Origin of the sequence: Brevibacillus sp. (assembly GCF_003521185.1) — a bacterium.
GTDB classification, from domain to species: Bacteria; Bacillota; Bacilli; order Brevibacillales; family Brevibacillaceae; genus Brevibacillus; species Brevibacillus parabrevis.
Window position 1 is genome coordinate 1 of sequence record NZ_DOTK01000014.1, and the last position, 57229, is coordinate 57229.

Annotated in this window: 62 protein-coding genes, 1 tRNA gene and 1 pseudogene; 10 read left to right on the top strand and 54 right to left on the bottom strand. The window is 52.5% G+C overall.

Annotated elements, in window-relative coordinates; genetic code table 11:
• Positions 1-57 precede the first annotated feature (57 nt).
• The 8 genes from DEP07_RS03645 to DEP07_RS03680 all read right to left on the bottom strand — a co-directional run bounded on the left by DEP07_RS03645 (position 58) and on the right by DEP07_RS03680 (position 4895).
• A tRNA-Pro gene (locus tag DEP07_RS03645) sits at positions 58-134 on the bottom strand.
• Between the two features lie 92 nt (positions 135-226).
• A complete protein-coding gene (gene folE / locus DEP07_RS03650) occupies positions 227-793 on the bottom strand; it encodes a GTP cyclohydrolase I FolE (protein WP_173595995.1) in 567 nt (188 codons plus the stop codon).
• 325 nt (positions 794-1118) lie between these two features.
• Entirely contained in the window at positions 1119-1391 is a 273-nt protein-coding gene (locus tag DEP07_RS03655; RefSeq protein ID WP_005831316.1) for an HU family DNA-binding protein, read from the bottom strand.
• Positions 1392-1628: 237 nt separating this feature from the next.
• Complete coding sequence (gene spoIVA, locus DEP07_RS03660; RefSeq protein WP_063227114.1) at positions 1629-3107, bottom strand: stage IV sporulation protein A; 1479 nt, start codon at positions 3105-3107, stop codon at positions 1629-1631.
• A 180-nt stretch (positions 3108-3287) separates the two neighbouring features.
• Entirely contained in the window at positions 3288-4016 is a 729-nt protein-coding gene (locus DEP07_RS03665) for a hypothetical protein (protein ID WP_173598794.1), read from the bottom strand.
• Positions 4017-4038: 22 nt separating this feature from the next.
• On the bottom strand, positions 4039-4380 hold the full coding sequence (locus DEP07_RS03670; RefSeq protein WP_287102147.1) for a 2Fe-2S iron-sulfur cluster-binding protein: 342 nt from the start codon (positions 4378-4380) through the stop codon (positions 4039-4041).
• Between the two features lie 15 nt (positions 4381-4395).
• Entirely contained in the window at positions 4396-4692 is a 297-nt protein-coding gene (locus DEP07_RS03675; protein ID WP_122963589.1) for a 2Fe-2S iron-sulfur cluster-binding protein, read from the bottom strand.
• Between the two features lie 14 nt (positions 4693-4706).
• Positions 4707-4895 (bottom strand): DUF2768 family protein, encoded by a 189-nt coding sequence (locus DEP07_RS03680; protein WP_063226937.1) that lies wholly within the window; start codon positions 4893-4895, stop codon positions 4707-4709.
• Positions 4896-5024: 129 nt separating this feature from the next.
• Between DEP07_RS03680 and DEP07_RS03685 the strand changes: the two genes are divergently transcribed.
• A complete protein-coding gene (locus DEP07_RS03685; RefSeq protein WP_173598793.1) occupies positions 5025-5555 on the top strand; it encodes a hypothetical protein in 531 nt (176 codons plus the stop codon).
• 120 nt (positions 5556-5675) lie between these two features.
• Here DEP07_RS03685 and DEP07_RS03690 read toward each other — a convergent pair whose 3' ends face one another.
• From DEP07_RS03690 to prsW, 17 genes and pseudogenes are all read right to left on the bottom strand, one after another.
• Positions 5676-5945 carry a stage VI sporulation protein F gene (locus DEP07_RS03690; RefSeq protein ID WP_122963591.1) on the bottom strand — a complete coding sequence of 90 codons (270 nt, stop codon included), beginning with the start codon at positions 5943-5945 and terminating at the stop codon, positions 5676-5678.
• A gap of 67 nt (positions 5946-6012) precedes the next feature.
• Positions 6013-7062 (bottom strand): NAD(P)H-dependent glycerol-3-phosphate dehydrogenase, encoded by a 1050-nt coding sequence (locus DEP07_RS03695; RefSeq protein WP_173595805.1) that lies wholly within the window; start codon positions 7060-7062, stop codon positions 6013-6015.
• A gap of 37 nt (positions 7063-7099) precedes the next feature.
• On the bottom strand, positions 7100-7702 hold the full coding sequence (plsY, locus tag DEP07_RS03700; protein WP_063226933.1) for a glycerol-3-phosphate 1-O-acyltransferase PlsY: 603 nt from the start codon (positions 7700-7702) through the stop codon (positions 7100-7102).
• 15 nt (positions 7703-7717) lie between these two features.
• Positions 7718-9031 carry a ribosome biogenesis GTPase Der gene (gene der, locus DEP07_RS03705; RefSeq protein ID WP_122963593.1) on the bottom strand — a complete coding sequence of 438 codons (1314 nt, stop codon included), beginning with the start codon at positions 9029-9031 and terminating at the stop codon, positions 7718-7720.
• A gap of 53 nt (positions 9032-9084) precedes the next feature.
• Positions 9085-9267, bottom strand: coding sequence for a capping complex subunit for YIEGIA (locus tag DEP07_RS03710; protein ID WP_122963594.1), 183 nt, complete (start codon positions 9265-9267; stop codon positions 9085-9087).
• 3 nt (positions 9268-9270) lie between these two features.
• Positions 9271-10176 (bottom strand): YIEGIA family protein, encoded by a 906-nt coding sequence (locus DEP07_RS03715; protein WP_173595804.1) that lies wholly within the window; start codon positions 10174-10176, stop codon positions 9271-9273.
• Positions 10177-10182: 6 nt separating this feature from the next.
• A complete protein-coding gene (locus tag DEP07_RS03720; protein WP_063226930.1) occupies positions 10183-10818 on the bottom strand; it encodes a YphA family membrane protein in 636 nt (211 codons plus the stop codon).
• A gap of 82 nt (positions 10819-10900) precedes the next feature.
• The gene (gene fni / locus DEP07_RS03725) at positions 10901-11950 is read right to left on the bottom strand and encodes a type 2 isopentenyl-diphosphate Delta-isomerase (protein WP_287102148.1); all 1050 of its coding nucleotides are present in this window, start codon (positions 11948-11950) and stop codon (positions 10901-10903) included.
• A gap of 99 nt (positions 11951-12049) precedes the next feature.
• A complete protein-coding gene (gene rpsA / locus DEP07_RS03730) occupies positions 12050-13222 on the bottom strand; it encodes a 30S ribosomal protein S1 (RefSeq protein ID WP_122963597.1) in 1173 nt (390 codons plus the stop codon).
• 186 nt (positions 13223-13408) lie between these two features.
• Positions 13409-14002, bottom strand: coding sequence for a lysophospholipid acyltransferase family protein (locus DEP07_RS03735; protein WP_063226927.1), 594 nt, complete (start codon positions 14000-14002; stop codon positions 13409-13411).
• Complete coding sequence (gene cmk / locus DEP07_RS03740) at positions 13999-14670, bottom strand: (d)CMP kinase (RefSeq protein ID WP_063226926.1); 672 nt, start codon at positions 14668-14670, stop codon at positions 13999-14001. Before cmk ends, DEP07_RS03735 begins: the two co-directional genes overlap by 4 nt.
• Before the next feature lie 187 nt (positions 14671-14857).
• Entirely contained in the window at positions 14858-15040 is a 183-nt protein-coding gene (locus tag DEP07_RS03745; RefSeq protein WP_122963598.1) for a hypothetical protein, read from the bottom strand.
• A 26-nt stretch (positions 15041-15066) separates the two neighbouring features.
• Positions 15067-15753 carry a flagellar brake protein gene (locus DEP07_RS03750; protein WP_122963599.1) on the bottom strand — a complete coding sequence of 229 codons (687 nt, stop codon included), beginning with the start codon at positions 15751-15753 and terminating at the stop codon, positions 15067-15069.
• Between the two features lie 113 nt (positions 15754-15866).
• Positions 15867-17234, bottom strand: coding sequence for a germination protein YpeB (gene ypeB, locus DEP07_RS03755; protein ID WP_122963600.1), 1368 nt, complete (start codon positions 17232-17234; stop codon positions 15867-15869).
• 35 nt (positions 17235-17269) lie between these two features.
• Positions 17270-17867: pseudogene (locus DEP07_RS03760) on the bottom strand (cell wall hydrolase).
• A gap of 95 nt (positions 17868-17962) precedes the next feature.
• Positions 17963-18121, bottom strand: a complete 159-nt coding sequence (locus DEP07_RS03765; protein ID WP_005831362.1) for a hypothetical protein — start codon at positions 18119-18121, stop codon at positions 17963-17965.
• A 21-nt stretch (positions 18122-18142) separates the two neighbouring features.
• The gene (prsW, locus tag DEP07_RS03770; protein ID WP_063226921.1) at positions 18143-18817 is read right to left on the bottom strand and encodes a glutamic-type intramembrane protease PrsW; all 675 of its coding nucleotides are present in this window, start codon (positions 18815-18817) and stop codon (positions 18143-18145) included.
• Between the two features lie 82 nt (positions 18818-18899).
• On the opposite strand from prsW, the gene DEP07_RS03775 reads away from it, so the two are divergent.
• Complete coding sequence (locus DEP07_RS03775; protein ID WP_122963602.1) at positions 18900-19871, top strand: asparaginase; 972 nt, start codon at positions 18900-18902, stop codon at positions 19869-19871.
• Positions 19872-20016: 145 nt separating this feature from the next.
• Here the strand turns inward: DEP07_RS03775 and DEP07_RS03780 are convergent, their stop codons facing one another.
• Positions 20017-21306 carry a Glu/Leu/Phe/Val family dehydrogenase gene (locus DEP07_RS03780; protein WP_063226919.1) on the bottom strand — a complete coding sequence of 430 codons (1290 nt, stop codon included), beginning with the start codon at positions 21304-21306 and terminating at the stop codon, positions 20017-20019.
• A gap of 313 nt (positions 21307-21619) precedes the next feature.
• On the opposite strand from DEP07_RS03780, the gene DEP07_RS03785 reads away from it, so the two are divergent.
• On the top strand, positions 21620-22372 hold the full coding sequence (locus DEP07_RS03785) for a PIG-L deacetylase family protein (protein ID WP_173595801.1): 753 nt from the start codon (positions 21620-21622) through the stop codon (positions 22370-22372).
• An 80-nt stretch (positions 22373-22452) separates the two neighbouring features.
• Here DEP07_RS03785 and DEP07_RS03790 read toward each other — a convergent pair whose 3' ends face one another.
• From DEP07_RS03790 to DEP07_RS03820, 7 genes are all read right to left on the bottom strand, one after another.
• Positions 22453-23052 (bottom strand): genetic competence negative regulator, encoded by a 600-nt coding sequence (locus tag DEP07_RS03790; protein WP_122963604.1) that lies wholly within the window; start codon positions 23050-23052, stop codon positions 22453-22455.
• A gap of 288 nt (positions 23053-23340) precedes the next feature.
• The gene (locus tag DEP07_RS03795; RefSeq protein ID WP_173595800.1) at positions 23341-23706 is read right to left on the bottom strand and encodes a hypothetical protein; all 366 of its coding nucleotides are present in this window, start codon (positions 23704-23706) and stop codon (positions 23341-23343) included.
• Between the two features lie 184 nt (positions 23707-23890).
• Positions 23891-24802 (bottom strand): NAD(P)/FAD-dependent oxidoreductase, encoded by a 912-nt coding sequence (locus DEP07_RS03800; RefSeq protein WP_280648303.1) that lies wholly within the window; start codon positions 24800-24802, stop codon positions 23891-23893.
• Positions 24803-24862: 60 nt separating this feature from the next.
• On the bottom strand, positions 24863-25570 hold the full coding sequence (locus DEP07_RS03805) for a LysM peptidoglycan-binding domain-containing protein (protein WP_122963607.1): 708 nt from the start codon (positions 25568-25570) through the stop codon (positions 24863-24865).
• Positions 25567-26148: a CPBP family intramembrane glutamic endopeptidase gene (locus DEP07_RS03810; protein WP_173598787.1), complete on the bottom strand. Its 582-nt coding sequence runs from the start codon at positions 26146-26148 to the stop codon at positions 25567-25569. Before DEP07_RS03810 ends, DEP07_RS03805 begins: the two co-directional genes overlap by 4 nt.
• Before the next feature lie 18 nt (positions 26149-26166).
• The gene (locus DEP07_RS03815) at positions 26167-27675 is read right to left on the bottom strand and encodes a RecQ family ATP-dependent DNA helicase (RefSeq protein WP_281868422.1); all 1509 of its coding nucleotides are present in this window, start codon (positions 27673-27675) and stop codon (positions 26167-26169) included.
• The gene (locus tag DEP07_RS03820) at positions 27668-28786 is read right to left on the bottom strand and encodes a helix-turn-helix domain-containing protein (protein ID WP_173595796.1); all 1119 of its coding nucleotides are present in this window, start codon (positions 28784-28786) and stop codon (positions 27668-27670) included. The genes DEP07_RS03815 and DEP07_RS03820 overlap by 8 nt, the downstream gene beginning before the upstream one ends.
• Positions 28787-28873: 87 nt before the next feature.
• Between DEP07_RS03820 and DEP07_RS03825 the strand changes: the two genes are divergently transcribed.
• The 6 genes from DEP07_RS03825 (at position 28874) to DEP07_RS03850 (ending at position 35218) form a co-directional block, all read left to right on the top strand.
• On the top strand, positions 28874-29791 hold the full coding sequence (locus DEP07_RS03825; RefSeq protein ID WP_122963611.1) for a hypothetical protein: 918 nt from the start codon (positions 28874-28876) through the stop codon (positions 29789-29791).
• Between the two features lie 103 nt (positions 29792-29894).
• Positions 29895-30101: a ferredoxin gene (locus DEP07_RS03830; RefSeq protein ID WP_031305339.1), complete on the top strand. Its 207-nt coding sequence runs from the start codon at positions 29895-29897 to the stop codon at positions 30099-30101.
• Between the two features lie 680 nt (positions 30102-30781).
• Complete coding sequence (locus DEP07_RS03835; RefSeq protein ID WP_274875232.1) at positions 30782-31936, top strand: pyridoxal-phosphate-dependent aminotransferase family protein; 1155 nt, start codon at positions 30782-30784, stop codon at positions 31934-31936.
• A complete protein-coding gene (serA, locus tag DEP07_RS03840) occupies positions 31929-33512 on the top strand; it encodes a phosphoglycerate dehydrogenase (RefSeq protein ID WP_122963613.1) in 1584 nt (527 codons plus the stop codon). The genes DEP07_RS03835 and serA overlap by 8 nt, the downstream gene beginning before the upstream one ends.
• A gap of 134 nt (positions 33513-33646) precedes the next feature.
• Positions 33647-34930, top strand: coding sequence for an SLC13 family permease (locus DEP07_RS03845; protein WP_122963614.1), 1284 nt, complete (start codon positions 33647-33649; stop codon positions 34928-34930).
• A 12-nt stretch (positions 34931-34942) separates the two neighbouring features.
• The gene (locus DEP07_RS03850) at positions 34943-35218 is read left to right on the top strand and encodes a hypothetical protein (protein WP_122963615.1); all 276 of its coding nucleotides are present in this window, start codon (positions 34943-34945) and stop codon (positions 35216-35218) included.
• 134 nt (positions 35219-35352) lie between these two features.
• Here the strand turns inward: DEP07_RS03850 and DEP07_RS03855 are convergent, their stop codons facing one another.
• The 14 genes from DEP07_RS03855 to DEP07_RS03920 all read right to left on the bottom strand — a co-directional run bounded on the left by DEP07_RS03855 (position 35353) and on the right by DEP07_RS03920 (position 48620).
• On the bottom strand, positions 35353-36492 hold the full coding sequence (locus tag DEP07_RS03855) for an HAD family hydrolase (protein ID WP_281868419.1): 1140 nt from the start codon (positions 36490-36492) through the stop codon (positions 35353-35355).
• Between the two features lie 15 nt (positions 36493-36507).
• Positions 36508-38298, bottom strand: coding sequence for an ATP-binding protein (locus DEP07_RS03860; RefSeq protein WP_173595793.1), 1791 nt, complete (start codon positions 38296-38298; stop codon positions 36508-36510).
• Entirely contained in the window at positions 38299-39015 is a 717-nt protein-coding gene (locus DEP07_RS03865; RefSeq protein ID WP_012686105.1) for a response regulator transcription factor, read from the bottom strand. It lies immediately after the preceding gene.
• Positions 39016-39104: 89 nt separating this feature from the next.
• The gene (gene ccsA, locus DEP07_RS03870) at positions 39105-40334 is read right to left on the bottom strand and encodes a cytochrome c biogenesis protein CcsA (RefSeq protein ID WP_122963618.1); all 1230 of its coding nucleotides are present in this window, start codon (positions 40332-40334) and stop codon (positions 39105-39107) included.
• 23 nt (positions 40335-40357) lie between these two features.
• Positions 40358-41986 (bottom strand): cytochrome c biogenesis protein ResB, encoded by a 1629-nt coding sequence (gene resB / locus DEP07_RS03875; RefSeq protein ID WP_281868414.1) that lies wholly within the window; start codon positions 41984-41986, stop codon positions 40358-40360.
• An 8-nt stretch (positions 41987-41994) separates the two neighbouring features.
• On the bottom strand, positions 41995-42522 hold the full coding sequence (gene resA / locus DEP07_RS03880; protein WP_122963620.1) for a thiol-disulfide oxidoreductase ResA: 528 nt from the start codon (positions 42520-42522) through the stop codon (positions 41995-41997).
• 109 nt (positions 42523-42631) lie between these two features.
• A complete protein-coding gene (locus tag DEP07_RS03885) occupies positions 42632-43381 on the bottom strand; it encodes a pseudouridine synthase (protein WP_173595792.1) in 750 nt (249 codons plus the stop codon).
• Between the two features lie 114 nt (positions 43382-43495).
• A complete protein-coding gene (locus DEP07_RS03890; RefSeq protein WP_280648298.1) occupies positions 43496-44029 on the bottom strand; it encodes a spore maturation protein in 534 nt (177 codons plus the stop codon).
• 11 nt (positions 44030-44040) lie between these two features.
• Positions 44041-44631 carry a nucleoside recognition domain-containing protein gene (locus tag DEP07_RS03895; protein WP_173595790.1) on the bottom strand — a complete coding sequence of 197 codons (591 nt, stop codon included), beginning with the start codon at positions 44629-44631 and terminating at the stop codon, positions 44041-44043.
• Positions 44624-45796 carry a D-alanyl-D-alanine carboxypeptidase family protein gene (locus DEP07_RS03900; RefSeq protein ID WP_280648297.1) on the bottom strand — a complete coding sequence of 391 codons (1173 nt, stop codon included), beginning with the start codon at positions 45794-45796 and terminating at the stop codon, positions 44624-44626. Before DEP07_RS03900 ends, DEP07_RS03895 begins: the two co-directional genes overlap by 8 nt.
• 97 nt (positions 45797-45893) lie before the next feature.
• Complete coding sequence (gene scpB / locus DEP07_RS03905; RefSeq protein ID WP_063226896.1) at positions 45894-46478, bottom strand: SMC-Scp complex subunit ScpB; 585 nt, start codon at positions 46476-46478, stop codon at positions 45894-45896.
• Positions 46468-47229 carry a segregation/condensation protein A gene (locus DEP07_RS03910; RefSeq protein ID WP_274875229.1) on the bottom strand — a complete coding sequence of 254 codons (762 nt, stop codon included), beginning with the start codon at positions 47227-47229 and terminating at the stop codon, positions 46468-46470. Before DEP07_RS03910 ends, scpB begins: the two co-directional genes overlap by 11 nt.
• Before the next feature lie 20 nt (positions 47230-47249).
• Positions 47250-47918 (bottom strand): site-2 protease family protein, encoded by a 669-nt coding sequence (locus tag DEP07_RS03915; protein WP_173595788.1) that lies wholly within the window; start codon positions 47916-47918, stop codon positions 47250-47252.
• Positions 47919-48197: 279 nt separating this feature from the next.
• Complete coding sequence (locus DEP07_RS03920) at positions 48198-48620, bottom strand: hypothetical protein (protein WP_122963627.1); 423 nt, start codon at positions 48618-48620, stop codon at positions 48198-48200.
• A 188-nt stretch (positions 48621-48808) separates the two neighbouring features.
• On the opposite strand from DEP07_RS03920, the gene DEP07_RS03925 reads away from it, so the two are divergent.
• Complete coding sequence (locus DEP07_RS03925) at positions 48809-49243, top strand: peptidylprolyl isomerase (RefSeq protein WP_122963628.1); 435 nt, start codon at positions 48809-48811, stop codon at positions 49241-49243.
• Between the two features lie 62 nt (positions 49244-49305).
• On the opposite strand, the gene DEP07_RS03930 is transcribed toward DEP07_RS03925, so the two are convergent.
• The 7 genes from DEP07_RS03930 to spoVAC form a co-directional block, all read right to left on the bottom strand.
• Positions 49306-51585: a GGDEF domain-containing protein gene (locus DEP07_RS03930; RefSeq protein WP_122963629.1), complete on the bottom strand. Its 2280-nt coding sequence runs from the start codon at positions 51583-51585 to the stop codon at positions 49306-49308.
• 131 nt (positions 51586-51716) lie between these two features.
• Positions 51717-53039, bottom strand: a complete 1323-nt coding sequence (gene lysA / locus DEP07_RS03935; RefSeq protein WP_173598782.1) for a diaminopimelate decarboxylase — start codon at positions 53037-53039, stop codon at positions 51717-51719.
• A gap of 174 nt (positions 53040-53213) precedes the next feature.
• Positions 53214-54683, bottom strand: a complete 1470-nt coding sequence (locus DEP07_RS03940) for a spore germination protein (protein WP_122963631.1) — start codon at positions 54681-54683, stop codon at positions 53214-53216.
• A complete protein-coding gene (locus DEP07_RS03945) occupies positions 54637-55251 on the bottom strand; it encodes a stage V sporulation protein AE (protein ID WP_122963632.1) in 615 nt (204 codons plus the stop codon). Before DEP07_RS03945 ends, DEP07_RS03940 begins: the two co-directional genes overlap by 47 nt.
• Positions 55252-55282: 31 nt before the next feature.
• Positions 55283-55633, bottom strand: coding sequence for a stage V sporulation protein AE (gene spoVAE, locus DEP07_RS03950; protein ID WP_063226888.1), 351 nt, complete (start codon positions 55631-55633; stop codon positions 55283-55285).
• Positions 55633-56658 carry a stage V sporulation protein AD gene (spoVAD, locus tag DEP07_RS03955; RefSeq protein ID WP_122963633.1) on the bottom strand — a complete coding sequence of 342 codons (1026 nt, stop codon included), beginning with the start codon at positions 56656-56658 and terminating at the stop codon, positions 55633-55635. Before spoVAD ends, spoVAE begins: the two co-directional genes overlap by 1 nt.
• Before the next feature lie 16 nt (positions 56659-56674).
• Complete coding sequence (spoVAC, locus tag DEP07_RS03960; protein ID WP_122963634.1) at positions 56675-57160, bottom strand: stage V sporulation protein AC; 486 nt, start codon at positions 57158-57160, stop codon at positions 56675-56677.
• Positions 57161-57229: the final 69 nt, after the last annotated feature.

Below are 57229 nucleotides of genomic sequence, written 5' to 3' on the forward strand. Positions count from 1 at the left end.
TGCTGGGCGCACCAAAAAAAGAAGCCTCGCAAAAGGCTTCCTGGTTTTTTATTCAGATGGTCGGAATGCAGGGATTCGAACCCTGGACCTCACCCACCCCAAGGGTGCGCGCTACCGGGCTGCGCCACATCCCGACTGTACATCTGTACTTTACAATATTTTACCTGTAGAGTCAATAGAAAATTGCTGGATTTGGCAGTTCATCCCAGGCCTAGCGCCTGTCCGATCAGGAGCGGATGAGACTGAATACTTCTGCACGCGCCGCCGCATCTTTTTCAAACATGCCGCGCACCGCAGAGGTGATCGTTTTCGAGCCGGGCTTTTTCACGCCGCGCATGGTCATGCACATATGCTCTGCTTCAACCACGACGATCACGCCATGAGGGTCGAGCTTGCGGACGATCGACTCGGCAATCGTCGTCGTAATTCGCTCTTGCAGCTGCGGGCGCTTGGCTACTGCTTCAACCGCTCTCGCCAGCTTGCTCAAACCGACAACCCGTCCACCGCGCGGAACATAGGCCACATGCGCCTTGCCGAAAAACGGAACCAGGTGATGCTCGCACATGGAGTAAAAAGGAATGTCTTTGACCAAAACCATTTCTTCGTGATCTTCGCTAAAAACGGTCTCAAAGTACTGTTCCTCGTTGATATGCATGCCCTCGAATACTTCTGCATACATTTTTGCGACGCGTTTAGGGGTATCCAGCAATCCTTCGCGATCGGGATTTTCTCCGACCGCCTCCAGAATCATGCGGACAGCCTGTTGAATTTTATCCAAATCAACGTTCATTATTTGTACCTCCTACCTAGCGGCCCATCCCGTTTGCGAAGCTTGCGGCTTCTCCGGCTGGCCCTGACCAGATCCGTTTGTCATGCTCCGTTGTACGCAGCCGAACCCACGCCAATCTTACCATACTCATTTCAAAAAAACAAAAACATCTGACAAGACAACTGTATGTACACCAAGCCAAAGTTGTCCGCCCTTTGTTGCCTGTCTTCAACCAAAAAGGGCAGCCGTCCTCACGTGCACAAACGTTCGCATCCCGGACGTTAAAAAAAATCCACATTTCATCAATGTGGATTTTTTTATGTAAGTGCTTCGTTCTCAAAAGAAACAACTACTTGATGGAGTCTTTGAGTTGTTTACCTGGTTTAAACGCAGGTACTTTGCTGGAAGCGATTTCGATCTCTTCACCTGTTTGTGGGTTACGACCTTTACGAGCCGCGCGCTCACGAACTTCGAAGTTACCAAAGCCGATCAGTTGGACTTTATCACCAGTTTTCAAAGCATCAGCAATTGCATCGAGAACAGCGTCAACTGCTTTAGTTGCATCTTTCTTGGTGAGTTCGGTGGTTTCAGCCACTTTTGCAATCAATTCTGTTTTGTTCATTTTCTTCACCTCCCCTCAAAGAACACCAAGTCCTAGCTATTATTTTTCTTAACCGAAACGAAGCGTTTTATACACGATTGGTGGTATTTACCGATCTGACAAGCTTATAGTAATACACCGATTTCTTAAATTCAAGCCCCTCCTGTCGAAATTGAACGAAATACAAGAAAAAAAGGCATCCCGTCACGCCGGGTGCCCCCTTTTGGAATCAATTGTCTAGGTCTATTTACCTAGTCCTTAAAGTATGATGGCAATCAGACCGCCGGAGCCTTCGTTGATGATCCGCCCCAATGTTTCTTGCAATTTATACCGCGCATTGTCCGGCATCATCGTAATTTTTGCCTGGATGCCTTCCCGCACAATCGAGTGCAGCGATCTGCCGAAAATGTCCGAATTCCAGATCGACAGCGGATCTTTGTCGAAGTCCTGCATCAAGTAACGGACAAGCTCTTCGCTCTGCTTCTCGGTCCCGATGATCGGAGCAAATTCCGATTCGACATCGACGCGGATCATGTGAATGGATGGCGCAGTCGCTTTCAGTCTGACGCCAAAACGCGGTCCCTGGCGGATCAGCTCAGGTTCGTCCAAGGTCATTTCATGCAGCGACGGAGCAGCGATTCCGTAGCCCGTACTGCGCACCATATGCAAGGCTTCCGCTACCTGGTCGTACTCTCGCTTGGCGTGGGCAAATTCCTGCATAATCTTCAGCAAATGGTCCTTGCCGTTGATCTCGACGCCCACGATTTCCATCAGGATGCGATCATACAGTTCATCCGGCGCGAACAGGTCGATCTCCGCAATCCCTTGGCCCATGTGCATTCCCGCAAGAGACGCCCGCTCCACGAAGTCATAGTCATTGAAGAAGCCGACGACGCGGTCCACGTCGCGCAACCGGCGGATATCCTGCACGGTTTCACGTACGGCTTCTTCATAGTTCTGACGGAGCCAGTGGCCGTTCTCCAGCACCATGACCCAGCTAGGCAGGTTCACGTTTACTTCATGCACAGGGAACTCGAACAGCACTTCACGCATCAAGAGGAGGATTTCCTGTTCTGTCATGTGATCGACAGACAAGGCCACTACTGGCACGTCGTACTTTTCCTGAAGCTGCAAACGCAGGTTTTGCGCCTCGTCAGAGCGTGGACGCGTCGAGTTCACCACGATGACGAACGGTTTGCCCACTTCCTTCAGTTCATTGACGACCCGCTCCTCCGCGTCAATGTATCCTACACGCGGAATTTCCGCGATGCTGCCATCTGTCGTAACAACGATTCCGATAGTCGAATGCTCCTGGATGACTTTACGTGTTCCGACTTCAGCTGCTTCCTCGAATGGCACTGGCTCCTCATACCACGGAGTGTTCACCATTCGTGGACCGTTGTCATCCTCGAAGCCTTTTGCCCCCTGAACCGTATAACCTACGCAGTCAACGAGGCGGACATTGATGCTGAGTCCTTCTGTCACATGTACGTTTACGGCTTGATTCGGAACAAACTTCGGCTCTGTCGTCATGATTGTTCGGCCAGAAGCACTCTGCGGCAGTTCATCTGTCGCTCTGATCCGCTCTGCTTCCGATTGGATATTCGGGATGACGACCTGCTCCATAAACCGTTTGATAAAGGTCGACTTTCCCGTACGAACCGGGCCTACTACCCCGAGGTAGATGTCTCCGCCCGTCCGTTCGGCAATGTCTTTAAAGATGTCGACTCGTTCCACCATCGATGACCTCCTTCTATTTGTCTATTTTTACACTATGACCGATTTTCCGAATTATCCCTGACCGTCAGTATTTTCGTAGGGAATCTCGTACTAGTTTCGTGGACAGTACAAGTATATGTGCGACTGGACCAACTAGAACAAAAAAACAACTCCGATCAGAGTTGTTTTTTGTGTTCGCTATTTGATTTGCAGCAGCCTCGGCTCACCGTCTACCAACTCGTACGGGAACGATTTGGCGGGAACAAACATCGATACGCGCGACAGGACGTATCTCGGGTCTGTGTTTGGCGTGACAGTCGCTTTGTTCTCGCGCAGCATCGTCGCAATATCTGCCGCGTAGTCAATTCCTACTTGCCCATCCGCATTCATGACCAGCGGCAGCAAATAATTGCCCATGGTCGATGGCACTTGCCACGCCTTCACACCGATCTCCGTATGGTCGATCGAGTAGTAGCCGTTGCCGAGGTCGGCTTGCACCGGCAGCTTGTTAAAATAGCCGCGATAGCGGTCTACAGCCGTCTGTACATCGGCAACCGTGCTGACAGCCCCCAGATGGATGAGCTTGACCGTTGGCTTCGTCTCCACGTCAATCAGGACGTATTTGTACAGTCCGCCCTTTTCAAAGGCGTTTCCAGGCACATCCGGGATGTACTTGGGAATCATTTTGCGAAAATCAATCTCGTATTTCTCAAAAATGGGAGTGTCCAGCGGTTTCGTCACAATCGGGAGCACAGCGGTATCTTTTTTGAACTCGTCGATACCTTTTTGCGCCGCCTCCAGGAAAAATGAGCTGGGCACCTGATTTTCCGCCTTCCGCTCGTTCGGATACAAACATCCGGACAACAAAACAGAAAGCATGCACAAGCTGATCGTCAGCTTGAAAGTTTTACGCCATGATTGCCACATCTTATGTATACACCTCAAACCCTCATTCTTCGTTTTCCAAGCGCTGTCGCTCAAGTGCCGCAGCCACCACCGATTTTAACCGGCTCTCCGGGATTCGGACCGTGCAGTCGTTCTCTGTCGCCTTGGCCTGACAAGCCAGGCGCAGCCCCTGCCGCAAGTCCTGCTCCGGCATTTTGCGCAGCTCCAGCACGGTCGGAGGAGCAAGTTCCCCGCTCTCCACAATGACACGGCACATCAGACAGGAGGCGTGGCCTCCACACCTTTGCGGGATCACGATCCGGGCATTGCCAGCAACACTGACAAGCGATTGGCCCGCCCTCGCTTTCACGCTTTTACTGCCGGGAAGAAAAGTCACCTTCCCCATGTCGTCACTCCTTTTTCAATACGGGCGATGGGCCAGCTTCACCGTTCCTTGCCCGACGATCTTGATTTGGCAGCCAAGTCTGAACCCTTCGGCCCGCTCTGCTTTGCGCAGGCGCAGCTTTTCCTCGCTCGTGATCTCGCTCAGGTACTCCGCGCCTTCTACCACTTGCGTGCGGCACTGAGCGCACACGCCTCTCTGGCAAGCATGCCCCCACGGAACTTTATGTTTTTTGGCAATCGCAACGATCGTCTCATTCAACTCCACAGGCACTTCATACGTTCCTGAGCGAGTGATCAGTGTTACCTGAGACATCCCCTATCCTCCCCTTACACAAAAATCACGATCAAAATCATGACAAATACCGCGATTAACATCAGGAAAGCGCAAGTCTTCACGAGAAATCTGACAAGCGCATTCGTCATTTTTCTGGCAAAGATCATCAACAAATTGCAGACGAACATCAGGCCGATGGCCAGTAGTGAAATGTTCATCTTCGTCATAGGATCGATATACATCTGGCTTGCAGCATCCTTTGCATTTTTTGCTTCATTATACCATACTTCCCAGCTCTCGTCTGACCTTGTGAACCTCTATCTGGACGTTCGCATAGACTATTCTGATGAATCCGCCCATGGGAGGGATGAATGTTGAGCAACAAAGTAAATGGTCGAAAATGGCGAAACCCGTACGCTCCCATACCGAGCAAAAAATTGAGCGACCAAGTGGCCGACGTCTCATTAGCCATTACCCCGAAAAAAATCTTGCCAGCCGTGGACCTTAGATCCTCCGTCTCCAAAATGCGCAACAACATCAAAGGGATCAGCACCACGATTCGCCAGGTGGAAGAAACGATGGATACGCTGTACGGTGCCATGGAAATCATCGAGAACTTGGGCAAACGTACGGCTGAACCGGAAGTTGCTGCCGAAAAACCAGTCTCGACCAAGCGCAAAGGAAACGCGGAATCAGCGAGGGACAGTGCAAAGGGCAGAGAAACAGCCAAAGCAGTGGAAACACCCCAGGAATCGAGCGCAGCTTCAGGCTCTGGCTCAGGAAACCCGCTCGGCAACATTGACATCGGGCAAATTCTCGGCCTGCTGCAATCTCCATTGGTGCAAAACCTGTTGACCCAGACGGTGAGCGGCTCAAGCAAGCAACGAAAAAAAGAGGGATGAGATCCCTCTTTTTTTCTTGGTATCTGTAGGTCAGCCATGTCCCTGTAGAGCCATGATTGTTCCTAATTTTACTGTATGATGCTTTTGACAGCAGGTAACGGGCATAATCGCCCATTTCTCTCACTTTAGCAGCTTGGACAAGGATGACATGTCATTCAAATTGATTTCCTTGTTGCGGAACATCTCGATGATCTTGTCTTCCTTTTCCGGATTGAGCTGTTTGCCGCTCATGGTCGCGAGCGTCTGCAAAATTTGCCGAAGCTTTGCTTCATCCTCAAAGTCGCTGCGCTTCATCTGACTCGCAAGCGACCGCAATTTGCCCTCGTCGACCTTCTCGCTGCCTTTTCCCTGCAAACGCTCCAAAAAACGCTTGGAAAGATTGTTATTCATCTGCGCTCTCCTCCTGCACCTGGGCTTTCACCCTATCGTATGTGCAGGAGCCTAAATGTGTGAAACGCTACGCTTGCGTCTCATCCGGATTCAGATAGCCCATTTCAAACGTCTTTCCTCTGCCCATCAGTTCCTCTACCCCTTGGCGCGGTTCTTTGCCTTCGAACAAGATGCCGTACAGAACGGACGTGATCGGCATTTCAACCTGCTCCCGTTGTGCGAGCGCGTGTGCCGCATGTGTCGTACGCACCCCTTCGACTACCATGCCCATCTGCGCCAGGACGTCATCGAGCTTTTTGCCTTGTCCGAGCATGTAGCCTGCGCGCCAGTTGCGGCTATGGCGGCTCGTGCACGTCACGATCAAATCACCGACCCCAGCCAGCCCGGAGAAAGTAAGCGGCATAGCGCCAAGCTTGATGCCGAGGCGACTGATTTCCGCCAGGCCGCGCGTCAAAAGCGCCGCTTTTGCGTTGTCGCCGAACCCCAGCCCATCTGACATGCCCGCTCCGAGTGCGATGATGTTTTTCAACGCCCCGGCGATTTCCGCTCCGATCAAGTCCGGGTTGGTGTACACCCGGAAATTGGCGTTCATCAAAAGATCTTGCGCACGCAGCATGCTGTCCTCCGACTCGGACGCAACCACGACCGTAGTAGGCTGCCTGCGGACTACCTCTTCTGCATGGCTCGGCCCGGACAAGACGGCAAGCCGTCCAGATATTTCGCGAGGCACCTCTTCCATGATGACCTCAGACATCCGTTTCAGACTTTCCAGCTCAAAGCCTTTTGTGGCATGGATCAAAAGTGTATCGCTATGTAAAAACGGTGCCAGCTGCCTGCAAATTTGCCGCATGGCGTGCGAAGGCACTGCCAAGAGAACAATCGGCTGGCCGGAAACAGCCGCTTCCAGATCCGTTGTCGCCACGATGCTTTCGGCGAGCTTCACTTCAGGCAAATACTTGGCATTGGTGTGCTTTGTGTTCACTTCGTCAGCCAGTTTGGAATCGCGCACCCACAGCCGAACCTGGTGGCCGTTTTCAGCCAACACAGAAGCGAGAGCTGTCCCCCAACTACCTGCACCGACTACTGTAACCTCTTTTCTCAATAGATCCCCCTCCATCCTTCGTTCTGCGAGAACGATTCAGACCCATTCAGATCTATCCCAGCTTGCGATTGGACTTGTCTCCCAGCTTCCGTTCCGTACCTGCTATAAGATTTTGGATATTGTTATAATGGCGAACATACGCAAACACCGCGATTACCAAACTTGTCCAAACAAAGGAAATCGGTTTATCCAGCAGGTACAAAGAAATAGGAATCACCGTAACCAGGACAAGCGATCCAAGGGAGACGTAACGGGTAATGGCAATAACCAGCACAGCCAGTACCGCTGCAATCAAAAAGGCGAGGGGAGAGAAGCCGAGCACCACGCCGAGCGTAGTTGCAACGCCCTTTCCCCCGCGAAATCCAAAATAGATAGGCCAATTGTGCCCCGCGATGACAAACAAGCCCGCTACTGCATAGGCAGCGGCATCACCTGTCATGAGGTGTGTTATTCCCATCGCCGCCAACCCTTTTAGTGCGTCAAGGATCAGTACGGCAATACCCGGACCTTTCCCCAGCACGCGAAGCGTATTCGTCGCCCCTGCGTTCCCGCTGCCATGTGAGCGAATATCAATTCCTGCAACTTTTTTGGCAATAAGATAGCTGAAGCTAATTGAGCCGATCAAATAGCTGAGCACCCAGGCTAATAACACCATGGCGGTTTCCTCTCCCTACGTTTTTTTCCGCGTCCATATCCGAACAGGAGTACCTTCAAAGACAAATGCTTCGCGGATTTTGTTCTCTATGTAGCGCTCATAGGAAAAATGCATAAGCTCCGGATCATTCACAAACAGGATGAATGTTGGAGGTTTGACTGTCGCTTGCGTCGCGTAGTTGATTTTCAGACGCTTGCCTCGGTCAGATGGCGGCGGCGTGCGGATCGTTGCATCCGTAACGATATCGTTGAGGACGGAGGTCGGAATGCGCATCGAGTGTGCTTGCGCTACCTCGTTTACTTTTGGAAGGATCGTGTGAACACGCTGCTTGGATTTGGCTGATACATACATGATTGGCGCGTAATCGAGGTATTTGAACTCTTCGCGGATCAGCTCGGTAAAGCGCTGCATCGTTTTGTCGTCTTTTTCAATGGCATCCCACTTGTTGACGATGATGATCACGCCGCGACCAGCTTCATGGGCATAACCGGCGATTTTTTTGTCTTGCTCGATGATGCCTTCTTCCCCGTTGATGACAACGAGAACGACATCACTGTCCTCGATGGAACGCATGGCGCGCATGACGCTGTATTTTTCCGTCGTCTCGTACACTTTCCCGCGCTTGCGCATACCCGCCGTGTCAACGAGAACGTAGCTTTGACCTTCCCGCTCAAACGGAGTATCGATCGCATCGCGCGTAGTACCTGCGACATCACTGACAATGACGCGCTCTTCGCCCAAAATGGCGTTGGTCAAGGAAGACTTCCCGACATTCGGACGTCCGATGATCGACACGCGAATGACGTCTTCTTTTCGCTCCTCGTCGTCTTCCGCCGGGAAAAAGCGAACCACTTCCTCCAGCATGTCGCCCAAGCCGAGGCCATGGCTGCCGGAAACCGGGAACGGCTCACCCAAGCCAAGCGAGTAAAAGTCGTAAATATCGGCACGCATGTCCGGGTTGTCCGCTTTGTTTACAGCCAGAACAACTGGCTTACCCGTACGGTTCAGCATGCGAGCCAGCTCAAGGTCAGCGTCCGTTACGCCTGTTCGGCTGTCGGTAATCATGATGATGACGTTGGCCTCATCAATCGCCAGCTCAGCCTGATAGCGCATTTGCGTGAGAATTTCATCGGTCTCGCCAAACTCAATCCCGCCCGTATCAATGACGTGGAAAGTATGGGTTAACCATTCTCCTTTGCCGTACAGGCGGTCACGGGTTACTCCCGGCATATCCTCCACGATCGCGATGCGCTCGCCGACCAGTCTGTTAAATATCGTGGACTTCCCCACGTTGGGTCTCCCCACAATGGCTACCACAGGTAATCCCATAATCAACAACACTCTCTCTCATTTACGTTTTGACTAGCTAATCATACCATACACTACTTGTGACGAACAATGATAAGGGTATCCTTGCTCACCTCATGCACCATGGCGTCCAGAATCTTTTCCAGCGTAAAGGCTGTTTGCTGCATGCTCTCGTGCGTAGACTCGATGAAAATGGGCGCTCCGCCCGCGATTCTCTCCTTGTTCACGGTAATCACGGCCAAAATGGTCCCGGTCATGGTCTACAGCTCCTTCTTCGCTAATTTGGTCTTTTGCGGCATTCGGAAGACGCTTTCCAAAATCGGCACGGCATCGATGACTTGTTTGCCATGCTCCGCGTCTTTTTCTTGCGGCAGCAAAAATACGCCGAGCCGCCCTGATTGCAGGTCGCGCTTCACGAGCGGGGTCAAGGAAGGCTCTCCCGTATCGGTGTACACGCCAAGCTGCGTGGCGACATCATGCAAAATCGCCTGTCGCTGGCCGGGATGGGCGATCGTCACCTTGGCATTGGCGTCTTTTGGACTCACAATAAACCCAACGCCATGCTCCCGGATGATGTTCTGCGCATCTTCCAGTCCCACGTTCATGATGTAAATATCCCCGACGTACAAATCCTTTCCTTCCACCCGCACCTCTGCCGGACTCGTCTCGGCGATCAGGGAGAGCGTCTTTCCCGAACGCAGCTTGCGCGAGATGAGAAGGGCGATGACTCCGGCAATGATTCCGCCCCACCAGTTGAACAAAATCGTAGTAGTCGTCGCCACCAGCGACGTAAAAATCACCATGTAGTTGCGGCCTTCAAACACCATGGCGATCCCTTCGATATACGGCCCGCCGCGCGGCACCAGTTCTTGCTTGTCGATTTCCGTCAGCGTCGTGCGCTCCATGTTGCGCACATCCCTGAACTGTTGAGCGGCCACGGTTAAAAAGGTAACGGCCGTATAGTTTTCCTTGAGCAAGGCTGGCACAGCCAGTGCCCCCAATGCCGAAGCGATTACGCCGAGCGAAACATGAATAATTTTTCCGTGCGGATAGGTCGGATATTGCCGATAATCCGTTCGCAGCAAATTGATTCTGCACATGATTCCGAAGACGAATCCAATCGTCAAAGGAACGACAAATTCATTGGCTAACAGCTCTTTAAACACTCGCGATCACCTGCCTGTGTCGGAATGGGAAGGCTCTGTCTCTCTCCGTCCAAACAGCCGACGAATGGCAGACCAGAGCAAACTGACCAGCCCCAGCAAGGAGATGCCGCTCCACAAAAGATCTTGCGCATAATCCGTCCCCAGGCTGCACGTGCCAGAAGCTTGCCAAAAATAGAGCGTGTGGAGAGCATCCGCCATCGGTAGCGCAAGCATAAGCGCGAACAGCCGGGCCGCGTTCAGCTTGCTGATGGAAAAGGCAACCGCAACACTAATTCCTGGCACAATGACCCGCTCGTCCCAAAACAGCAGGATCGGATCGGTAAAAAACAGCCAGCGCAGCCAAAAGACCATGACAGAGATGCCTAACGCACCTACCACATACAGTCTTCTCGTCGCTTTGGGGAGGCGCGTGTAGAGGACCACACTTGCAAAAAGGGGCAACAACGTTCCGCTGAGACTTACCTGGATGGGAGCGAAGAACAATTTCCAGCTGACAAAGGAGCAGATCAGAAACGCACAAAGCACGGCAAGCACGCGTCTTCTTTCCATGTTCATTTCCCGCAGCTGCGCGTCAAAGCTTCCCATCCAGACAAGACAAAGCAGAGACCACTGGATGAGAAGCGCAATGGTTCCCTCGTTCATGTTCATCTCCTCAAAATTGTGGTTGTCTCCCCAAAGTATGCCTCAAGCGCTCCCCTTTCATGAATCACACGCTTGTCCGTGTTTAGCGCTGGGCCAACTGTTCAAGCAAAATTCCCCGCAAACGGGCGCGCTCTGCTGTTTTTCCTGTAACCAAAAGCGGCACGTTGATTGCGTCTGCCAGCTGCACAATCCCCAGCGCCGTCATCGCCACCCGAATCTGATGATGCCACGCGTCCACTTCCTCCAGGCATTCTGCAAGCGATTTTGTATGAATCAACCGCAGCAAAGCTCCGGCCACACCGACCGCTTTCGCTCCCAAGCTGATTGCCTTGAATGCATCCAGCCCGTGGCGTATGCCTCCTGTCGCCATAACGGACGACTGGGCGTGGATGTGGTTGTCTGCTTCCAGCAAGCTTTCTACAGTCGTAAAGCCCCAGTCTTCAAACATGGTCAGCGGGTGACTGCTCCGCATGTTTTCCACTTTGGCAAAATTCGTTCCGCCCCTTCCGCCGACATCGATGCTGCGGATTCCGGCTTCCAGCAGTTTGCGCATCGTTTCCTTTGTCATGCCAAACCCGACTTCTTTGACGATGACCGGGACGTTTACTGCTTCGCTGATGTTTTGAATGCGCTCCAAATAGCCGCGGAAGTCGCGATCTCCCTCCGGCATCAACAGCTCCTGCATCACATTCAGATGAATTTGCAGGCCGTCCGCCTCCAGCATGTCAATCGCTGCTTTCGCCTGCTCAACCGTTGCCTCTGCCCCGACATTGGCCCAGATGATCCCGTGTGGATTTTCTTTGCGGACAATCTGATAGCTGGAAGCTAGGGACGGGTCCCGGAGCGCCGCCATTTGCGAACCGACAGCCATCGCCAATTGCCGTTCTCTGGCAATAATCGCAAGCTTTTGATTGATTGGCGTCGTCGCCTCGGCTCCCCCCGTCATTGCGTTAATGACAAAAGGGGATGGCAGACGAAACGTGGCAAACTCCGTCGCAAGCTTCGTCTCCTCATATCCTGTATTCGGCACACTGTTTGGGACAAAACTGACATCATCGAAGCAGTTTGTCCCGTTTTCAGCCGTTGCCAGCGCGTTGCGAATATGATCGAGCTTCCGTGTGGATCGATCCATGCATGTATCCCTCCCGTCAAACTATCTTTCCTCTCTGATTGACAGCCAAGCAAAAAGGGATACGCAAAAGCGTACCCCCTCATTTCACGTCTATACCGCTTACTTGAACTTGTCTTTCAGATCGGCAAACAGTTCACCAAGCGTCACGCCCATAGGCTGATTGTTTTCTTGCGTGAATTGTTGTTGCTCACGCTTGCTTGCGCGCTCTGCCTGCTCAACGCGCTCTTCTTCAACCGCGCGAATGCTCAAGCTGATGCGCTGCTCTTGCGGAACGACATCGAGAATCTTCACTTGCACTTCCTGACCTTCTTTGAGCACCTCGCCAGGAGTGTTTACGCGACGATTCGCGATTTGGGAAATGTGAACCAATCCTTCGATTCCAGGAGCCACTTCCACAAAAGCACCGAAGGAAACAAGGCGTTTAACCGTACCAGTAGCCACAGAGCCTGCTTTAAACTCTTCCGCTACTTTCGCCCAAGGACCTGCTTGCGTTTCCTTGATGCTCAGGCCAATGCGCTCATTTTCACGGTCGATCTTGAGCACTTTCACCTGTACTTTGTCGCCTTCCTTCACTACATCGGACGGTTTTTCAACGCGGTTCCAAGCCAGCTCGGATACGTGCACCAGACCGTCTACTCCGCCGATGTCCACGAATACGCCAAAGTCAGTCATGCGTTGAACGGTTCCTTCCAGCACTTGACCTACTTGAATTTGATCCAGAATGGACTGTTTTTGCGCTTTTGCTTCATCTTCCAGCACCGCTTTGTGGGAGAGAATCACTTTGTTCTTCTCTTTGTCCATCTCGACCACTTTCAGCGTCAGGGACTTGCCTTTGTAATCGGAGAAATCTTCTACGAAGTGACGCTCTACCATGGATGCAGGAATGAAGCCGCGAACGCCTACATCTACAACCAGGCCGCCTTTTACTACTTCTTTTACGGTTGCTTCGATGATGGTGCCAGCCTGCATTTTTTGCTCCAGATCAGCCCAGGAAGATTCCATCGCGACAGCTTTTTTGGACACGACGAGTTCTTCTTTTTCATCGTTGAGCTTGATTACTTTCACTTCAAAGGTGTCGCCAACCGAAACGACGTCAGCCACTTTTTCTACGTGCAGCGGGGAAAGCTCGCTGATCGGAATCAGGCCGTCGTATTTGTAGCCCACATCCACAAGAGCCTGTTTGTCTTCGACTTTCGTTACCGTCGCTTTTACGACATCCCCTACGGAAATGGTTGTTGCATCCGTCAAGCTTACGTTTGTTTCATCCATCATCCAAAAAACCTCCTTGAATACCATCCAGTCCCAGGCCATCTATGTACAGGTTGTAAGCAACCACATTACACGAAGCGGGAGCAAGTATATTTTTTACTGTCGCCCGAAGGCTGGCAGTTAGCACTGACATAGCCAGTAAGTTCCAGCAAATGTAGTATTCGTCCCTTTGTCAATTCTATACCGGACTTAGGGAAGATGCTGGCTCCGCAATTCTTTGATGTGGGTCATGATCAGGTCGCTCGTCTCTTTCAGCACTTCAGCGCTGCTTTTCGCTTCGCGCAGGCTGGCGAGATCAATCGGCTTTCCGTAGACGATCTTGATCGGACGAAAAGCGCGATACGGCCCGACAATCGCCACCGGAATGACCGCGGCTTGCGATTTGAGCGCAAACATCGCTACGCCTGACATCGCTTCTCCCGGTTCACCCGTTTTGCTGCGGGTTCCCTCAGGGAAAATTCCAAAGATTTTTCCATCTTCGAGCAATTTGAGCGTCGTGCGGATTGCCGCCCGATCACCCGCGCCCCTCTTGACGGGAAAAGCGCCGAACTTCGTGATTAGAAAAGATAATACCGGGATTTTAAAAAGCTCTTCCTTGGCCATGAAATGTACCTGTCGTTCAATTCCGGACCCGAGCAAAGGCGGGTCCCAGAGCGAAATGTGGTTGGCACACAAAATCACCGGGCCTTCCTTAGGTATATGTTCACGCCCAATCACTTGCCAACGATAGACAAGCGAAAATATGATGCGGAATATTCCGCGGAATAAACGGTAATAGGTCACTTGGCAGACTCTCCCGTTCGCTCGCAGATTTGCAAGATGTGATCAACCACCTGCTCAATCGACATGCCTGTTGTATCCACCAAAACGGCATCTTCCGCCTGGCGCAACGGTGCCACCTCTCGCTGTGTATCCCGACGATCCCGCTCCTCGATTTCTTTTTCCAGCTCGGCAAGGTCTGTCTCGGTTCCTTTTTCACGCAGTTCTTTCCATCGTCTCTCTGCTCGTTCACGACTGGAAGCTGTCAGAAAAATTTTCACCTCGGCATCAGGCAGGACATGTGTTCCGATATCTCTGCCGTCCATGACCACATTCCCTTGTTCGGCGAGCTGTCTCTGCAGTACCAGCATTTGTTCGCGAACAGGACCGTAGCTCGCTACAATAGAGGCGTACTGGCTGACCTCTGTGGAACGAATCTGATCTGTTACGTCGATGTCATTCCAGAACACGCGTTGGCGACCAGCTTGGCGCACCAGCCCAATCTTGTTGTTTTTCAAAAGCGCAGAAACTGCGGACTCGTCGCTGATCGGAAGCTGCTCGTGGGAAACGCCCCAGGCAAGAGCACGGTACATGGCACCCGTGTCGATATAGACGTATTCCAGTTGCCCTGCCACCTTCTGTGCGACGGTGCTTTTCCCTGCTCCCGCAGGTCCATCAATTGCTATGTTCATTCACTTCTCACCTGCTATGTACAGTAGTTCAGAAAGGGAGTAAAACAAGAAAAGCTTCTGCCCGAAGCCTGTTCCCATTCATGTGGAGAAAAACACACATATGACCGTAAACGGTCTACGAAAACGATCGTTGCCGTTTTCTATGTTATCTATAATAGTACCATAGTATGGAAGCATGCGCAAACCTTTAGGGCTTGTCTGACACGCCTTCCAAGCGTTCTGTCTCGATCAGAAAAGCGCGAGCAGGAACGTATTGTATCAGGATTTCCCCGGCTGTCAGCGCGATGGCGCAGGCCACAATTCCAATCATGATGCCTTTCTCTACCCGTCTGGAAAATCGGCGAAAACGCTCGTCGTACTGACTGGTCAATGGGGTCACTTCCTTTTGGCAAAGCGTCAATCCTCGACGCCTTTTTTGCGAAGCTCTAGCTGTCTTTCGTAACACGCCCTAACCACTTTTACCCGATCCTGTTCACTGATATTCGTAAACTTCCCTGATATCCACTGATGCAAGCCCTTCTCTTCCGGCGCCTTTTGTCTGACGACCTCCAGTTCGGCAAATGCATGCTGCACCTGGCCAGTTCGGCTAGGCAGCGATATCCAGACCTGGAGCAAATCCTTTTCCCGCAAACGATAGGACTCGTCGCAGCTGAAAGACAGACCGCCACCGCTGATGTCGATCGTTCGCGCCAAAAAATGATAGCGCCGCATCGGGTCCTGATGCTTTACAGCGATGTCCAGCGTCGTTTCGATACGCAAGTAATTGCGCCGTTGTGTGCGCACAATCTCCTCTTTATTCGGCAATTGCAACAACAGCACCGGGATATGCGCGCTTTCTCTGCCGACGATGGAGGTATGGAACTCATAGCGAGAGCCGTCCTCTCCTACGTACCAGACCAGGCAGCTTGTGCCGGGCCGAAATACCCCGGTTCTTCCCGTGTTTTCACTGGTCGGCAATTCGATAGAAGCTACCTCTTCTGTCAAGTCGGTGACGCGGCTTTTGAAAGCATCCAACTCTGTTTCTTCTTCAGAGGAACCCGTGAAGTGAAGTCGTATGGTTTGTCCTACTCGTGGAAGCATCATATAGCAAATGTTCCTCCTTTTCCCTCTCACCCCCTCATTATATACTCTTTTCTTTCGAATCAGCAAATAGGGAAAGCCGTCAAATTCAGCTTTCCCCTTGCATTTTTCCGCGCTTATTGCTGATTCTCCCGGTCTGTGCCAGTCTCCATTTTCACGACTTCTTCCTCGTCGCCGTTCATGGCGTTGATGTACACCATGTATGAATTTCCTTCAAAGCTGCCCGTCAGCTCCCAGGTCAAAACTTCTTTGCCGTCATTTTTCCCTTCGATCAAAGCCAGCCGCTCGCTGGTGACTTTCACGCTCGGATTTACTTTTTTGCGCGCCTCTTCTTTGGACAGACGCGGCTTGGACAACAGGCGTTGTTTGTGATTGAACAAGTATTCCGTAGAGTTGAATGCGGTCACTTCTCCGTTGTCCAGCGCGATCTCAATCGTCACGGAATCCGGATAGATGCGCACGCCATCCTGGACGGGCACAAACGTGAACAGCGCATTGCGGTCATAGCTGTCGATCTCGGAAACAACCATATCCCCGAAGCCATGCTTGCGCAAAAACTCTTCGCCTCTCTCTTGCGCTTGCTTCATATCGAGTTTTTCTTCCCCGATCTCACGCTCGTTCATCATCCAGACGACTTTGCCGCCGCGTTTGGTCACATCGAGGTTGATCGCCGCTTTCTGTCCGTTCGGAATGACGCGGACACTGTAAGCTGTGTACGTTTGTCCTTTTCCGTTCTCGTCGACTTCCACCTTGGCGTCAGACGCGTTGATGCGCAAAAATTCCAGTGCGCTTTTCTTCGCATCCTCAGCGGTGGCGGGCTTGCCGTCAATTCCTTGGATTCGTTGCTGTTTTTTCTTGTCCAGGCTCTGGATGCCCACTCCCCAGTCCAAATCCGGAAACTCCTGCACTTTTTTCTCGATCGTCTGGAATCCGTCTACGATTGTGTTGTCCGACTTCTTGTCGTCTGACGCGAGCGCCGTCTCTACGTCCATCCAGCGCAGTTGCTTGTCGATGACATTGGCCTGGACGTTGCGAAGCTGGTCCTGAATGTCCTGGGCTTGTTTATGCAAACTTTTCAAGGTGCCGTACTCCTTGTCGCTAAGCGGCTCCTTGTCCAAATCGCGCACAGCAACCCGGTAAGAGAAATCGGCTACACGCGAAAGCATCTCCTCTGTGTTGCTGAAAGGCATCAACGTAAGCGGAAGCTGGCCCACATCCGATTGGGCTGCGTAGGCTAGACGCCAGACGTTGGTCAAGGTCGGCGTCATTTGCCGGCGGGAATTGACGACCAATGACTTGCCCAGTTCGTCATGCAATTTGTCGATATGGTAAGTCAAGTCGTGAAAAGCCCGCTGATACGAGTTTTCCGCTTTGATCAAAACCGAGTTTTTTTCGTTGTGCTCCTGGTACCCCCACATCCCCGCGCCTACCAAGGCAACCAAGGCTATGGGTAACAAGACGCGCGCCGTTGCTCCATATACCATCCCTTGCCACTCCTTCTATTCTGATTGAAAAGCCTTTACCTGCAAAAAATATGCTTCCCGATTTTTTTGACTTGCGGCCTGCTCCAAATCCATTTGGACGTCGCTGTTACCGGGTTGAAGTAGTAGGTGCAGCCTCCCGATGGGTCCCACCCGTTCAATGCATTTTTGACAGCCTTGCGCGCACTCTCGTTCGGGGCCAGCCAGATTTGCCCGTCCGCCACTGCCGTGAATGCTCGCGGCTCAAAAATGACAGCCGATGGCGTATCGGGAAAGGACGGGCTTTTGACGCGGTTTAAAATGACGGCAGCAATCGCCACCTGGCCTTCAAACGGTTCTCCTCTGGCCTCTCCGTACACGGCATTCGCCATCAGCTTGAGGTCGTTCTCCGATATCCGCGAAGGATGAAAGCTCGCTTTGGACTTTGTCTGGCTTTGCTTTGCCGGTGCTGCCATCTGTGTCCCGCGTGCGGCCACCGCGCTGTTTTCATTGGAGAAAATCTCGTACCCGCAAAAGCCTGCCACCACGAACAAGATCAGCACACCTGCGATCCAGATTTTTTGCACGGCATAAGTCCTCCTTGGCATGAATTGAAATCTTTGCATAGTGTTAGTGGAGGAAGAATGGATTATGCATGAAAATGCGAGAGGAATCGCCAATCCAGAGGCTTCCAGCACAAAAAGACCGATACGCTTGGCATCGGTCTTTTTGTCTGGCTTGCTATTTGTTTTTTACGATTCGTCAATGCGAAAATGCTGGTCGTTGTCGCACAGGCATTGCTTGAATCCCGTTTCCACTTGCCCGCCTGGTTCCCTGCGACCGCGGAGGGTAAATTTTTCTCCACATACATTGCATTGAATGGTCACTTTTGCTCGTTCGGATTTCAGCACGTCTCGTCTCCTCCTTAACGTCTATTGTGGACGCGAAGAAAGATTTTTAGAACCGTATTCATGAGCGCGCTGCACCTTTTTCAAGCCTTGCCACCAAAGGATCAGCATGAATGGCACGATGACTACCAGCCAGTTTTGGATCGAAAGAAAAATGGCGTTGTACAAAGCGTGAAGTCCAATCGGCAGGACGATGGACAGCCAGAGAAACGTTTTTTCCTGCTTGCTGTTTTGCGAGAACTTGGCCCGCCCCAAATAATAGCCCATCCATACAGCGAAAAGCGCGTGGCTGGAGACAGGCAAAAAGGCGCGCCAGAAGGCAATATTCATCCCGTTGATGATCAAATAAAACAAGTTTTCCAAAGTGGCAAAACCGAGCGACACGGCGACTGCATACACAATTCCATCGTAAGGCTCATCAAATTCCACATGCTTGTAGACTGTGAAAAAGATGACCATCCATTTGAAAAACTCTTCTACTACAGCGGACTGGATGATTTCCGCGACAATTCCGCTCCGCCAGTTCCATTCATTCTGCATGATGTACTGGAGTACCATAATCGGAATCACCAGCAGCATCCCAAAGATAAACGACCGGATAACCATGGAAATCGGTTCCGGTTCGAGACTGTCACGCAGGTAAAAATAACTCATGATGGCGATACCGGGGGCAATTGCCGCGCCGATCATTGCGATCATCTTTTATTGCTCCTTTACACAAGGCTGTTATTCATCGTACCATGAATAATGGTTGATGAAAACCCGCTACAGGAGAGAGATCATGACAAAAAAAATATTGGTAGTCAATACTGGTGGCACGATCGCCATGTCCGTAGATGACACAGAAGGCGTCAAACCGCTGGATGACCAAGCTGTAAACAAAATCCTTCCTTTTTTAGAGCGTTACGCGGACGTCACCATGAAAAACGTACTGAATTTGCCAAGCCCGCACATGACTCCCAAGATCATGAACGACTTGCGTCTGCAAATCGAAGAAGAATTTCGCCAGGAGCAGTATGATGGGGTCGTCATCACGCACGGAACCGATACATTGGAAGAGACAGCGTATTTCCTTGACCTGACGCTTTCCGTCAATGTTCCGATCGTTGTTACCGGGGCTATGCGCAGCAGCAACGAGCTTGGCGCTGACGGTCCGGTCAATCTGATTTCCTCCGTTCGCGCTGCCGCTGATCCAGCCAGTCTGAACAAAGGCGTGATTGTCGTGTTCAACGATGAAATCCACGCCGCTTGCCATGTGACGAAAACCCATACGAGCAACGTCGCCACATTCCAATCGCCGCAATACGGCCCGATCGGAACAATCGCGAAAAAAAGCGTGCAGTATCATCACGCTCCATTGGATCGCGAGCATTACAACATCACCCACGCCGATGCGAATGTGCCGCTGATCAAGGCCGTTGCCGGCATGGAGCCAGCTTGGCTGCAATTTTTGCTGGAGCAACCGATTGACGGATTGGTCATCGAAGCATTCGGTCTCGGCAATCTGCCGCCAGCGATCATCCCGACGCTGCAGCAACTGCTGGATCGCGGAATCCCGATCGTTCTCGTGTCCCGCTGCTACAATGGACAAGTTCAGGACATTTACGACTACGAAGGCGGCGGCCGCAAGCTGAAAGAAATGGGCATTATTTTCTCTAACGGTCTGAATGGTCAAAAAGCTCGCCTCAAGCTGATCGTCACCTTGCAGACGACGCGCGACTTCCAGGAACTGCAAAAGTTGTTTGATCAATAAAAATGAAATGAACAAACCCCCTCTTTGCTTCGACAAGGAGGGGGTTTTCATTGCTTTTCCGCTTTTGTTCAACCAAAAAACAAAGGCTTCGCCCACATGAGGCGAAGCCTGTTTCTTCTCAATATATGGAGGGTCGTTTGTTTGATTAAACCCAGCCGCGGAAGCGAGAAGCTTCTGCCATTTTGCGTGCACCGACCATGTAAGCGGAAAGGCGCATGTCCACACGGCGCGTTTGCGACAGGGAATAAACACTTTCAAACGAGCGAACCATTACTTTTTCCAATTTCTCTTCTACTTCTTCTTCGCTCCAGTAGTAACCTTGGTTGTTCTGTACCCACTCGAAGTAAGAAACGGTTACACCACCAGCACTTGCCAGTACGTCTGGTACAAGCAGAATGCCGCGCTCAGTCAAAATCTTGGTTGCTTCGAGTGTAGTCGGGCCGTTAGCCGCTTCTACGACGATTTGCGCCTTGATGTTGTGAGCGTTTGCAGCAGTGATTTGGTTTTCGATAGCCGCTGGTACGAGAATGTCGCAATCCAGTTCAAGCAGCTCTTTGTTCGTGATGGTGTTGTTGAACAACTTCGTTACGGTACCGAAGGAATCGCGACGATCGAGCAAATAGTCGATATCCAAACCGTTTGGATCATGCAGAGCGCCGTAAGCATCGGAGATACCTACTACTTTTGCTCCTGCATCGTGCATGAATTTCGCCAGGTAGCTACCAGCGTTACCAAAACCTTGAACGACAACGCGTGCACCTTTTACATCGATGTTGCGGCGTTTTGCTGCTTCGCGAATGCAAATGGTAACCCCTTTGGCTGTTGCTGTTTCACGTCCATGCGAACCACCAAGTGCAATCGGTTTACCGGTAATGAAACCAGGCGAGTCAAATTCACGGATACGGCTATATTCGTCCATCATCCATGCCATGATTTGCGAGTTCGTGAAGACGTCCGGAGCCGGAATGTCTTTCGTTGGACCCACAAGTTGGCTGATTGCGCGAACGTAACCGCGGCTCAGTCTTTCCAGTTCACGGAAGGACATTTCACGCGGGTCGCAAATGATACCGCCTTTACCACCGCCATATGGCAGGTCGACGATACCGGCTTTGAGGCTCATCCAGATAGAAAGTGCTTTAACTTCATCCTCAGTAACTTCCGGGTGGAAACGAATGCCCCCCTTGGTCGGACCAACTGCATCGTTGTGCTGAGCACGATAGCCCGTAAACACCTTTACTTCGCCGTTATCCATGCGAACCGGAATGCGTACGGTCAAAACGCGTAGCGGCTCCTTCAAGAGTTCAAACATCGATTCTTGGTAACCTAGTTTATCCAGTGCTTCCTTGATCACCGTTTGAGTCGAGTGCAGCAAGTTCAATGTTTCTTGCTTTTCTTTCCCTTCGGTGCTTTCGGTTACCACGTCTTGATTACCCATTACTTACCACCTCAAAAATGTTATCGGTCAATGCAGCCTTTAGTATACACGCTTGTATCAGGTATGAGAAGCGAAAAAAAGTTTTTTTTCCATTTCGAAAACGTTTTCTTCTGTTTGCCTGCATATAAATACAACTATTTACCAGCCGCTTGTATCAGCAAACGAATGGCCCGGACGCGGCTTCCTGTCCCTAAAAACGCACACTGCTTGGTCGTTGTAGTGTTCCCAAAGTGCACACTTTCATTACCGAACCCATCGATTTATGTCATAATGGAAACAGTAATTCTGGAAGTTTATTCATGGAGGCGTTTTTATGAAAAAAAATAACATTTTGTTCGTTTACGCTCATCCAGACGACGAAACCTTCGCGTCCGGCATTACGATTTCCAAATACACCCAGGAAAACAAGGCAGAGTGCCACTTGCTTTGCGCTACGAGAGGCCAAGCTGGCAAGCCAGGCAATCCCCCGCTTTGCTCCATCGAACAATTGCCCGCATACCGCGAGCAGGAATTGCGAGAGGCTGCTTCCCTTCTCGGACTTGCGAGCGTGGAGCTGTGGGATTATCAGGATAAGCTGTTGAATACAGTGCCCGTCGACGAGCTGGTCAAGCGCATTCATCAAGCGATCGAGGTATTGCAGCCTGCTGTCCTCGTTACGTTTGCCCCGCATGGCATCTCGGGACACCCGGACCATCAGGCGATTTCCCAAGCCACAACCAAGGCTGTCCAGACGTTGGGTGCTGAGACGAGCGTGCGCAAGCTCTACTACGCGACACGCCCTTCCAATGGACCGTTCGGAGCGATCGAGCCGCCGTTTTCCGATCCGATCGAGAACATTACTACCATCATCAACGCTCCCGAGTACAAACCGCAAGTGGCAGCCGCCCTGCGTGCGCACAAAACGCAGCACCTCTCGGTAGAGCGCGTCTTCCCGGGTGTTCCTTCCGGCGGATTTGACGCGGTTCCGCCAAGCAACCACTACATTTTGGCCTGGCACAATCTGCCTAGCTATTCCGTTTCCGCTGACAAAAAAGAAGCCGACTTGTTCGAAGGCATGGGCGTCTGAAAATAATCGAGACAGCAAAAGCACCTAGTAGCCACTAGGTGCTGTTTATTCTCCCAGGCACTTCACCATTTCCTTGCGTCTCACGTGAAATGTCTGCATATTTCCTTGACAGCATCGTCGGCAACGACAACCTTGCCGTATTCTTCCAGGACATAAATCGTTGTCGGCGTCGCTTCCCCGTACTCAGAGAGAATCGCAATCAATTTGTGGTATCGCTCCTGATCCAATTCCACCTCTTCTAACACCAGATGATATTTCCCCTGGTAGAAGTAGGCCGCCCCTCCATTGGTCAGCAAAGCATTGATACGGTGGGCAGCTTCAACCATATGCTCAAAGTCACGGAAGGCGTAAATGATTAGATCGCTTTCCTCTAGGGTGACTTCTAATTCATATACTTCCTCGTCCTCGAATTCTTCTTCTTTTCCGTCCTTTGAGCCTGTTTTGCCGCGAGTAACGATCACGACCATACCCTGAGCTGGCAAGGCGAACACTTCAACTGCAACAGGCCCTGACACTTCAAACCCTAACTCGTGATAAGCCTGCTCCATCATGTCGTTGAACAGTTCATGAACTTTAGGAATGTCACGCCACATGTCTTCTTTTTCTATCCCGCGCTCTGTTAGGTCGTCAAACGTTAAAAAGATTCGTATTTTGTCTTGACCAAGGCGTTCAACACGCATGACTGTCCCTCCTCGCCATCCAGTCGTACTACAAAATATGATGCTGAGCCTGTAAGAGTTCTCCGCATTTTCCGACGAATGCCTGCGCTGCATTCAACCATTTTTTTCGCATTTGGGAAAATCCGGGGTAGTCCTATCATATCACATTTAGTAGCGGGAACATAGCCACCTGACACTCTACGCGGCTCTTCGTGCACTTTCGCACACACGTGTCGATTCGGACGTTTGAAAAGCAAACTTTGTAGCAGCCTGTCATTTCCTGCGCTTTCCCAGGAAAAGCTGCTCGCGTTATCGCCATCCAATCATGAGCGCGACTGTGGCCGCCAGGAAGGTGGGAACGGGCATTTTGACAAATTGGATCAGCAGGACAAAAAAGGAGAAGAAGCATAACGGTCCATGGAGCCAGCCCGTTTGCAGCATGCGGCCGTACAGGTACTGGCTGATGTGAAAATGCAACAGCCCGAACAGCAAGGCAGTAGCTCCGATGAACAAAAGCGCGGACAGAATGATCTCCACAGGCGAAAACAGAAACATCGACACCCAATCCCCGATTCGCTCTGCATGCAAATGTTTCGCAGGAAAAACCTGCTGGGCAGCACTTCCCAATAGCCATGCCAGAAGTCCGACGAACAAGCTCCTCCCCATGACCAGCATGATTTTTCGAAGCCTCCCGATTTTTATCTTCCCCCCATATATATTGAATCCCGCTCGTTCGGGTTCCGGGCGCGCCTAGTCCGAACAGAAAAAAACGCCGCATGCTTGGGCGTTTGTTCTCGCGCAATCCTTTTTCGCTCTCCTGTTGCCCCTTCGCTTTGCCGTTTGTCTTTCTGCGTCCGCTTCACGCCTTGTTTTCCTGTTCGCGCAGCCGCTTGTGAATCCAGATAGCAGCCTGCGCGCCGTCTCCCATGGCGATTGCAACCTGCTGGGAGTGGCAAGCGATGTCCCCGACTGCCCAAACGTTGGGATGATCCGTCTCCTTTGTGCGCGGGTTCGTTCTTACGTGGCCTTTTTCATCGATATGTACAGAAAAGGCTTGCAACAGTCCGGCCTTGGCCGTCGCACCAGGAAAGGCCAAAAACGCCCGTGACACAGCCAGCTTTTCGCCGGAAGCAAGCTGCACAGTTTGCAGAAGGCCATCGGCTTGCACCAACTGTTCGACCCGCGCTTCATGGTAGGCGATCTTCAGACGGTTGAGGATGGCATGCTCCTGGTCGCTGACCGCGCTGCCCCCATGGTTGATCACGAGCAGACTGCGCGTGTAATACGACAGCTCCTCGGCCATCTGGACAGCGTGCTTGCCATCGCCGATGACCGCTGTTGTTTGCTCGACACATTCATAGCCGTCACAATCCGGGCAAATGAATACCGATAGCCCAAGACAGTCGCGCAGCTCGGCAATTGCCGGGAAAGGATCGGCCATTCCCGTTGCCATGACCAGCGTTTTCGCCCGCAGTTTATTGGCCTGACCCTTGACTGTCACGAAAAACTCTCCATTCGCAGCAACTGAAAGGTCCGTAACCTCATCCACGATGAACTCGGCACCAAACCGGGCCGCGTGCTTTTGCCCTTCCTGACGAAAAAAATCGCCACTGACCCCTTCGGAAAATCCGAGGATGTTCCGGTAGGCTTTGGCGACTGCTGATCGTCCTCCCGGCGCATCGATCACGACTACGCGCCGCAAGCTTCTGGCGAGCTGAATTGCCGTCTGGAGTCCTGCAATTCCGCCGCCTACAATGATGGTATCGTACATCGCAAGTCCCCCACTGCTCCAACGGTTTGCCATTAGCATAACCGCTGCGCTCCGAAACCATTACGGAGCGAGCGGGACAAGCACGACTTTTCCTTCTACAAGCTGTGCCTGCGTATGAAAGCCGTTATATCTAGCGATGCGCGAAACGTTGGAATTGTTGCCGAAGTACTTGCGAGACAACATGAACAGCGTCTCGCCTTTTTGCACGACATGCTTGACGACTCGCGGTTTTTGCGCCGTCTCTGCCGGCTTCTGCACAGGAGTTGCCGTCGCGGGCGCCGCTGGTGGCTTGGCTTGCGTCTGAACGGGCTTGTTTTCCTTTTTGGGAGTGGTTGCCGGAGTGCTGCTCGCGATCGGAGTGACCGGAGCAGGGGTGGCAGAAACGCCCGAAGTTGGCTCCACAGGGGCAGGAGCAGGCTTGCTGGTCGCTTCCTCTGTCCCTTTTTGCTCGGCTGCTGCTGATGTCTCGGCAGGCGTAGCCGGAAGAACAACCGAAGTCGGTTCGCTCTCTGATGTAGTTGGAGTGCTTTCCGCCTTCGCCACCGTCTCGTCGCTCTCGCTAACCGCTTGTGTCTCTACGGCTTCCGTGTTTCCTTCTGTGCTGCGGGCAACGTTCGCTTTATACAGTTCAAAGCCAATCAATCCGAAAAACAAAATCCCGAATACGAAGAGTCCTGATTTGACCCATGTTTTAAACCGTACCGACGACGTTTTTGTCCGATTATGCCGGGAGCGTCGAGGCGGCAATTGGTTCATTTCCAGATTCACTCTTCCTCCCCCTTTGCCTTTTTGAGTGTCCTTTGCAAATAAAACGCCAGCGAAACATCAATGACAATATGGGCGACAATCGGCGGCCATAAAGACATTTGCTGCTCCATCAGCATCCCCAACAGCCAGCTAGTGCCAAATACGCTTACGATCAGGAGCGGCTTTTTCAAATAGCGCACATGCACGAGCGTAAAAAGAAAGCTCGTCCAGCCATTTCCCGCAAACGGTTGGATCACGCCGCGAAACAGCCACTCCTCAGCAAATCCGACGATCACACAGATCATGACGGTCATGCCCGGAGACATGGCTCCAAAAATCTTCTCGTTCAAGCTGCCATCGTCCTGCCAGCGCTTGGGTAAAAAAATCTCCATGACCAGGTTAAGCACGACGATGCCTACTGCTACACAGCACGCAATCCCTATTCCCGGCCAGCCTTGAAAGCTGAACAGGCCGAGCGTGCCTTTCCACCCGTGGACCCAGAAGCTGCTTATCGCCGCTGCTGCCAAGACCAATCCTTGCGTCAGCCACAGATTCATGCGCAGCGTGGCTTCATCCACCTCTAGCCCACTTTCTTTCACTTGCGTAATCTCTCCTTCTTATTTTTTCGGCAAAAGCATGTCCAACGCCTGCCGCAAGTTCCAACTGTTTTGTACTTCTCTTTGCAAAAGCGCTGTCTGTCTGCCTTCGTAGCTTTCCCGCTGCAAGCCGCAGCGCGAGCAACAAAAGCGGGTAAAGCCGAGGTCGGATTCCCCGAAGTATTGATTCAAATGCTTGCGCAGACAACGATCCGTCAGTACGTACGATCTCATCTCAGCCAACTTTTTCTGTTTGACCGCTTTGCGTTTTTCCGTCTCCTGCCAAATGTCCTGCACAGGATTCGCCATTTCCGTCGTCGTGCTCACCTGCGCCTTGCCCAGTGCTCTTTCGGTATAAAACGTGAGCATCGCTGCCATTTCCTCAGACATGTCAATCGAAGCCAGTGCTTTTGGATCGGGAGGCGCTCCCGCACCGTAAAGTTGGCAAAACTGCTGAATCTGCGCGGGTGTGGGATATTCTTTGTCCAGCATGTACTGATGAAGGTGGATATCGTCCTGGGAGTAAAGCAGCATCGCATAGCCAGGCTGACCATCCCGCCCGATCCTGCCGATTTCCTGCGAATACGCCTCCAAGCTGGCTGGCAGCTGGTAGTGAATGACATAGCGGATGTCCGGCTTGTCAATGCCCATGCCAAAAGCGTTCGTGGCGATGATGACATCCAGCTCTCCCGCCAGAAACTGCGTCTGGATCAGCATTCGCTCCATACTGTTCATGCCGCCGTGGTAGCCGTCTACGTGCCGTTTTCCTTCGAGCTGGTAAGCTGCCACGAGCACCTCTACCGCCTGGCGCGTGCTGCAATAGACGATCCCCGGCCCCGCAAGCTGGTCAATCAGATCAAAAGTCAGCTGGCGGCGCTCGCTCTCGCCGCCGACTTCCGCCAAATCGTAGGCAATGTTGGCGCGATTGAGCGTTTGCACCACTACATTTTCCCGGTCAATGCCAAACAGGGAGCAAATTTCCTCACGTACCGCAGTGGTAGCTGTCGCGGTCACCGCCAAAACGGGAGGGTTCCCCAGTTGTTTGACCGTATCAGGCAAGCGCAAGTAGTCCGTGCGAAAATCATGGCCCCACGCAGAGATGCAGTGGGCTTCATCGATGGCAAAAAGGGAGACAGTGGCGCGTTTGAGCGCTTGCTGGACATACGGCTGTTGCAGCTTTTCCGGCGAGATATACAACAGCTTGCACTGGCCGGACGCGATCTTTTGCAGCACTTCCCGCGCTTCTGCCGCTTCCTGTGTGCTGTTCAGATAGGCAGCCGGAATTTTTCTTTTCGTTCGCAGCTGCTGCACCTGATCGACCATCAGCGAGATCAACGGGGAAACGACCACCGTGATACCCGGCAACAACAACGCGGGAAGCTGATAGGTCACCGATTTTCCGCCGCCCGTTGCCATCAGGCCAAGCACGCTTTTTCCCGCCAGCACCCTCTTTATGATCGACTCTTGACCGGGTCGAAATTCCCCGTAGCCAAAATGCTGTTGCAACTGCTGCTGCCATTCGTTATTCATTCGACTCCTCCTGCCTGCGGGCCAAAGCCAGCCGAATTTGCAAGTAACTGACAGTCGGGCCGACACGATCCTTGATGAGTCTGAGTCTGCTCGTTTGCAGCTGCTCGCTGGCGGCCATAATCGCCGCGCGCGTTTCCGAAGACAAGTAATCCGCAGCGTCCCACTCCGGGCAGCGCAAGGCGATCTCCACCAAATGATCCTCGACGGTGCTCTCTTTCACTTGTCTTTGCGCAGCAATCTCTGCTTTGTGTATTCCTCGCTGGACCAAAGCATACGTGCGGGCCGCGCTGTCGCTCAGCCGTGGATCGAGCTTGTTTTCCTGGACGACGAGCCGTGAAAGCAGGGGAAATGCCTGCTTCTCCTCGCTCAGTCGCAAAATGGAGGCAGCCAGCCCGTACCGAAACAGCAGCGTGAGATACACTTTGGACGATTGCTTTTGCTTCGCCAGCTGTCCGAGCGTCTTCCCCACTTGCGAGACGCCAGATAGCTGAGCGACCAACAATTCCTGCACTTGCGGCTGCAACGGCTCCCACAGGCGGAAAAGCTCCTCTGACAGCCCCGCTTCCCATGCTTCCCGCAACCTCGCTGGCCCGACCTGCTCTTTTACCCACTGCTGGACGGACTTGTCCATCACGACCGGCACGAATCCAAGATCTTTTCCAAGCAATTGCGATACAGTTTGCACAAGCAAGTGCAGCCGCTGCCAGAACGATTCGATGCGGGCTGCCAAATCAAAGCGGGTAAACGGCGCGAACCAGACAGCAAAACCGTACTTCTCATAAGCATGCTCGGCAAACTGGCGTCCGTTCGCCGTGACCAAAAACGTCGGTTTGGGACTTGGTCCCTCCCCTTCGCACGGTTGCAAATAGTCGTTTTGAAACAAAGTTGCAACAATTTTATCCCAATCCTCTTTTGAAAAACCGGGAAACATCCGATAATACGGATAAAGGTTGTACAAATGCACATCCTGAAGAGTCTGGTTTGCTTTTCTGCCGCGAAGGATGTAGTAAGCTGCCTGAAGCGTTCTTTCGTTCGCCAGAGGAAGCATCGCATTCAGAGCGACAGCGCATAAAAGCTCTCGTTCCTCTGCCACACTGTTTTGACTGTTCATGTGTACTCCTTGCTATTGTTCTTTTATTCTTTTTGCGGCCCTAACGACTGCACACTTTTCACTGGATTGGATTTGGAGGATTTCTTTATGACAAAACGATTGAAAAAGTCAGAATTTATGATGGCGTACATGATCATCATAACACTTGCATGTACCGTTGGTGGATTTTTTTTCGGCGCACATTATATGAAGACATCCATTGAGGCCGAGCAAGCGGCAGCTATGGAAGCCAAACAAAAAGAAGCCGAAAAGGAAAAGATGCTGCGCGAACAAAAGCTTTACAGTGAACAGGACTTCATCCGGTTTTATTATGCGGTTTACGCTCCCGTGCTTGAACTGAAGCAGGCGCATTTCGAAACGATGGCGAACTGGGGCAGCCTCGATCAAAAAGCGCGCACGGATGCGCTCAAGCAATTGGAGAAACAAGCCGATCAGACGATCAAAGACCTGGACAAAACCGTGCCGCTCCCGACCTCCCCACTGCTGGCACAAGCCCACACGCAATTTACGAACAGTGTACGGGCTTATTTGGATAGTATGGAGAATATCCGATCCGCTCAGAATAGTAATGCCTCAACGCCTGCCGTCATCGCTTCCGGCTTGACGCTTGCCCAAAACAGCTGGCTGACGGCCCAAGAAATGGTCTACCATTCGGTTGCTGCCTGGGAATCGGCCTACGTCGAGAAAAAGCCGATGCCAAAAGCAGCGCCTGCGACCGTTTCTGTGGAACAGTGGAAGCAGTATCCGTTCCACTACCGGACCTATCTGGCTGCTTTGTTTATGTCGGCGAACAAACAATGGGGCAGCTACAATCCGGAAGACTTGACCGCGCGTCTGGATCTGCTCCTGGCCTCTACTGAGTCGCAAACGCTGGGAATCAAGGACGTGGCCGCGGCAGTGAAGGTTTTGAACGCAACAGATGCTGTCCATGCTGGTGATTTCAAAAAGTTGAATGGCAAGCTTTATTCTGTCCTAAGTACCCCTGAAATTCCGCTTTACAAGTAGTCGTACATTTTTAGACTGATTCAATCTTGAAATCTTGTGAACAAGAGCATACAATGGTCTATGATAGTGGACGTACCACTTCGCAACGGGAGGTGAAACCACGATGACTACATGGGTAGATAAAGACACTTGTATTGCTTGCGGTGCTTGTGGCGCCACGGCTCCTGACGTCTTTGATTACGACGACGAGGGCCTTGCGTTCAACAAGTTGGATGACAACGCAAACAGCGTTGAAATCCCGGATATCCTTCAAGACGACGTTCGCGACGCTGCAGAAGGATGCCCGACCGATTCTATCAAAGTGGAATAGTATTCCAGCAACCAAACCTCTTACGTACTTTGTATGTAAGAGGTTTTTCAGTTTTTTTCCACTACTCCGCCATTCTGAACGGACAGTCGGCATTTTCCCGTTTCTTATTTTTTGATTTTTCGGTAAGATAAAATCATGCAGAAAAACCGAACATTCTCGCGCGTTTTTCCCATTTTTTGTGAGACTAATATCCTAACGTTCGGTTTTAGGTTGTTTTTGTCCATTAACTACACTCCAATCAACTAATATTCACGAACGATAAATCTATTTTTCTTGGCATCGTTCATTTTTTCTTGTTTTTCTGCTTGACGCTGTCATTTTGCCGTGATATCTTAAGTACAAATCTTAGGAAACACCACATCACCAACAGCGATGACGAAGAAATGCTGTGCCAAAGAAATCCTCAGAGAGCCGATGAATTGCTGCGAATCGGCGGTTTCTTCCACAGATAAGCACTTCTGAGCTGCTGCGTCGAACAGGCGATGAAGTCGTCACAAGTAGGCGCGAACGGTAGATCCGTTATCTCTACAGGTCATGTACCTGCCAAGGCTCTTTTTTGAGAAAAGAAGAGCGAATGAGGGTGGCACCGCGAAGCAAGCCTCTCGTCCCTCACTGTTCTGTAATAGGAGCAGTGTGAGAACGGGAGGTTTTTTTATTGATTTATTTAGGAGGAGAGAGACATGTTCACTGACAAATTGATTTTGCGCATTCCAGGCCCTACCCCCATCCCCCCTCGCGTGCAGTTGGCGATGAGCCAGCCGATGATTGGACACCGCAGCGGCAAATTCTCTGCTCTGTTCGCACGCACGGCGGAAAGACTGAAACCTTATTTCGGCACGACCCAAGACGTGTACATCCTCGCAGGCAGCGGAACCAGCGCGCTGGAGACAGGCGTGGTCAACACGCTGCAACCCGGAGATGAAGCTGCCGTGCTCATCAGCGGCGCTTTCGGCGAACGCTTTGCGAAAATATGCGAGCGTTACGGCGTGATTGCCCACCGCCTGGAAGTACCGTGGGGCGAAGCTGTTACACCGGAGCTGGTCGAAGCTTTTCTCAAAGAAAAGCCGCAAGTAAAAGCTGTTTTCGCAACGTACTGTGAGACTTCTACCGGGGTGCAAAATCCGATTGCCGAGCTGGCGAAAACGATCCGCACTCATTCCGATGCCCTGTTTATCGTAGATGCAGTCAGCTGCCTGGGCGCAGTGGCTTGCGAAATGGATGCCTGGGGCGTCGACATCCTCGTAACGGGCTCGCAAAAAGCGTTCATGCTGCCGACAGGTCTCGCCTTCCTCGCTGCAAGCGAACGAGCCTGGAAAGTCATTGAGGCAAACAAGCCGCTCGCTTTCTACCTCGACCTGAAAGCGTACCGGAAAAGCCTCGCCGATCAGACAACACCGTACACTCCGGCCGTTTCCCTGATTTTTGGTCTGGCCGAGGTACTCGATATACTCGATGAGGAAGGGCTGCCTGCAATCATCAAGCGCCACGAGCTGATGCGCGACATGACCCGCGCTGCCATGCGCGCACTGAACGTCAACCTGATGGCCGAAGACGCCTATGCCGCTGCCACCGTCACCTCCTGCGACCCACAAGGCGCTTTTGACGCGGAGGCGCTGCGCAAAGTATTGACGAAGCAGTACAACATCACCATCGCTGGCGGACAACAGCACATGAAGGGGAAAATTTTCCGCATCGGACACATGGGCTACTGCGAACCGCTCGACGTTCTGCAAGTGATCTCTGCCATTGAAATGTCGCTTCACCAAATCGGTGCCCCAGTCGAGCTGGGTGCCGGTGTCAAAGCTGCCCAGGAGGTGCTCATCGCACATGTATAAAGTTCTGATTACTGACCCACTTAGCGAATTTGGTATTCAACAATTGCTGGACGCCGAGGACGTGGAAGTCGTCCGCAAAACCAGCCTCTCCCCTGCCGAGCTTTTGGAAATCATCGGCGATTACGACGCTTTGCTCGTCCGCAGCCAGACACAAGTGACAGCGGAAGTTCTCCAGGCCGGAAAAAATTTGAAGGCGGTAGGACGCGCCGGGGTCGGCGTAGACAACATCGATATCGCCGCAGCTACGCAAGCTGGTATTCCGGTCATCAATGCCCCGGACGGCAATACGATTTCTACGGCGGAGCATTCCTTTGCCATGCTGATGGCAGTCGCCCGCAACATCCCGCAAGCACACAAAAAACTCGTGGACGGAACATGGGATCGCAAAAGCTTCCAAGGGGTCGAGCTGAACAAAAAAGTGCTCGGCGTAGTCGGAATGGGCCGGATCGGTTCTGAAGTTGCCAAGCGCGCCAAAGCATTCGGCATGAGCGTCATGGGCTTCGACCCGTTCATGACCGAGGAACGCGCGCAAAAAATGGGCGTCATCCATGCCACTGTCGATGACATTTGCCGTCAAGCAGATTTCATCACGGTGCATACCCCATTGACAAAAGAAACCCGCCACATCATCAGCACGCGCGAATTTGCCAAAATGAAAGAAGGCGTCCGCCTGATCAACTGCGCACGCGGCGGGATCATCGACGAAAAGGCGCTGTACGAAGCGATCACAAGCGGCAAAGTTGCCGGAGCCGCCCTGGACGTGTTTGAGGAAGAGCCGCCAGTAGACAACCCGCTCGTAGGTTTGCCGCAAGTCGTTACCACTCCTCACCTGGGAGCATCGACAGTCGAAGCGCAAGAAAACGTGGCGGTCGATGTGTCCGAAGAAATCTTGAAGGTGCTGCGCGGCGAGCCGTTCAAAAACGCGGTGAACTTGCCGTCCATCCCTGCGCACGTCATGGAAAAGGTGCAACCGTACTTCCAACTGGGCGAAAAGCTGGGGCATTTCCTCGCACAAGTCACGGTTGGCTCGATCTCCGAGGTCGCGATCAAGTACAGCGGCGAGCTGACCGATGTGGATACTTCGCCGCTGACCCGCACCGTCTTGAAAGGCGTTTTGTCCTTCCGTCTGGGCGAGGTTGCAAACTACGTGAATGCACCGCTTCTGGCAAAAGTCCGAGACATCACCGTTACGGAGCAAAAAACGGCGCAAAACAAAGGCTTTACCAACCTGCTGACCGTCAGCCTGAAAACGACGCAGGAAACTCGCACCGTTGCTGGTACGCGCCTCAACGGATACGGCGCGCGCATCGTCAAAATCGACGACTTTGCGATCGACGTGGCTCCAGAAGGCTACTTGCTCTACATTCACCACAACGACCGCCCTGGTGTAATCGGACGCGTCGGTTCCATTTTGGGCGAAAACAGCGTGAACATCGCAACGATGCAAGTGGGCCGCCGCGACATTGGCGGAGACGCGATTATGATGCTTTCCGTTGACAAGCCGCTTACGCCTGAGCTGCTCGACACGATGGGCGAGCTGGCTGAAGTGAAAAGCGTTACGCAAATCGAACTGTAGACAGGGGCCCTCCCCTTTTGCTTCTGATCGCCAAAAAGACCTGGCTATTCATCTGCCGGGTCTTTTCCTTTACCCTTATTTTTGTTAGCGCTATAATGGGACGAGATGATTTTACACCAAGAAAGGAGTTTCTTATGACGAACCAGGCGTTGTTCGCCATCGGCATCTTTTTAGTTACCTACGCATTTATTATCAGCGAAAAATTGCACAGGACGATCGTCGCCATGTGCGGCGGGATTTTGATGGTTCTGTTTGGCATCGTCTCGCAGGAGCAAGCGATACATCACATTGATTTCAACACGTTGGGCCTGTTGATCGGGATGATGATCCTCGTGACGGTGACGGCTAAAACTGGGGTATTCAAGTATGTGGCGATTCGCGCCGCCAAGCTGGCAAAAGGCAAGCCCGTTCGCATCCTCGTGTACTTGAGCATCATCACGGCTGTTGCTTCCGCCTTTTTGGACAACGTGACAACCGTGCTGCTGATCGTTCCGGTTACTTTCAGCATCGCCAGACAGCTGGAACTGAATCCGATCCCGTTTTTGATCAGCGAAATTATTGCATCGAATGCGGGTGGTACAGCGACATTGATTGGTGACCCGCCCAATATCATGATCGGCAGTTCGGTTCCAGAACTGGATTTCATGGCGTTTCTCGTCAATTTAAGCCCGGTCATCGTCATCATCATGGCGCTGACGATCTTGTGTCTCGTGTTCATTTATCGCAAGCAACTACATACGTCGCCTGAGTTGAGTGCGCGAATCATGCAGCTCAATGAGCGCGACGAAATTACGGATTCGGTCTTGCTGAAAAAATCGCTGACAGTAATGGCTCTGACGATTGTCGGCTTCATGCTGCACGGCGCGCTCCATCTCGAATCGGCCACGATTGCGCTCACTGGCGCTTTCCTGCTTCTCCTCATCACCGGAGAGCATTATTTGGAAGAAGCGATCAGCAAAGTGGAGTGGAATACGATCTTCTTTTTCATCGGCTTGTTTGTCCTCGTGTCGGGGCTGGTGGAAACAGGCGTGATTGCCAAGCTGGCGAGTCAGGCGATCCAGCTGACAGGCGGCGATTCGTTGAAGACCTCCCTGCTGATTTTGTGGATGAGCGCCATTGCCTCCGCTTTTGTCGACAACATCCCGTTTGTCGCCACGATGATCCCGATGATCAAAGAAATGGGCGCTTTGGGCATCACCAATCTGGAGCCGCTTTGGTGGAGCCTTGCTCTCGGCGCCTGCCTGGGTGGAAACGGAACGCTCATCGGAGCCAGCGCCAACGTCATCGTCGCCGGACTGGCAGCCAAGGAAGGCCATCACATCGGCTTTGTCAGCTTCATGAAGGTGGCTTTCCCGCTGATGATCATGTCGATCGTCGTCTCGCATTTGTACGTCTACTTGCGCTATTTTATTTGGTGAGGAGGGCTATGCTTGCTCCAATATACATTTGATGAAAAAATGATCAGTATTCAGGAACGTGCCTCGCAGCAGGATACGACTTATGTCATCGAAGTAAAATCGGAAGAAATGCGAGCGCGGCTGAAGCAGGTTCGCCAATTTTTCGATGAGAACCGCGATTATACCGATGTCATGTTTTACTCGCGGGAGGACGGCACTTATGAAGCTATCGTTCGTGAGGATATGAAAAACGCGTTTCTGATTCACGCTTTCCGTTTTCAATGCCTGACATCGTTGCGCTGGGCTTGATTCCATAAGCAATGGCAAAAAGACTCCACCTGGATGAAGTAAGGTGGAGTCTTTTTCTATAGGAACCTTTTGGATGATTGTTGAGAGAGCAACGTTACAACTTGCTTACGCCAAACCGTCTCAGCCATCCTTATTTACTTTTCGTTCAAGACCGTCAGCAGATCGCGAATGTCATCCAAAATGTAGTCGGCCTTTTCTTCCGCAAACTTGCTGCGCGCCTTTTGACCAGACAATCCCGTCAGCGTGGCGGCGAACTGGCAGCCCATGGAACGCGCCGCAAGCAGATCGGCCAGGGAATCTCCCACTACCAATACTTCCGCTCCATTCTCGATCGGCAGAGGATGACGAAGCACATCGCTATGCGGCGTCTCCAGACCGAGCAAGCCTTTTACGTACGAAAAAGGATGCGGCTTGGACAAGGGCACATAGTCGGGATGTGCCTCTTCTGCTTCGAGAACATGCGAGGCTGTCACAACCCGATTCGGATCAAACCATTCCAGCAGGTTCATCGCCCGCAGCGGGACATGCGTCTCAATCGTCGGACGCCCCGTGCCAATTCCCAATGTGTACCCGCGTTCATTCAACACGCGGAACAGCTCCGCCATCTCTGTCGGGGGAACAATGGGAATCTCGTCGGTCAAAAAACCTTTCTTGCCTGGCTGCATCGTCTCACGGCCAATGGAAGCCGCTACGCGCTCATCGCCGAGGTACCATTCTTGAAACGTTTCCTGCACTAGCTGCCACAGCGCGCAGTTTGCCGAAAACTTGTCCGTCTCGACCCCGCAGCGCTCTTTTGCCAATTGATTCACATACAGCAGCAAATCCGCCTTTTGCGCTGAGCTTTTGGCGAAATCAGGGAGAAATGCTGCGTAATCGACTGCAAAATCAGGAGTGTAGTCGTTTGCCCACTGCCGCAGACGGGCAAGCTCTTGCCGACCAAGCTCGTCAGCAAGCAAACTTGCCGCTTCCGGCACATGCGGCACAAGCCTTTCGATCAATCGGACCAACTGGTAGGAAACAGCGAGAAAGACCATATCCCAGTTTGAGTTGATGCCACGAGATTTGATGAAGTTCAGCACTTCATCCTGCACAAACACTTGCTCGCGAACGCGTCGGATAACCGCTTCCGCTGGCGCCGGATGAAACGACTCGCCTTGCAAACCGGCATACTGCGGGCTGAACAAAAGCTCCCAAACCGTGAGAGCGGAAGCATCGAAATAGCGTTCTTCGCTGAGCATAACCCCATCCACATCAAACAAGATCGTTTTGATCATTTTCTCTCTACACTCCTATTTATTTTTCGCCTGCAACGCCAAGGCAATCGTAAATGTCGTGCCCTCTCCCAATTTGCTTTGCACGCCAATCGTACCTCCGTGTGCCTCGACGATGTTTCTCGCAATCGCCAAGCCCAGACCTGTGCCGCCGACTCGCCCGCGCGTACGCGCCTTGTCGGCTTTGTAAAACCGCTCGAACACAAACGGCAAATCCTCTTGCGGGATGCCGCTGCCCGTATCGCTGACCTCGATCAGCAATGTCTTGTCTCCGCGAGCGCGAATCGTGACACTGCCGCCGCTTGGCGTGTGTCTGAGCGCGTTGTCGATCAGGTTGGTAAGCACCTGCTCCATCCGATCCGGATCGATATTCACATCCGTGTGTGTCGTCGTTACTTCCAGCAACAGCGTAATTCCGCGTTCCCGAGCCAACCCGGTAAACTTGCGGTGGATTCGCTCCATGTACGGGCGCAGCTCCAACACTTCCTGGAACAGCTCCACGTGTCCCGCTTCCATCCGCGCCAGACTGAGCAGCTCGTTGACCAGCTTCGTCATGCGCACGGACTCGTCGTAAATGATCTGCGCCAGCTCTTTGTGCTCTTCAGGCGACGTCGCAATATCGTCGACGATCGCTTCGCTGTAGCCTTGCAGCATCGACAGCGGTGTGCGCAGCTCGTGCGAGACATTGGCGACAAAGTCGTTGCGCATTTTGTCCAGCTTGCGCTCCTGGGTAATATCGCGCAGCACCGCAACCGCCCCGCGGATTTGTTCCCGGTCATTCAGCGGCACCATCACCAACGCCCAAATGCGCCCTTGTACAGGAATGTCCTCGATGACCTCCTGCCCTGTCTGCACCACCTGCTGGTAAAACGTAAACAACGGCACAGGCTCGTCCTGGTGTTCATATTCCCAGTCCCGCAAAAAGCGTTCGGCTGGCGGATTCGTCACCGCAACCTTCCCGTTCGCGTCGATCATGACAACCCCGTCCACCATCGAGCGCAATACGCTTGCCAACTGTTCCTTTTCTTTGGACAAGGCATCGACCAGCTGGTTCAGCTTGCTCGCCATCGTATTGAACGATGCGGCCAGCTCACCTGTCTCATCCGCGGTTTTAATCGGAACTTCCGCATGGAAATCGCCTTCCGCGATCCGGTGGGCCGTCTCTTTCATTTGCCGCAGCGGAATCGTAATCCGCGACGACAGGAAGAAAGCAAACACGGTGGTAGCAACGAAGGCGATAACTCCGACGACAAAAATTAAAAATCTCACTTCGTTTACGGTATCATCAAAGTCTTCGATGGCCTGGTACATCACGACCGCCCCTTGCTTGCCAGGGCTTTCCTCAAGCGGGACGGCGACTGCGAGCATTTGCACGCTGCTCATGTGATCGTTCGGGTTGTTCGAGGCCACCTGCAAATAAATGCGTTGCGGAGCGGGATGCTTGCCAGCCAATGCATCCGCCAGGTGTAAGCTCTGGTCCTTCAACAGTTGCTCAACCGGAATGTTCGGCAGGCCCGTTCCTTCGCTTTTGCCAATCACCTGGCCTTGGTCGTTCAAGACCAGCATTCCGGTATGGTGAACGAGACTAAACGTCGAAGCCATCTCCAGCGCCCCGCGCTTGTCGGTACTGGCCGCCAGTCCTGTCGACAGCCCTTCCGCCAACTCTTGCAGATTTTTCGTCTGGCGGTTGCTGTAGAAGCTGTCAAAAGACTGCACCAGCAACAGGCTAAATATCGTCAAAACGAGTGCAAACAAAGCAATAATCGTCATCCATAGCTTTCCGACAACGCTGCGAAAAATAACGTCCACTTATTTCGGCACCTCAAGCTTGTAGCCGACTCCCCAGACAGTGGCGATCATGTTGGCCGCTTGCGGAGAAACCCGGTTCAATTTTTCGCGCAGACGCTTGATGTGCGTATCCACCGTGCGCAAATCACCGAAAAATTCGTAGTGCCACACGTCTTTGAGCAGTTCTTCGCGCGTGAACACTTTGTCCGGCGACAGAGCGAGATAGTGCAACAGCTCGTACTCTTTCGGCGTCAGGCTGACTTCCTGTCCGCTCGCAATGACTTTGTGCGCGTCGTGATCAATCGTCAGTTCAGGGAAGACGAGCACAGAATGACTGTTGAACGTCTCCGTCTTGAGGTAGGCGGTAGCCGAGGAACGACGTAAAATCGCCTTTACCCGATACATGACCTCTCGCGGGCTGAACGGCTTGACCACGTAGTCATCCACGCCTGCTTCAAAGCCATGGACGCGGTTTGTCTCTTCGCCTTTTGCCGTCAGCATGATGATCGGAGTCGCCTTGAACTCGCGCACGCGCTGGCATACCTCAATCCCGTCCATCCCGGGAAGCATCAAGTCGAGCAAAATAATATCGTAATCGCTGCCAACAGCCATTTCTACTGCTTGCTCGCCGTTGTCAGCCTCGTCAATCAGAAAGTTCTCTCTTTCCAGATACATTTTAAGCAAGCGGCGGATGCGCTCCTCATCGTCTACTACCAAAATTCGTGCCATTTTTTCCATTCAAAAACACCTCTTGGCCTCATGTTATCGTACTCATTTGAATATAGTCCAAAAAGCTGGCAAAATCACCAGCTTTTTGAAGGGGTATGTTACACGCCTGCATAGGAGTGCAAACCGGCAATGACCAGGTTGACCACGACCAGCGTAATTAAAATGATAACGAATCCGATGACAGACATCCAGGCCGATTTCGCGCCGATCCACCCGCGCGAAAGGCGCAGATGGAGGTACGCGCTGTAAAACAGCCAGACGATCAATGCCCATACCTCTTTCGGGTCCCAGCCCCAGAATCGTCCCCATGCTTCCTGTGCCCAGATCATGGCGAAAATCAAAGCACCGAGCGTGAAGACAGGATAGCCGATGCTGATCGCCCGGTAGCTGATCTCATCCAGCAAATCCGGCTCGATTCCTTCTACAGAAGGCTGGATCAAGGCACCCAGACGCTTGCGGAAAATCAGGCGCAGTCCGCCGTACAAAATCACACCCGTGATGACCGACCACAGCATCGTATTCAGTTTGCGGGCAGCGTCTTTTCCTTCCATCCAGCTCGGTGCAGCAAACCACGGATTCATCGGTCCGGCTTGCACGATTTTGGAATCGGCAGGAGCGACAATCGCAGGCATCGTGTATTCTACCCGCACTTTTTCCATCGTCCCGACCGGGTTCATCTGCTCTTTGTTCATTTCAAAAATCGTCTTGTGATCCATTCTCGCAAAGGTCGATTCCATCAAAATGAATCCGACAAGCATCAAAACAACCGCGAGTACAAATTCCAGCCACTTGGTGCTGCGTGCCGATACGTGCTGCGGCACAGTGCGGATCAAATACATCAGCCCGGCTGCGAAACCGACTGCCAAAATCCCTTCCCCGAGCGCTGCTGTCGTCACGTGAATGTGCAGCCAGTAGCTTTGCAGCGAAGGAATCAGCGGGGTTACCTCTTTCGGAAAGACGTACGAATACGCCAGCATGATGACCCCGAGCGGAAGCACAAACGCCCCGATTACGTTCAGCTTGTAAATCCGGTAAATGATCAAATAGGCCAGGATAATACAGTAATCCAAAAAGGCCATGAACTCAAACATGTTGCTCGTCGGGCTGTGTCCTCCCCCAACCCAGCGAGCCACGACATAGCCCGTCTGCGCCAAAAAGCCAACCACCGCGAGCCAGTACGCGATCCTGCCGTAACGTTGTTCATGTTGCTTTGGATCGCGTCCCGCCCAGTTTTTCCCCGTCATCGCTACGACAAACACAATCGAAGAGATTACGTACAGCAAAAACGCGATATCTAGTAACCAGTCACTCAATTGTATGAGCTGCACGTCGAGTGTACCCCCTTGGAGCTTTACGCCTTCGTTTTTTCTTCAACCGTTACAGGAAGCTTGAGCTGTTCCACCAGTCCGTCGACCTCCCTGCGAAGCCCGAACCAGTTTTTGTTTGTATGCGCTGCCAGAAGAACCGTTCCTTCCTGCGTCTGCACCCAGACCCGACGGTGCTGCCAGAAGAAGCCCATTACGACCCCGATCATAAAAATGAAGGCTCCGAAGTAGATGAGCGGCACAGCTTTGTCGATCCGTACGTTCAAACCGGAAATATCGATCAGATCAGGCTTTTTGAAGACCAGCCCGAAGCGGCCATCGGATTTTTGCGTCAAAACCGAACCTTGCAGGTAGACCAGCTTCTCGTTCTGGTTCGTGGACTCGTCCACAATTTCCAGTGCGACCATCGGATTTTTCGGCAAATTGGTTTGCGTAGCAGGCTTGCCGTCTTTGCCCATGACGAAATCCGGGAAGTAATCCAGAACGCGCACTTTGATGCCCGCCGCAATCTCTTGCTCCGCCGCCGGATTGTACAAGTCAATCTTGATTGGCCCCAGTTCCTTGTTCCCTTGTTTCACATCGACCAGCACAAAATTGAGAGCGCCAAGCTGCATTTCCTGAACGCCAGACTGATAAATCGCGAGGTCCCCCTCCATCATCGGATGGTTCACGATAATAGGGCCTTTCTGCACTTCGATCAAATCAGGCTTTTTCCCCGGCACTTCTGCATTTTTGTTTACGTACAGGATGGCGTCCGTCTGGAAGCTTTTTGGAATGACGCCTCCATTCAACTCCAGCTTTGCCGGCATCTCTTCTTCCGACCAATACTCGGTATGGTAGTTTTCGCTTTTTATGTAATAAGGCGTATCCGGTATCGCGACCGTCTGCCCTTCCCGCACCCACACAAACTCGTCCATGTAAAATCCCGGAATGTTGCGCATGAGTACGCCGATCAGAAACAGAATCAGACCGATGTGGTTCACATAAGGCCCCCAGCGGCTGAAGCGGCCTTTTTCCGCCATGATCGCACGCTCTGCCCGGAAAATCCGGTACCCTTTTTTCTTCAGAGCCAGTGCGGAGCTGTCCAAAAGCTCGGCCTGATCGACATCCGGGGCAAGCTCTCCTTCGGCAAACAGCTTTTGCCCCTTCAAAAAGGACTTGTGCTGATTGAGACGCGGTTTGCTGAGCGCCTTGTAGAGCGGAATGACCCGGTCGAGACTACAGATGACAAGCGATGTTCCCAAAAGCACGAGCAGAGTCACGAACCACCAGGAAGAGTACAGATTGTGAAAGCCAAGTCCGTAGTAAACCGTCCCGAGCACTCCGTATGTATCCGTGTAGAATCGCGCCACATCCGCTTCTGTCGGAACCGGAACGGGGATGTATTGCTGCTGCGGGAAGATCGTTCCGACCGCCGAAGCAACCAGAATGACGATAATGATACCGATTGCAATTTTGACCGAGGAAAAATAATTCCAGATCCGGTCAATCCATTTTTTCGTATACGTCTGGGAACGCCGTGCCATCCCTTCGTAGCGCATGTCAGGAAATGCCGTCTGCTCGTATACTTCGACGTTCAACGGCTTCCCGCACGACTCACAGAGCAGCGTCCCTACCGGATTCGTGTGCCCACATTCACATTTTCGCTGATCCATAATGCTCCTCACTTGGGCAAGATTTTGGACATTTTGTCCGCAATCATTGCTTCATTTAGTTGCCCGATGAAAATCTCCTTCACTTCTCCATCCGGCGCAATAAAAAACGTCGTAGGAATAGGACCGATCCGGTACAACTTCGTAATTTGCGATTGGCGATCCAGCAAAATCGGGAAGTCGACACCGAACTGCTTCACAAACGGCTCTACGGCAACGGGAGCTTCTCCAATGTTCACACCGACGACAACCAGTCCTTTGTCCTTGAACTTGTTGTACTGCTCCTGCAAGGCTGGCATTTCCTTTTTACAGGGCTCGCACCATGTGCCCCAGAAATTGAGCACGACGCCCTTCCCTTTCAAATCGTCAAGCGCCAGTTCTGGTCCGTTCAACTGCTCCAAACTGAAATTCGGAGCATCGCCCCCTACTTTGACAGCATTCGGGTCCTTCACGAAGCTGGAATAGAGAGCAAAAACCAGAGCGACAAGCAAAAGACCCAGTACCGCGACCCTGACATATGTACGGTTGGTTTTGTTCATGATGCCCATACTCCCATCTACTACTTGTAAATTGCAAGCATTATCCATTCTATTATAGCGTTCCTAGATTTTCCGCCAGCGCATAACTTATGAACAGATTTTGAACGAATCACGCTTTTGGCCCTCTGCTCCGTCTGTTTTGCACCAATCCTTGCTTCAGCTTGTCTACTTCCTGCTTGCTCAGCGCTCGAAACTGGCCTGCGCGCAGTCCTTCCAGCGTCAAAAATCCTAAGCGAACACGCTCCAGCGTGAGTACCGGATGCCCGATCGCCGCGCACATTCGCCGCACCTGGCGATTGCGTCCTTCGTGAATCGTCAGCTCGATCAGCGCCTTGGCATTCCCTTGCTCGGTTTTGAGCAATTTGGACGCCCCCGGCGAAGTCATGCCATCTTCCAGGAGAATGCCCGTTGCGAGCTTTTTCAGCTTGTCCTGGCTAGGTACGCCTTTTACCCAGGCGCGGTATACTTTGTCGATTTCGTAGCTCGGGTGGGCAAGCTTGTTGGCCAGATCGCCGTCATTGGTCAACAGCAGCAAGCCGGATGTGTCGTAGTCAAGCCGTCCTACCGGATAGACGCGTTCTTTTACCCCCGCGAGCAGTTCCGTGACCACTTTGCGCCCTTGAGGGTCGCTTGCGCTCGTAATCACACCTGTCGGCTTGTACAGCAAATAGTAGACGTGCTGCTCCAGCACGATTTCCCGGCCTTTTACCGTAATCTTGTCTGTCGCAGGGTCGACCTTGATTCCCTGCTCGTGAACAACCTTGCCGTTTACCTGCACATGTCCCTGTGCGATCAATTCCTCACAATGCCGGCGAGAGGCGACTCCAGCATGCGCCAATACCTTTTGCAATCGTTCCATCGTTGGATCACCTCTACAACATCATACCCATTCTTACCAGTGTGGACAAGAAAAAGGGAAAAACTTCCCCATGTTTCGAGGAAGTTTTCCCTGCGTATTTGACAATTCTTGCGTTCAGGAAAAAACGTACGAGACGATCAGCAAGGAGAAAACGACCCCCGCCAGATCAGACCATAGCCCGACCTTCAAGGCGTAGCCGGAGTTGCGAATGCCGACAGCCCCAAAATAAACAGTCAGGACGTACAAGGTCGTGTCCGTGCTCCCTTGCATCGTAGCCGCCAGTCTTCCGAAAAACGAGTCCGGCCCGTACTGCGCGATCAAATCGGTAGCGATGGCAAGCGACCCCGTCCCGGTCAGCGGGCGCAACAGAGCGAGCGGCACCAGTTCCTCGGGAAAGTGGAGAAAGTCTAGCACAGGCTTTATGCCGCGCAACAGCATGTCAAGTGCCCCAGACTCGCGGAACATGCTGACCGCCACCATCATCGCAATCAGATGGGGCAAAATGCGAATCGTCGTCGAAAGCCCGCCTTTTGCTCCCTCGACAAATGTCTCGTATACCGGAACCTGTCGGCGCCATCCGTACAAGAGGACAAACGCAATCGTAACGGGAATCGCCCAGAGCGAGATCAGGGATACCCATTGATACATACGGTTTCCCCCTAATTGTGACGTCGTAAGTGACGATAGCGATACCAGCGATCAATCAACAAGGCCACGATCGTTGCCGCAAAGGAAGAGACGAGCGTCGTCCCGACAATTTCCACCGGATTGACGGAGCCGTACTGCATGCGAATCGCAATCATGGTCGTCGGAATGATCGTGATGCTCGCCGTGTTGATCGCCAGCAGCGTGCACATCGCCGGGGAAGCTTTTTGCTTGTCTGGATTCAGCTTCTGCAATTCCTCCATCGCTTTCAGCCCCATCGGCGTTGCGGCATTGCCAAGACCGAGCAGATTGGCACTCATGTTCGACAAAATATAGCCCATGGCTGGATGGCCTTTTGGCACATCGGGAAACAGCAGCTGAATAAGCGGAGACAGCGCTTTGGACAACAGCGCAAGCAACCCGGATTTTTCCGCTACGCGCATAATGCCCAGCCAAAAGGCGAGGACGCTGAGCAAGCCGAAGCATACGGTGACGCCTGTCTTCGCGCCTTCAAAAGCTGCCGCGTTGATTGCCTCCATGCGACCTGTGAAGGCGGCGACGACGATTGAGATGACGATCAAAGCGAGCCAGATGACATTAAGCACGCCACAGCCCCCCTGCCACAATGTCCCAGAACTGCTTCCAGAACAAGTGCTCACCGCCCGCAGGCTGACTTGCCGTCGGAGCGTCGGCGCGCACGACGAGCGGCACCTGTCCGATCATGTTTTCCTTCATGTACACCTGCAAGAAACCGACGAGCTGCCCTTCCATCTGGGGGGTGATTGTCGACTGTCCCATCACAACGCGTTGTTTGATCGCTGCCTCTTCCGCAGACTGGAGCGGGTAGCGAAAAGCGTTTTGTGTCACCAAATGGGCGCCCGCTTCCATCGTAACCGGAGTTTCTGGCTGGATGTCCTGGCCTTCACCGACCAACTGCTTGACCGGAAAGTTGGCAAAGCCGTAGTCCAAAAGCTTTGCAGAATCATTCCAGTCGTCCGAAGCATTTAAAGTGATGGTCGCGAGCTGTCTTCCTTCGCGGGTAGCCGAGGCGGCGAGACAACGCTTCGCCAGCTTCGTGTAGCCTGTTTTCACCCCGTCTGCTCCGTTGTACAGATGCAGCATCTTGTTTTTGTTGAGCAGCCGTCTGTCCCACTGCTCCCCTTCCCAGGAGATGTCTTTGACCTTGGTGGAAACAATTTGCCGAAAAACCGGATTGCGCAAAGCATAGGCGGACAGCTTCGCCATATCTTCGGCCGTAGAATAGTGCTGGTTGCTGTCATCCAGTCCGTGCGGGTTGGTAAAATTCGTATGCTCCATTCCGATCATGGCTGCCTTTTCGTTCATCATATAAGTGAAGCCCGGAACCGAGCCGCCAATGTGGGTGGCAATCGTAACGGCAGCATCATTGCCTGAGCGCAGCATGAGACCGTAGAGCAGCTCTTCCAACGTCAGCTTTTCGGATCGCTTCAAGTAGATAGACGAGCCTTCGACCCCGACAGCTTCTGGCGGTACGGTCACCTGGTCGTCGAGCTTCCCCATCTCAATGGCGACAATCGCCGTCATCGTCTTCGTCAGGCTGGCGATCCGCATCTTTTTCGTGCCGTTTTTCGAATACAGAATCCGCCCGCTCGCCACATCAATCAAGGCAGCGCCTTCGGCCGAGAGGCTTGGCTGCGCCGTTTGCGCCTGTGCTGCGGGTGGCCCAGCCAGCAATAGCTGTATAAAAAGAAAAACGACGAGTCCGCCGGACAGAAGTTTTCGTACGTTCATACACGTCCTCCCCATCCCCAAAAGTACAACGATACACAGGTTTGTACATATATATGGGGACGAGTCGGGCGGTAGTACGAAAAACTGTCCGGAGCGACTAATCGTTTGCTTTTTCTTCCTGTCTGCCAAAAAGAGCAGAGGCTTCCATGCGGACTTCCTCGATATCCAGGTTGACAGGCGGTTCGGGTAGATCGGCAATTTCGCGCAGTCCGAAATGCTCGAGAAACTCTTTGGTGGTCGCGTACAAAATCGGGCGTCCAATCCCTTCGGCTCTCCCCGCTTCGCGAATCAACTGTTTCGACAAAAGCGTATTGAGTGCCTTTTCGCATTTTACACCGCGTATTTCTTCGATTTCCGAGCGCGTCAACGGCTGCTTGTAGGCAATGATGGCAAGCGTCTCCAGTGCTGCCTGGGACAGCGTCGATTGCCCAGGCGAAGTGGCTAGTCGCTCGAAATAAGGAACATGCTCGGGCAAGGTCGTCAACTGATACGCTTTGGCCACTTCGACGATTTGCACGCCGCGCCCTGCCCGGCGAAAGTCCGCTTTCATGTCCTCGATCAAGTCAACGACCTCTTCTTCCGATACCTCGACGATTTCACTAATCTCCTTGGCATCGATTCCTTCATCTCCCGAGATGAACAGCAAGCCTTCGATCACGCCTTTGAGCTTGTCATAGTCCATCGTTGTGGGCTCCTTCCGCATCACAGATCATGATGTCTTGAAACAGTTGATTTTGCACACACGTAATTTGCTTTGCCTTCATCAGCTCCAGCAAAGCGAGAAACGTCGTGACGATTTCCGAGCGGGTCGCTCCCTGGGCAAAAAGCTGGGAGAAGCGCACCATGCCCCCTCCGACGCGAACCAGCTGGCGAATCTGCGTCATCCGGTCCTTGATGGAGATTTCATCGCGGGAAACCTTTGTCATCGGTTCCTTGTCTTTCGCTTTTTGCACGAGTTTTTCCAGCGCATTGACCAGATCGTACAACGTCACGTTTTTGACGGTCGTATCTTCCTCGCGCGCATACGGAGCCAAATTTTCCGCAGGGCGGGTAAACACCTGGTTGCGGCCGATTTCCATCTCGCGAAGTTGCTCAGCCAGCAGCTTGTAGCGCTTGTATTCCAACAGTCGCGCCACCAGCTCTTCCCGCGGATCGATCTCGTCGACGTCCATGTCGAGAAAAGGCTGGAACACGTGCTCTTCTTTTCGCGGCAAAAGCATTTTGCTTTTGATGGAAAGCAGGGTCGCCGCCATCACGACAAACTCGCTGGCCACATCGAGTTGCAGCTCCTGCATGCGATCGATCGTCGCGAGGTATTGCTCGGTAATTTCCGCAATCGGAATGTCGTAAATGTCTACTTCTGCCTTGTCGATCAGATGAAGCAAAAGGTCAAGGGGCCCTTCAAATGAATCAAGTTTGATGCTGTAGGCCAAAAGACGTCCCCTCGTTTCCTTTAAATGAACACGCTGATGATGCTTCCGGCAACTTTTTGCACCCACATCACCATTAATCCCATAGGTATACCGAAAATGGTTGCGCTAACACCCGGGATGAAAATCAGCAGAAGCAACAACCAAGGACCATAGATTTCGAAATTGTAAAAGGCTCCATCCCATCTGCGCGGAGACAGGAAGCGCAAAATCTTATACCCGTCGAGCGGGGGAACTGGCAGCAGGTTGAACACAAACAAGCCCACATTGATGAAGACACAGTATTCCAGTGTTGTTTTCAATGCGAATGCAGCTTTTTCGCTCATTCCGTCCATCACGCCGTAATAACGTGTAAGTATGTAAACAATACAGAACAGAATCGCCAACACCAGGTTGATCAACGGCCCCGCTGCCGACACATACACGATACCGAGTCGCTTGTTCCCGCGAAATTGCAGCGGATTGATCGGCACAGGCTTGGCCCAGCCGAACGGTCCAAACAAAATGAGAATCAACCCGAACGGATCGATGTGCGGGATCGGATTTATCGTTAAGCGGCCCTCGTTTTTGGCGGTATTGTCGCCCAGTTTCCAGGCGACAAAGGCGTGCGCCCATTCGTGCAAGCTGAAAGCGATAACGAATGCAATCATGCGAAACGGTACCGTTTTCCAATCAAAATGAAATAGATCCATTGGTTCCCCCTTAACAGCTTCGCAAAAAGCCCAGCGCAATTCCCCAGGCTTCGCTCGGCAAAAAATCGTCTACCTTCTAGGATACCAGCAGATGGATAGGCTTACAAGTCTCTTCAAGGCTGGCATATCAGGCTGAAAGAGCCGGGCGTGATGCGAGCGAGTCATTGGCTTTTTCAGGCGTGCGAAAAGAAAAGCACCGACAAGCAAAAGCCTGTCGGTGCCGCAAATCGTTGATTAATAGAGTAATAGAGTAGCCAAAATTGATTCGAAGGCTAAGTCCTATTCTCTGTCATTCACTGCAATTAAAGTACCCAACATAGTGAATAGGAAACCAACCAAAGCAATGAAGCTGTTATCACCGTTACTGATTTCCCCAAACTGAAACAATCGAAATAAGAACCAAATAACAAAGAGTGTATAGCCTACTACCGCCCAATTTAAAAACACTTTTAAGAGCTTCTTTTTGGCTCTCTTTTCTACAATATCAATCCCTTTTCCAGTTATTCTCACTACATATTCACTTTGATTTACCTCATTTATTGCAAGCCATCCATGATCCTCCAAATACAAGTAGGCTGTATATTTTAATAGCGAACTTTTATCGTTGCAATTTAATGTCTCATGCGTAAACTTTCCCTCTGTCTGTTGATTTTTGTACACTTCTTTCAATAAATCAAGTCTACCTCTTTGCGTTATAGCCACTCTCTTCTCCCCCTCCTGATTACAACCGATTCGACAGAATCTAACAGTTTCCTGTATAACTTTTGCTTAAAATGGCAGTGTTGTGGGGAATAAGCTGAAATAACTAAACCAGCGGGATGTAATTGGACGACAACCATGACGCGTGGTAAAATAGGAACGTTAACTTTACAAGGTCTGGAGGCTCATCCATGAAAAAAGCGCACATCACCATGGAAAATGGTAATCAAATCGAGCTGGAGCTGTTCGATCAAGAAGCTCCAGGAACTGTCGGCAACTTTGAAAAGCTGGCAAACGAAGGTTTCTACAATGGTCTGTCTTTCCACCGTGTCATCCCTGGCTTCGTAGCACAAGGCGGTTGCCCATACGGAACTGGCACTGGCGGTCCTGGTTACACTATCAAATGTGAAACCAAAGGAAACCCGCACAAACACCAACGCGGTGCCCTCTCGATGGCGCACGCAGGAAAAGACACAGGCGGCAGCCAGTTCTTCATCTGCTACGACGCGTTCCCTCACCTCGATGGCGTACATACTGTATTTGGCCGCGTGACTTCCGGTTTGGAGCATGTTGACGCGATCAAGCAAGGCGATAAAATGAAAGAAGTCAAGGTATTGGGAGAATAAGACTCACCTAGTACAAAAAGACACTAGCAGTAATTTGCTAGTGTCTTTTTTATTTGATTTTTTCAACATCCACCCGCAGTCTCCACACTCGCCTGCTCTTCCCTCTCGCGGTCGCGAACAAACACCGTTCCCGGGTACGATTTCGCCCACTTTTTCACATCGGCCGCCCGGCGCGCCACGGCTTCCGCGCTCGTAAACATGCCTGGCCCCAAGTCCACGCCTGCCATGGACATTGACAATTGCACATCGTCGCCCATCCGGCATTTTTCGTAGATGTCCGTAAAATAGGAGGAAAACGAGTCGATCAAATACGTGACAAGCGCATCCACATGATCTGCCGCGGTGATGAGGATAAAGTCGTCGCCGCCGATATGCCCGATGAAGTCATTGCCGCTTCCAAAGCGCCGGGAGGCATCCCGCAGCAAATTCGCCGTCCGCACGATGATTTGATCGCCCACTTCAAAGCCGTAGCGGTCATTAAACCATTTGAAGCGGTCGAGATCGCAGTAAATCACCATCTGCGCCTCTCGCTGCTTGATCCGCCCGTTCAGTTCGCGCTCGATTTGCACGTTGCCTGGAAGCCCTGTCAGCGGATTGGCGGAACTGGCCATCTCCAGCTTGATCGAAGCCATCTTGTCGAGCAAATTTTGCACGGTCACAATGCCCAAATACTCGTTCTGCTCCCCGACGATGATCACGACGTCATAGAGATGATAGGCGTCGCGCGCCATGGCTCGTTTCGCTACCTCGTCCAGCCGGTCGTTTTTGCTGGCCTTCAGCGGGTTCGTGTTCATGATGTGGGAAACAGGCCGCTCGTAATAGAGGGCGATGCCGTACTGGCCGCCAAGAATTTGATAGAGCGAAAAGCGCATGACCAACCCGATCGGTCTGCCCTCTTCCAGGACGACTACGCTTTCAATTCGCTGGTTTTGCTCGAAAATTTCATGGACGCGCCGCACCCTGACGTGCTTTTCCACGCAAATCGTCTTGGCCAAAATCTCCGTCATGTCTGGCGCGACGATGATCGTCTCTTTCGCACCGTCTCTTTGCTTCTCCTGCATATAGCGCAAAAAGTTCATCGCCTGACCCGATACTTGCGCCATCCCTTTGTCCGGCTTGCCCAAATAGTAGCCTTGGCCGTAAACCACCCCTACGTCCATCAGCGTCTCCAGCTCGCGCTCCGTCTCGATGCCTTCCGCAATAATCTTGCAATTGACCTTCTCGGCGAATGAGACGAACGTCTCCAGCAGCGCCTGCTTGATCGGGTCGACATCGATATTGCGGATGAGCGACATGTCCAGTTTGATGAAATCGGGGTAAATCTCCGTAATCGATTCCAGGCTGGAATAGCCCGCACCTGCATCATCGACCGCGATCAAATAGCCTTTTTTCCGGTACTCTTCGATAATTTTGCGAAACACCGCGTAGTTCGTAATCGCGTGACGCTCCGTTATTTCAAAGACGATGTTATGCGGGTTCAGGCCGTAATTGGCGAGCAAGCTCTGAACCTTTCCCCTCAGCAAAAAGGGATCGTCTATCGCCCTTGGATCAAGGTTAATGAACAACTTTTCATTCGGATTTAAATAGCGCAGCTGTTCCAATGCTCGCTTGCGGCAAATATGCTCCAGCCGAAACACGGTATCCGTCTCCTCCGCATAGCTGAACAATGTCGCGGGCGTCGCAAACGGACTGTTTTGCGGGCCGCGAGCAAGCGCCTCCCACCCTAACGCCTGGCCGTCTGGCAGGTGAATGATCGGCATAAAATGCATGTTCACATTTTCTTCCGCAAGCAGCTTGTGAAATTGGGTCATGTGCGTGTACTTTTCCGATGTAATCCCGTACTTCGCCATATGGACGGCGTGTTTCACCGACGTGTACATTTCCCGGACGATATCATGACCTGCGATGGTAGCATAGCCGATATGCACCCGCAAATCTTCCCGGTTGACGAAGCTGACCTGACGATTCAGCTGCCGCTCCGCCAGCTCCTGAAAATGGATGGAAAGCATGCGGCAATCTTCATCGCTTACCTGTCCGCCAAAAGACACATAAATGGCGAAATCGTCGCCCCACAGCTTCTGAATCGCCAAAATCTTGCCTTTTATTTCGAATGCCTGGCGAGCTACTCCCGGCAATATTCCTTCAAAAATGTGCAGCACGCGTTTGGCGCTCGTATCGCCGTAGCGCTGCTCCACTTCCGTCATTTTGACAATATCGACATAAAACATGACGACGTTGCGGCCTTTCTCGATTTCCTGCCGAATGACGTTCTTCATCCATTGACGCTTATCCAGGGAAAAATAGGGAAAGCGCCGAAACTTTTTGATGAGAGTCGACAACATGCTGTATCTGTCCTCCTCGCCACCTCCATTATGGCAGGGAAGATTTAATTTTTCGTGAATGCCAGATGAAGGAAATATAAAGACCCTTCCTGTGCTTTTCGGAAGGGTCTTGGTCTGCTTTTTTGGATCGGTTAGCGCTGCAATTGCGCCCGTTTCGGCAAAAGATCGTGGCCGACGACATCTGCGTACGTCTCGCGTTTTACTACCAGCTCGGCTTCTCCCTCTTTGACGAACACAACAGCCGGACGAGCGATGCGGTTGTAGTTGTTGGACATGGAATATCCGTATGCGCCCGTGCTGGTTACAGCCAAAATGTCGCCAGCCGCAGCAGGAGGAAGCTTCACGTCCCAGATCAGCATATCGCCAGACTCACAGCATTTTCCGGCGATGGAGACGACTTCTGTGGCACTCTCGTTCATTTTGTTGGCAATCGCCGCTTCGTATTGCGCGTTGTACAGCGCCGGACGCAAGTTGTCCGTCATTCCGCCGTCAACGGCAACGTATTTGCGCACATTCGGAATTTCTTTATGCGAACCGATTCGGTACAAAGTGGTGCCTGCATCTCCGACAATGCTGCGGCCCGGCTCGATCCACAGCTCAGGCAACGGGATTTCACGCGCTGTCAGCTCCTCGCGCACGAGATCGGTAATCGCCTTGATGTACGTCTCGGCTGGCTGTGGCGTATCGCCCTCTACGTAGCGGATTCCGAAGCCGCCGCCGACATTCAGTACCTCTGGAAGGAAGCCATGCTTGTCTTTTGCGTCACCAAGCAACTCAGTCAACCGCTTCACCGCAACAAGGAAACCGTCTGTCTCAAAAATTTGCGAGCCGATATGGCTATGAACGCCCAATAAGTGCAGATGATTGCTCTCGTGCGCATAGCGGATCGCTTCCAGAGCTTGCCCGTTTTGCACATCGAAGCCGAATTTCGAGTCGATTTGCCCGGTGGAAATATATTCGTGCGTATGAGCTTCTACGCCAGGCGTTACGCGCAAGAGGACGGCAACCTTTTCGCCGCGCTCCTTCGCAACTTCTGCCAGCGTGTGCAGCTCATAAAAGTTGTCTACCACAAAACAGCCGATCTTCGCATCCAAAGCCATGTTGATTTCGTCCAGCGACTTGTTGTTGCCGTGGAAGTGAATGCGGTCAGCAGGAAAGCCCGCTTGCAAGGCTGTGTACAGCTCCCCGCCCGATACGACGTCGAGCGAAAGCCCTTCCTCCTCGATCAGCTTGCACATCGCCATCGTACAGAAAGCTTTGCTTGCGTAAGCTACCTGAAAAGAGAATCCCGTCTGGCTGAACGCCTCCACAAAGCTGCGGCATTTCGCGCGAATTTGCGCCTCGTCATAGACGTACAGCGGTGTTCCGTACGTAGCCGCCAGACTTGTTGTGTCACAGCCCCCGATTTCAAGATGCCCCTGCTCGTTTACTCGACTTGTCCCGTGTAAAAACATATTTGGCTCCTCCCAGTCTGATCACGCCGATCCTAATAGCCCAGATCCTATAGAGAAAGGCAACCGACAAAAAGCGTCAGTTGCCAAACATAACAAGCATCGTAAGGCTTCCCCATTCAATGTACTACAAGGCTGTGCGTTTGACAATGGGTGTTGGCATCCGTTTTCAGAATATTATTGCCGCGAGGAATTTTGGGAGCGAACGATGCTGGGCCGATTATTTTTGCTAGGAACGGCAAGCCGGACGACCACATCCTTCATCGCCTTGTAGTTGAAAGGGATGAACGGCCACAAATACGGCGTGTTGAGGGAACGCGTCGCAGCGAGTCCGACCAGCACAGCCAAAAAGCCGATCATCAAGCCAGGTGTGGAGAAGAAGCCCACCATCAGAATCAAAAAGATGCGGACGAGCCGATTCGCCAGTCCCAACTCATAGCTAGGCGTCGCAAACATCCCGATGGCCGCCACGGCCAGATAGAGAATGACTTCGGGCGCAAACAGTCCGACCTTGATCGCAACGTCACCGACCAGAATCGCAGCTAACAGGCCCATGGCCACTGACAGCGGCGCAGGCGTATGAATCGCCGCCATCCGCATGAGATCAAGTCCCACCTCTGCGAGCAGAAACTGCACCAGCAGCGGGATACTGCCCTTGTCCTTCATTCCGATAAAATCAAGCTGCTCCGGAATCATCGATGGGTGCATCACCATGAGCAGCCAGATTGGCAGGACGAAGACGGAAGCGAAAATCCCGAAAAAGCGCACCCACCGCAAGTAGGCACCGACCACAGGGGTTTGCCGATACTCCTCCGCGTGCTGAACGTGATGAAAGTAAGTCGCTGGTGTAATCATTACGCTCGGAGACGTATCCACATAGATCAGGACGTGCCCCTCCAAAAGGTGGACAGCGGCTACGTCTGGCCGTTCCGTGTAGCGAACGAGCGGAAACGGATTCAACGTTTTTCCGATAATAAACTCCTCAATCGTCTTTTCCGCCATCGGAATCCCGTCGATCTGGATATTTTGCAGCCGTTCTTTCAACTCATCGACAAGCTGCGGGTTCGCCACATCTTGCAAATAGGCGACCGCTACATCCGTTTTGGTGCGCTCCCCCACTTGCATGATTTCAAACCGCAATCGCTCGTCGCGGATTCTTCTGCGCGTCAAAACCGTGTTGATGACAAGCGTCTCCGTGAAACCGTCATGCGCCCCGCGCACGATCCGCTCGGTGTCTGGCTCTTGCGGGGAACGCGTCGGCAAAATTTTCGTATCCATGATGATCGCGTGATTCGAGCGATCGAGGATCAGGCCAACTTGCCCGACGAGCAGCTTGTCCATAAATTCGTCTGTCGTATCGACCTTGGCAAGCTGGTAGAAAGGAATGAATTTGTAAAACAGCGTTTCAAACAGGCTATCTGTGATGTCCCGGCCGCGCAAGTCGTTGATTTCGCGCATGATTTGCGAGACGAGCATACTCTCGGCAAAACCGTTTATGTAGTACATGAGCAGCTTCGTATTGCCCACAAAAAATTCGTGAACTCCGATGTCGAAGCTTTTTCCTACGCCAAGCCTGTCGTTCAAATACTCCTTGTTTTCCTCAATCCGCTCTGAGATCGGCCGTCTTTTCTCTGTGACTGTCGTCATAGGCGCCGCTCCTTTCCATGATCCACTGCACTGCTCTCTTGGTGATCGGGCAGCCATTTTGCAAGCTGTCACGGCCGTCCATTTTCCCGATGTCTCCGATTCCGATGACATTCGGCAGCTTCAACGTGTTCAAAATGTCAACAGTATCGCCGTAAATGCGATGCTGGAGCTGCCCGTCTGCATATCCGTCCTTATCCACCGCTTCTTCTACGATCTGTCCCTGGTTGTCGACTGAATAGGCCACAGTCGCTCCATGAACCCATTTCGTATTGGAAGCAACGGCAATGACGCCGATTACTTCAATGTCAGGATGCAAAGCGACGTACTCAATCGCCCGCTCCCCGCGCCCTTTGCCGTAATCGCCGTTGTCATCAAACATGACGATGACCGGATCATGCGGAGTCATTTTGATCAGCTCTACCACCTGTTCGCCCCTTACAGGAGTCGGGTTTCCGGCCGAAAGCGAGATGCATCTGCCTCCCAGCTCTCGCGCGACGCTTTCTACAGCTTTTTGTGCGATATGATCGCCATCTGTTACCAAAATGACCTTGCGCCGCATTTGCTCCATCGTTTGCTCACCGCCTCTGCTCGCCTAGACGTCAGCCTTTTGGTTTGAAGACGAGTGAAGCCAGAAAACCGAACGCGATCGCCGCCGATATCCCTGCACTGGTGACCTCGAAAATGCCGGTAGTCACCCCGATCAGGCCATGTTGCTCCGCCTCGCTGATCGCTCCGTGATACAGCGCATGGCCGAAGCTTGTGATCGGCACCGTAGCACCCGCTCCGGCGAAGTCGATGAATTTGTCGTAAACGCCAACAAAATCAAGCACGACACCTGCGACAACCAACGTACTCATGACATGGGCTGGCGTGAGCTTGCCGACGTCGAGCAAAAGCTGTCCGACGACGCATACAAGCCCGCCCACGACAAAAGCAATCACATATTCCATCATTGTCCTCCTTCGAGCGCGACCGCGTGCGCGATGCACGGAATCGAATTGCCTTGCTGGGTGCTGACCGGGCTTAACAGCGCGCCTGTCGCGCATACGAGCACTTTTTTCAGCAACCCGCGGTTCAACTGATCCACAATATGGCTGTAGGTCACGACCGCGCTGCTTGCACAGCCGCTGCCGCCAGCGAACACATCCTGATCGGGCGTGTAGATCATCAGGCCGCAATCGTTGTACACCTGATCCATGTCGTAGCCTTCCGCCAGCATCAGCTCTTTTACGATCGGATAGCCGACCGATGCGAGATCGCCCGTCACGATCAAATCGTAGTCTTGCGGCTTTCTGCCCGTGTCCTGAAAATGAGCCAAAAAAGTCGAGACGGCTGCTGGCGCCATCGCTGAGCCCATATCCAGCGGGTCCTTGATTCCCATGTCCACTACTTTGCCCATCGTCGCATACGTGATGCGCGGTCCCGTCCCTCCGATGCCAACCAGCCCAGCCCCTGCGCCCGTGACCGTCCATTGCGCCGTGGGCGGCTTTTGTCCGCCGTATTCCGTCGGATAGCGATATTGGCGCTCGGCTGTGGCGTTGTGGCTGCTGCAAGCGGCAATCGCTCTGTTGGCATATCCGGCATTCACCAGAGCGGCAGCCGTAGCCAAAGTGAGCATGGACGTCGAGCACGCCCCGTACATGCCCAGAAGCGGGATCTCCAGCTTTTCGGCAGTGAAATTGGTCGTGATGTTTTGATTCAGCAAATCGCCCGCCAAAATGGCATCGACTTCGCTGCCCGCGATCCCCGCTTTTTTCAGCGCAGCCGAAACAGCGTCCTCCAGCAGCTGTCGCTCGGCGTTCTCCCACGTATTCTGCCCGGCGTACATGTCGTCGTGAATGACGTCAAACAAAGAGGCGAGCGGCCCTTCCCCTTCCTTGGGGCCGACAGCTACCGCCGAGCTTTGCAAGCGGACATTCTGGTCGAAGTGCCAGGTTTGGCGGCTCACCCGTTTCAGATGTGGATTGCTCGACACAGCCAGCCCTCCCGTCTTAGAAAAACATGTTGATCAAGCTTTTTAAAATGCCTGCGACAAAGGCTGCCACTACCCCAAACACAATGACCGAGCCTGCCAGCTTGAACATGTTGCCGCCCACTCCGAGGACAAGTCCTTCGCTGCGATGCTCGATGGCAGCCGAAGCGATGGAGTTGGCAAACCCTGTTACCGGAACAGCCGAGCCTGCCCCGGCATACTGGCCGATGTTGTCATAGACGCCAAGCCCCGTCAGCAAAACCGATAAAAAGATCAGCGTGGCAACCGTCGGATTGCTCGCCGTCTTCTCTGTAAAGCCGAAGAAATGGATGTACATGTTTTGTACGGCCTGTCCGAGAAGGCAGATCGTACCTCCTACCCAAAACGCCCGCAACGAGTTCAGGAGGACATTACGCTTGGGCTGAAATTTGGAAGCCTGCTGTTGGTATAGCTGCTTCGTCATCTGCAACGATCCAGCCGGCTTCGATTTCGTTTTGGTTGCCATGCCCTTTCACTCCTTTGTGAGTCCATATTTCCTGCGAGGTAAGACGTCTCATACCTCTATCTTTCCTTT

Bases quoted from the DNA above. Each gene is read 5' to 3' on its own strand.
- DEP07_RS03675 (WP_122963589.1), bottom strand. From the start codon at position 4,692: ATGTCTCAGGTAACACTGATCACTCGCTCAGGAACGTATGAAGTGCCT.
- resA (WP_122963620.1), bottom strand. From the start codon at position 42,522: ATGAACAAAACCAACCGTACATATGTCAGGGTCGCGGTACTGGGTCTT.
- DEP07_RS03750 (WP_122963599.1), bottom strand. From the start codon at position 15,753: ATGATGCTTCCACGAGTAGGACAAACCATACGACTTCACTTCACGGGT.
- DEP07_RS03790 (WP_122963604.1), bottom strand. From the start codon at position 23,052: ATGCGTGTTGAACGCCTTGGTCAAGACAAAATACGAATCTTTTTAACG.
- DEP07_RS03885 (WP_173595792.1), bottom strand. From the start codon at position 43,381: ATGGAACGATTGCAAAAGGTATTGGCGCATGCTGGAGTCGCCTCTCGC.
- rpsA (WP_122963597.1), bottom strand. From the start codon at position 13,222: ATGATGGATGAAACAAACGTAAGCTTGACGGATGCAACAACCATTTCC.
- plsY (WP_063226933.1), bottom strand. From the start codon at position 7,702: ATGGTGTTATTAGCCTGGGTGCTCAGCTATTTGATCGGCTCAATTAGC.
- DEP07_RS03690 (WP_122963591.1), bottom strand. From the start codon at position 5,945: ATGAATAACAATCTTTCCAAGCGTTTTTTGGAGCGTTTGCAGGGAAAA.
- DEP07_RS03795 (WP_173595800.1), bottom strand. From the start codon at position 23,706: ATGCTGGTCATGGGGAGGAGCTTGTTCGTCGGACTTCTGGCATGGCTA.
- serA (WP_122963613.1), top strand. From the start codon at position 31,929: ATGTATAAAGTTCTGATTACTGACCCACTTAGCGAATTTGGTATTCAA.
- DEP07_RS03945 (WP_122963632.1), bottom strand. From the start codon at position 55,251: ATGGAGCAAATGCGGCGCAAGGTCATTTTGGTAACAGATGGCGATCAT.
- DEP07_RS03845 (WP_122963614.1), top strand. From the start codon at position 33,647: ATGACGAACCAGGCGTTGTTCGCCATCGGCATCTTTTTAGTTACCTAC.
- fni (WP_287102148.1), bottom strand. From the start codon at position 11,950: ATGGATCGATCCACACGGAAGCTCGATCATATTCGCAACGCGCTGGCA.
- DEP07_RS03775 (WP_122963602.1), top strand. From the start codon at position 18,900: ATGACAAAAAAAATATTGGTAGTCAATACTGGTGGCACGATCGCCATG.
- DEP07_RS03815 (WP_281868422.1), bottom strand. From the start codon at position 27,675: ATGAATAACGAATGGCAGCAGCAGTTGCAACAGCATTTTGGCTACGGG.
- der (WP_122963593.1), bottom strand. From the start codon at position 9,031: ATGGGATTACCTGTGGTAGCCATTGTGGGGAGACCCAACGTGGGGAAG.
- DEP07_RS03665 (WP_173598794.1), bottom strand. From the start codon at position 4,016: ATGTGGCAATCATGGCGTAAAACTTTCAAGCTGACGATCAGCTTGTGC.
- DEP07_RS03710 (WP_122963594.1), bottom strand. From the start codon at position 9,267: ATGACCGGGACCATTTTGGCCGTGATTACCGTGAACAAGGAGAGAATC.
- DEP07_RS03800 (WP_280648303.1), bottom strand. From the start codon at position 24,802: ATGTACGATACCATCATTGTAGGCGGCGGAATTGCAGGACTCCAGACG.
- DEP07_RS03720 (WP_063226930.1), bottom strand. From the start codon at position 10,818: ATGAACGAGGGAACCATTGCGCTTCTCATCCAGTGGTCTCTGCTTTGT.
- DEP07_RS03830 (WP_031305339.1), top strand. From the start codon at position 29,895: ATGACTACATGGGTAGATAAAGACACTTGTATTGCTTGCGGTGCTTGT.
- prsW (WP_063226921.1), bottom strand. From the start codon at position 18,817: ATGATCGCAATGATCGGCGCGGCAATTGCCCCCGGTATCGCCATCATG.
- cmk (WP_063226926.1), bottom strand. From the start codon at position 14,670: ATGAACATAGCAATTGATGGACCTGCGGGAGCAGGGAAAAGCACCGTC.
- DEP07_RS03930 (WP_122963629.1), bottom strand. From the start codon at position 51,585: ATGTTGTCGACTCTCATCAAAAAGTTTCGGCGCTTTCCCTATTTTTCC.
- DEP07_RS03855 (WP_281868419.1), bottom strand. From the start codon at position 36,492: ATGATCAAAACGATCTTGTTTGATGTGGATGGGGTTATGCTCAGCGAA.
- resB (WP_281868414.1), bottom strand. From the start codon at position 41,986: ATGGATCAGCGAAAATGTGAATGTGGGCACACGAATCCGGTAGGGACG.
- DEP07_RS03940 (WP_122963631.1), bottom strand. From the start codon at position 54,683: ATGACGACAGTCACAGAGAAAAGACGGCCGATCTCAGAGCGGATTGAG.
- DEP07_RS03695 (WP_173595805.1), bottom strand. From the start codon at position 7,062: ATGGAGGGGGATCTATTGAGAAAAGAGGTTACAGTAGTCGGTGCAGGT.
- DEP07_RS03900 (WP_280648297.1), bottom strand. From the start codon at position 45,796: ATGAACGTACGAAAACTTCTGTCCGGCGGACTCGTCGTTTTTCTTTTT.
- DEP07_RS03825 (WP_122963611.1), top strand. From the start codon at position 28,874: ATGACAAAACGATTGAAAAAGTCAGAATTTATGATGGCGTACATGATC.
- DEP07_RS03835 (WP_274875232.1), top strand. From the start codon at position 30,782: ATGTTCACTGACAAATTGATTTTGCGCATTCCAGGCCCTACCCCCATC.
- ypeB (WP_122963600.1), bottom strand. From the start codon at position 17,234: ATGGTATATGGAGCAACGGCGCGCGTCTTGTTACCCATAGCCTTGGTT.
- DEP07_RS03820 (WP_173595796.1), bottom strand. From the start codon at position 28,786: ATGAACAGTCAAAACAGTGTGGCAGAGGAACGAGAGCTTTTATGCGCT.
- DEP07_RS03785 (WP_173595801.1), top strand. From the start codon at position 21,620: ATGAAAAAAAATAACATTTTGTTCGTTTACGCTCATCCAGACGACGAA.
- lysA (WP_173598782.1), bottom strand. From the start codon at position 53,039: ATGTTTTTACACGGGACAAGTCGAGTAAACGAGCAGGGGCATCTTGAA.
- scpB (WP_063226896.1), bottom strand. From the start codon at position 46,478: ATGGACTATGACAAGCTCAAAGGCGTGATCGAAGGCTTGCTGTTCATC.
- DEP07_RS03685 (WP_173598793.1), top strand. From the start codon at position 5,025: ATGTTGAGCAACAAAGTAAATGGTCGAAAATGGCGAAACCCGTACGCT.
- DEP07_RS03890 (WP_280648298.1), bottom strand. From the start codon at position 44,029: ATGTATCAATGGGTATCCCTGATCTCGCTCTGGGCGATTCCCGTTACG.
- spoVAC (WP_122963634.1), bottom strand. From the start codon at position 57,160: ATGGCAACCAAAACGAAATCGAAGCCGGCTGGATCGTTGCAGATGACG.
- spoVAE (WP_063226888.1), bottom strand. From the start codon at position 55,633: ATGGAATATGTGATTGCTTTTGTCGTGGGCGGGCTTGTATGCGTCGTC.
- DEP07_RS03865 (WP_012686105.1), bottom strand. From the start codon at position 39,015: ATGGAAAAAATGGCACGAATTTTGGTAGTAGACGATGAGGAGCGCATC.
- DEP07_RS03655 (WP_005831316.1), bottom strand. From the start codon at position 1,391: ATGAACAAAACAGAATTGATTGCAAAAGTGGCTGAAACCACCGAACTC.
- DEP07_RS03680 (WP_063226937.1), bottom strand. From the start codon at position 4,895: ATGTATATCGATCCTATGACGAAGATGAACATTTCACTACTGGCCATC.
- DEP07_RS03915 (WP_173595788.1), bottom strand. From the start codon at position 47,918: ATGGATCTATTTCATTTTGATTGGAAAACGGTACCGTTTCGCATGATT.
- DEP07_RS03670 (WP_287102147.1), bottom strand. From the start codon at position 4,380: ATGGGGAAGGTGACTTTTCTTCCCGGCAGTAAAAGCGTGAAAGCGAGG.
- DEP07_RS03780 (WP_063226919.1), bottom strand. From the start codon at position 21,306: ATGGGTAATCAAGACGTGGTAACCGAAAGCACCGAAGGGAAAGAAAAG.
- DEP07_RS03925 (WP_122963628.1), top strand. From the start codon at position 48,809: ATGAAAAAAGCGCACATCACCATGGAAAATGGTAATCAAATCGAGCTG.